Origin of the sequence: Massilia sp. PWRC2, assembly GCF_049896725.1 — a bacterium.
Classification (GTDB): Bacteria; Pseudomonadota; Gammaproteobacteria; order Burkholderiales; family Burkholderiaceae_D; genus JAFCUW01.
The window spans coordinates 1-56,687 of the sequence record NZ_JAFCUW010000006.1; the positions used below are offsets into that span (position 1 = coordinate 1).

Here is a 56,687-nt window from a genome sequence, read left to right on the forward strand (position 1 = left end):
TTTTCATAGCGCCTATTTTTCTTCTTTGTGAACATTTGATAATTTAAGTATGCAGTGACCGAAGTCACTGGCACTTTCATCAAACGCCCACACTTATCGACTGTTAATTGTTAAAGAACTTTATTCGGTACTGATTCTGCGCGGTGCGAAGCGTTGTGTTCGTTGCAGCAGAGAGGGCATATTATGTAGGATAAGTCCTGCACTGTCAAGCCTTTTAAAACATCCTGCTGTTCAGGCAGTACCCGATGAATCATCCGCAACATGTTGATTCGTTGCAGCTTTTTACCGGGAGGCGAACTATAGCAAAGACGCGGCCAGCCTGCAAGGGCCGCCAGCTGTAATTCGAACCAACTTGGGCCGGGCAGGTAGAATGACAACCCTCACCGCCGCCCTCTGCCTCTCATGACAATTATTCTTTCCACCCTGAATGCCCGCTACACCCATGCCTCGCTGGGTCTGCGCTATCTGCTGGCGAACATGGCGGAGCTGACGGCGCAGACGCGCATCGCGGAATTTGTCATCGGCGCCAAGACCACGGAACTGGTCGAACGCCTGCTGGCCCATCAGCCGCGCATCATCGGCCTTGGTGTCTATATATGGAACGTCGAAGAGACCACCAGGGTGGTGGCGATGCTCAAGCGCGTCGCCCCTGGCGTCACGGTGGTGCTGGGCGGGCCCGAGGTGTCGCATGAAACAAGCGGCCAGGAAATCGTCCGGCTGGCCGACTACGTCGTCACCGGCTGGGGGGAAGTGACTTTTACCGACTTGTGCCGGCAAATCCTGGCCGGGCCGCAGCCGCTGATGAAGGTCCATGCGGGTGTGCAGCCGCCGCTGGCCGAACTGCAGCTGCCTTACGCTTTATACTCGGACCACGATATCGCCCACCGCACCATTTATGTGGAAGCTTCGCGTGGCTGCCCTTTTAAATGCGAGTTTTGCCTGTCGGCGCTGGACAAGACGGCGTGGCCGTTCGCCCTCGACGCTTTTCTCGCCGAAATGGAAGCACTGCATGCGCGCGGTGCGCGGCTGTTCAAGTTCGTCGACCGCACCTTCAACCTGAACATCAAGACCAGCCTGAAGATCATGCAGTTCTTCCTCGATAAGCTGGCAGCCAATCCGGACGATCCCGTCTACGCCCACTTCGAGCTGGTACCCGACCATCTGCCCGATGCATTGAAGGAAGGCATCGCCCAATTCCCGCCCGGTGCGCTGCAGTTCGAAATCGGCATCCAGAGTTTTAATCCGGCGGTGCAGGCGCTGGTCAGCCGGCGCCAGGACAATGCCAAGGCCGCCGAAAACATCCGCTGGCTGTGCGAGCATTCGCACGCTCACCTGCACGTCGACCTGATCGCCGGCCTGCCGGGCGAAGACGTCGCCAGTTTTGCGCGCGGCTTTGATCAGCTGGTGGCCTTGCAACCCCATGAAATCCAGTTCGGCATCCTCAAGCGCCTGCGCGGTACCCCCATCATCCGCCACACCGAGCCGTTCGGCATGGTGTTCGATCCCTACCCGCCGTACACCATCCTGGCCACCAGTCTGATCGACTTTGGCACCATGCTGCGCCTGGTGCGCTTTGCCCGCTACTGGGACCTGGTGGCCAATTCAGGCCGCTTTACCCACACCATCGTGGCCCTGCTGGCCGATGCGCCGTTTGAAAACTTCATGGCCTTTAGCGACTGGATGTATGGACAGACCGATGCCACCCACCGCATCGCGCTCGACCGCCTGGCGGCACTGGTGAGGCGTTTTCTCGAGCTGCAGGGGATGGCACACGAGGACGCTGTTGCCCTGGTGCGCAGCGATTGCGCCGGCAAACTCGATACCACCAGGGCCACAACAACGGCGGCGGCAGCGCCCCAGCGCCAGGCGCGTCACCTGGCAGCCTGAGACTGGCCCCTGCTGCACGCTACAGAACAGGTATAGCAGATGCGCCCAAAGTCTTTTACACTGGCGTAATGCCAATTGAAAACGCGCCAACCCTCGACACCCATGCAAGCGACGCCGGCACCACTGACGCCATCGTCGCCGGCGGCATCTGGCAGGTGCACGCGCTCGGCGAACGCAGCACCATCAAAGCGCTCGGCACACAGCTGGCCGCCTTAAAAGACGCGCCGCGCACCTGGGACCTGTCGCAGGTGATCAGCATCGACCATATCGGCGCCCAACTGTTCTGGAATGCCTGGGGCAAGAAACGGCCTGCCGATCTGATCCTGGCGCCGCGCCAGGAAGAGCTGTTCAAGCGCATCGAGGAATCGAGCAAGGTCACCGCGCCGGCGCGCGCCAGCCGCACCGGCGTGGTGATGAAGCTGGGCCTGACGATCCTGCGCTTCTTCGAACACATGGGCGGGTTTATCAAGCTCATCGGCCAGGTGGTGCAAGACATCGGCCGCTTTGTGCGTCACCCGCTCAGCGGCCCATGGCGCGAAGTGTCGGCGAATATCTATCACGCCGGCTTTCAGGCGCTGGGCATCACGGCGCTGGTGGGTTTTCTGATCGGCATCGTGCTGTCCTATCTGTCGGCGCAGCAGTTGCGCATGTTCGGCGGCGATATGTACCTCGTCAATATTCTGGGCATGAGCGTGATCCGCGAACTCGGTCCGCTGCTGGCGGCCATCCTGGTGGCCGGCCGCTCGGGCTCCTCCATCACCGCCCAGCTGGGCGTGATGCGGGTTACCGAGGAACTCGACGCCATGCTGGTGATGGGGATTTCGCACGGCTATCGCCTGATCATGCCGAAGGTGCTGGCACTGGCCATCTCGATGCCGCTGATCGTGGTCTGGACCGATGCCATGGCGCTGATCGGCGGCATGATCTCGGCGAAGATCGAACTGGGGCTGTCGGCGCGCTATTTCATTCAAAAGTTGCCCGACGCGGTGCCGCTGGCGAATTATTCGATCGGCCTGTTAAAAGGCTGCGTGTTCGGCACCCTGATCGCGCTGGTGTCGTGCCACTTCGGTTTGCGCATCAAGCCCAATACCGAAAGCCTCGGCGTCGGCACCACCACCTCGGTGGTCACCGCCATCACCGTGGTCATTCTGGCCGACGCCGTCTTTGCCATCATCTTTAACGGCGTGGGGTTTTGATGGCCGCCGACGACCTGAAAGCCGAGCGCGCGCCGCCGCGCCTGACCAAGATGCCGGCCACCGAGGTCGGCCCGCCACTGGTGGAAATCGATGGCCTGTGGACCAAATTCGGTAAAACCGTGGTACACCAGGACCTCAACCTGGAAATTTATTCGGGCGAAATCCTCTCCATCGTCGGCGGTTCCGGCACCGGCAAGACGGTGTTATTAAGGCAGATGCTGGGCCTCGAGCGTCCTTCGCACGGCACCGTAAAAGTGTTTGGCGAAGACATCAGCGCGGCCGATGCCGACCAGCTGCGGCGCATGCGCAACCACTGGGGCATGCTGTTCCAGCAGGGCGCCCTGTATTCAGCGCTAACGGTGTTCGACAATATCGCCCAGCCCATGCGCGAGCTGCGCGCGCTGCCGGAAGACGTCATCTACGACGCCGTGCTGCTCAAAATGAACATGGTGGGCCTCGGTATCGAGCACGCCTTCAAGATGCCGGCCGACCTCTCCGGTGGCATGATCAAGCGCGCTTCGCTGGCGCGCGCGCTGGCGCTCGAGCCGCAGTTGCTGTTTCTCGATGAGCCGACAGCCGGCCTCGACCCCGATCTGTCGGATGCCTTCGTCACCCTGATCCAGTCGCTGCACCGCGAGCTGGGCCTGACGGTGGTGATGGTGACGCACGATCTCGACACCCTGTTCGCGCTGTCGACCCGCATCGCCGTGCTGGCAGAGAAACACGTGATCGCCATCGGACCGACCCGCGATGTGCTGGCGGTCGACCATCCCTTCATCAAACAGTTTTTCCTCGGTGCGCGCGGCCGGCGTGCCCTCGAAGTGCTCGACGAGCATGACGAAGAACTCAAGCACTACGAGCAAGAGCACCAACAACTGGAGCAGGCCTACCAGCAGCAGCAGCTCGAGCGGCAGGAACAGCACGACCAGCATGACCAGCAGCGCGCACACGACCACCCTGCGCCAGAGCAGCCCGGCCAGCCAGATGCCCCGCTCAAGCACGCACCAAGGACCTAATTATGGAAAACCGATCGCACGCCCTGATGACGGGCTTTTTCACCATCTTCCTGCTCATTGCAGCGATATTGGCCGGCATGTGGTTCAACCGCGACCGCACCGAGCGGGTGCCCTACGTGATCGCCACCACCGAGTCGATTCCCGGCCTCAATCCGCAGGCATCGGTGCGCTACCGCGGCCTCGAAGTGGGGCGCGTTGACGACATCCATTTCAATCCGGCGGTGGCCGGCCAGATCGTCCTGAACCTGTCGGTCGATACCGAAACGCCCGTCACCACCACCACCTACGCCACCCTCGGCTACCAGGGCGTGACGGGGATCGCCTTCATTCAGCTCGACGATGAAAAGACCGGCTCACCCCTGCTCAAAAGCAGCAAGGCTCATCTGGCGGCGCTGCCCTTGCGCCAGGGTCTGCTCGATCAGCTGGAAAAACGCGGCCTGGTGATCCTCGAAAAAACCGATCAGATCACCACCAAGATCAACAGCCTGATGAGCGACGCCAACCAGAAAATCATCATCGGCGCCTTCGACAAGGTGGGCAAAACGGCCGACGCCTACGCCGATTTGCCGAAGCAGCTCGAGCCCGCACTGCAGCGCATTCCGCAACTGACCGCCAAGGCCGAACAGAGCCTGGCCGCGTTCAGCGAACTGTCCGGCAGCGCCACCCGCATGACCAACAATATCGACCGCCTGGCCACCTCGCTGCAAGCGGCAGACGGCCCGCTCGGCAAGCTGACCACCACCATCGACAAGGTGGGTGGCAATCTGCAGGATGTCACCAGCGACCTCACGCTCGAGACGCTGCCGCACGTGGTGTCGATGACGGACGAGGCGCGCACTTCGCTGCGCGCCGTCAAGCGCACCGCCAACGCGCTGTCGGACCGCCCGCAAGGTCTCATCTTCGGCAATTCACCGGCCACGCCGGGACCAGGCGAAGCCGGTTTCGTCGCCCCGACCAAATAAGGAGCATCGATGCCTACCTTCTCTGTTTCTACTGTCCTGCGCAACACCGCTAGCGCTGCCGCTGTCGTCGCGGCCCTGGTACTGGCTGGCTGTGCCGCCGGCAGCAAGGCGCCCGCCGCCGTCACCTACGATTTCGGCTCGCCCGTGCGCCCCATGGTGAGCTCGGCGGCGGCCACCGCCATGCCAGCGCTGGTCATCACCGACGTCACCGGCAACTCCGCCTTCGACAGCGAACGCATGTACTATCGCCTCAATTATGCCGATCCCCTGCAGGCGCGCCCGTACGCCAACAGCCGCTGGTCGACCACCCCGCTGCAGCTGCTGACCCAGCGCTTCAAGTCGCGCATCGGCCAGGCTGGCGTGAAAGTGCTGTCGGCCACCGATGCCTCCACCGGCGTGCCGCTGCTGCGCATCGACCTCGATGATTTCACCCACACCTTCGACAGCACCAGCGCCAGCTATGGCGAAGTGGTGCTGCGGGCATCGCTGTTCCAGGGCCGCATGCTGGCCGACCAGCGCACCTTTACCCGCAAGGTGGCGGCGCCCACTGCCGACGCCGGCGGCGGCGCGCGCGCGCTGGCGGCAGCCACCGACGCCGTGGCCGCCGACCTGATCGTCTGGCTGGGAAGCGCGCAGCTGCCAGCGCGCTGATGCCTGCAATGGACACGCTCGACGATCCGCTGGGCGCGCATGACAGCGGTGCCAGCGCTGCGACATCAGCGCCGGCGCCGGCCATGCGCGAACGTCGCAAGGGCTCGCCGATCGCCCGCGCGGCGCTGCTCGCCTATCTGCTGCTGATTGTCTACGCCAGCTGGTTTCCCTTCAGCGGCTGGCGCAGCACCGGGCTGTCGCCACTGGCCTATCTGACGCTGGTGCCGCCGCGCTACTGGACGGTGTTCGACGTCGGTGTCAACGTGGTCGGCTACATCCCGCTCGGCATGCTGCTGGTCGCTTCGCTCAATCCGCGCCTGCGCGGCCTGTGGGCGGTGCTGGCCACCACCGTGATTGGCCTGCTGGTATCGGGCAGCATGGAAGCGGTGCAGACTTATTTGCCCAGCCGGGTGCCATCGAACCTCGACTTTCTGACCAATTCGGCGGGCTGCTTCATCGGCGCCCTGATCGGCACCGTCGGCGCCCGCAAATACCTCAATCACAGCCGCATGCTGCAGATTCGCGAAGCCTGGTTTGCCCACCACGCCAGCCAGGGCCTGGTGCTGGTGGCCTTGTGGCCGCTGGCCCAGGTGTACCCGCAAAACTACCTGTTCGGCAATGGCCAGGTGCTGCCCATCATTTCCGAATGGCTGTCCGACTGGCTCGAACGCGATATCGACCTGGTAGCCCTGCTGCACCCGGGTGCGGCCATGACGGTCGAACAGTACTGGCTGTCGGAGACCATCGTCACCGCCTGCGGCATGGCCGGCGCCGTGCTCACCATGCTGTGCCTGTTGCGCCCGGGCGCGCCGCGGCTGGTGCTGATGCTGTTGACGCTGGCCGGCGCGCTGGTGGTCAAGACGCTGGCCAGTTCCCTGCTATTTACCCCCGATAACGCCTACGTCTGGATTACTCCCGGTGCGCAGGGCGGCCTGCTGATCGGCGCCATGCTGGTGGCCGGCCTGGCGTTTGCGCCGCAGGTGGCGCAGCGCCGGCTGGCGATGGTGACGATGTTATTGAGCCTGGTGGTGGTCAATTCGATCCCCGCCAACCCGTATTTTGTCTCCACCCTGCAAGGCTGGGTACAGGGCAAATTTCTTAATTTTAATGGCGCGGCCCAATGCCTGTCACTGCTATGGCCCTTCGTTGCCCTCTGGTATTTGCTGCTGCCATCCCATAAACTCAACCGCCAGTAGCGGCGATGATGCATCATCGATGCCCGCAGCTGTGACCGACAAGGAAGACTCTCTGATGAGCGACACCAACGACAAACCGTACTTCAACAAACACGTGTTCTTCTGCATCAATGCGCGCGAAGATGGCCGCCAGTCCTGCGCCGAGCAGGGCGCACTGGCGGCGCAAAAACACTGCAAATCGCGCGTCAAGCAACTGGGCTTGAACGGCGTCGGCCAGATCCGTATCAACCAGGCGGGCTGCCTGGACCGCTGCGAAGAAGGACCGGTACTGGTGGTCTACCCGGAAGGCACCTGGTACACCTATGTCGACAACAGCGACATCGACGAAATCGTCGACAGCCACCTGGTCGGCGGCAAGATCGTCGAGCGCCTGAAAATTTGATACCCCAACTTGTTACTTGTTTAGAAGTTATCCCATGAGCTCACATACCGAACGATTCTCCCTCAGCGGCCACGCCGGCAACATGGAGTGCGTGATCGACCTGCCCGACACCGAGCAGTTTGCGGCGGCCCGCGGCATCGCCCTGGTCGCCCACCCGCACCCGCTGTACGGCGGCACCATGGACAACAAGGTGGCGCACGCGCTGGCGCGCACCTTCGTCGGCCTCGGCTACGTGGCGGTGCGCTTCAATTTTCGCGGGGTGGGCGCGTCCGAAGGCGTGCATGACCATGGCAATGGCGAAACCGACGACATGCAAGTGATGTACGACCACATCACTGCCAAATACCCGGGCCTGCCGGTTGCCCTGGCTGGATTCTCGTTCGGCACCTTCGTGCAATCGCAGTTCCATCAGCGCCTGCTGGCCGCCGGCAAGCGCGCCGAGCGACTGGTGCTGGTGGGCGCCGCCGCCGGCAAATGGGCGATGGCCGACGTGCCAGCCGACACCATCCTGATCCACGGCGAGACCGACGACACCATTCCCCTGGCCGACGTGTTCGACTGGGCCCGTCCGCAAGACATCGCCGTCATCGTCATTCCCGGCGCCGACCATTTCTTCCACCGCAAACTGGGCCACATCAAGAGCCTGGTCACTCAGCTGTGGCGGCGTGATTAGCGCGTCGCGCGTCACATCAGCGTCTATAATTAACCCCACTCTTCAACGGCAATGCCCGAACCCCATTGCCGGCGTTTTTTACCTCACACCGACGACTCCCATGAAAAAATTCCTTGCGGCCCTGGCCGCTAGCCTCGCCTTGATGAGCGCGGCCGTTGCGCAGACATTGCCGCCTCCCACCATCGCTGCCAAGTCGTGGATCCTGCTCGATTCCACCAGCGGCCAGGTAATTGCCGCGCAAGACCAGAATGCGCGCATCGAACCGGCCTCGCTGACCAAGATCATGACCGCCTACGTCACCTTCCAGGCCTTGCGCGACAAGAAAATCGACCTCAACCAGATGGTCAATGTCTCGGTGCGCGCCTGGAAAGTCGACGCCAGCAGTTCCAAGATGTTCATCGACCCGGCCACCCCCGTCAAAATCAACGACTTGCTGTACGGCTTGATGGTGCAGTCGGGTAACGATGCGGCCGTCGCCCTGGCTGAAGCAGTCGCTGGCGACGAAGGGGCCTTCGTCGAACTGATGAACCGCGAAGCGCAGCGCATGGGCATGAAAAATTCCCATTTTGCCAATCCGCACGGCCTGCCCAGCGCGGATAACTATTCGACGGCGCAAGACCTGTCGACCCTGGCCGCGCGCGTGATCAAGGATTTTCCCGAGTTTTACAAGATCGACTCCGTCAAGAGTTTTACGTATAACAAGATCACGCAACCGAACCGCAACCGCCTGCTGTGGCTTGATCCCACCGTCGACGGCATGAAAACGGGCCATACGGAAAACGCCGGCTTTTGCATGATCGCTTCGGCCCACCGTCCCAACGGCACCCAGGGCGAGCGCCGCCTGATCTCGGTGGTGCTGGGCACCACCTCCGATTCGGCGCGCACCCAGGAAAGCCAGAAACTGCTCAACTGGGGCTTCCAGAATTTCGATACCGTCAAACTGTACGCCAGGGGCCAGGCGATCCAGACGCCGGAAGTATGGAAAGGCGCCAAGTCAGCCGTCAAGATCGGCTTTGCCAATGATGTGCTGGTGACGGTACCCAAAGGCGTGGCCGGCAAAATGAAACCGGTGCTCGAACGCAAGGACCCGCTGGTCGCGCCGCTGGCCCTGAATGCCAAGGTGGGCACGCTCAAAATGACGGTGGACGGCAAAACGATTTTGGAACTGCCGGTGGTGGCTCTCGAAGAAGTGCCGCTGGCATCGATCTTTGGCCGCGCCTGGGATTCGCTGCGCTTGATGTTTAAATAATGTTTAAATAAAGTTCAAATAAAATTTAAATAAAGTTCAAATAAAGAGCGGGAGCTTCACCATGCTGTCCACCACTTCGGCTGTCGCGCCGGCCAACTCAACCTTGTCTCCCATCATCGCCGGCATGTGGCGCATGGCCGAATGGCAGCTGTCGGTGGACCAGCGCGTCACCTTCATCGAGCGCTGTCTGGCGCTCGGCGTGAGCAGCTTCGACCATGCCGACATCTACGGCAACTACAGTGTCGAAGCGCTGTTCGGCGCCGCCCTGCAGGCGCAGCCGGGCCTGCGCCAGCGCATGCAGCTGGTCAGCAAGTGCGGCATCAAGCTGCTCGCTCCGGCGCGCGGCCAGTCGATCCAGCATTACGATACCAGCGCGGCCCACATCATCGCCTCGGCCGAGCAGTCGCTGCGCCACCTGCATACCGATTACCTCGACATGCTGCTGATCCACCGCCCCGATCCGCTGATGGACTTCGACGAGATTGCCGATGCGTTCAGCAGCCTGATCAAGGCGGGCAAGGTGCGCCAGGTCGGCGTGTCCAACTTCAGCCGCCACCAGTTCGACTGCCTGCACCGGCGCGTGTCGCTGGCCACCAACCAGGTCGAATTCTCTCCCTTGTGCGTGGCGCCGATGTTCGACGAAACCTTCGATGGCTTGCAGGACCTGCAGGTGGCGCCGATGATCTGGTCGCCGCTGGCGGGCGGGCGCCTGTTGACCGGCAGTGATGCCCACGTCACGCAGTTGCGCGCGGTCATCCAGGAAATTGCCGACCGGCTCGAGCAGCCGTTTGTCAGCGTGGTATTCGCCTGGATCCTGCGCATGCCTTGCAAACCGCGTCCGCTAACCGGCAGTGGCCGCCTCGATGCCATCGCCCTGGCGATGCGGGGCACCACCTTCACCCTGAGCCGGACCGACTGGTTCGCCATCCTGCGCGCAGCACGCGGCCACGAAGTGGCGTAAAGGAGCCGTCGTCATGGACCAGTCCCTTAAAATTGTCGAAGGCAGCGCCTTGAGCGGCGCGCAAAAAAAAGATTTGTTGAACCGCCTGGCGCGCATCGAAGGGCAGTTGCGGGGCGTACAAAAACTGATCGCGCTAGCGGCGCTGCCGGACGATTGCGACGCCGTTGCCCAGCAGATGGCGGCGGCGCGAAAAGCGCTCGACCGCTCTTTCGTGCAACTGCTCACCAGCAGCATGCTCAATCAAAGCGCCAATGCCACCAGCGTCGAACAGGCGCGCACCAGTGCCGAGCAGCTGGCGGCGATGCTCGACAAGTTCGCCTGAGCGGGTCCGCGCTTAATCAGTAAACACTTGCGGCGGCGGGATTTTGGTCCAGCCTTGCATCCAGGCGATGTTCAACAGCAGCGTGGCGCTCACATAGACGAGGAAAAACAGCACAAAGTATCGTGTCTGCAACCATGCCAGCAAGCCCAGGTTGATTGCCAGCGCCAGCCACAGCCACTTGTTTTTCGGCTGCTTGGAGCTGGGAAAGCGCACGGTCGACACCATCAGCGTACCGACCCCGACCATCAGCAACATCACCAGCCACGCTTGCAGCATGGTGGTCAGCGGCGCCGGCCAGGCCACCACCACGGCGGCCACGCAGGCGGCACCGGCGGTAATCGGCATGCCGACAAAATAGCGCGGATCGGTGCGGCCCACGCTGACATTGAAGCGGGCCAGCCGCAGGGCGCCGCAAGCGACAAAGATGAAGCAGGCGATGCCGCCGGCGCGCAGCAAGGTGGGGTGGTCCTGGCCGAACTGGGCAAATCCGTAGCAGTACAACAACAGCCCCGGCGCACAGCCGAAATTCATGACGTCGGCAATCGAATCGAGCTGCATGCCGAAGTCGGACTGGGTGTTGGTGGCCCGCGCCACGAAGCCGTCGAGGGCGTCGAAGATCCCGGCCAGCACCAGCAAGATGGCGGCCATGCGGTAGGCCGACGGATCGCCGACGGGCGCATTGTCGACCGAAATGACGATGCTGCCAAAACCACAGGCGATCGATAGCAAGGTGACCATGCTGGGCAAGGCAAACTTGGCGCGCGCCATGCGCTGTTGGCGGGTAGATTTCAAAATAGGAACTCGTGGTGGCTGCGAATGGCCCATTTTACAGGGGCTGGCAATAGGAGCTAGTTCCATCACGCTGCCAGCAAACCTCACTCAATTGTAATAATGACCTAGAATCGTGATTACTCCGACCCGCCAATCGAATCATGACTTTCAACGCCTGTTGCCGCCGTATCCTGCCCTTGCTGCTCGCCGGCCTGCTCAACGCCTGCGGCGGCGGCGCTAGCGACAGCGCCAGCACGCCGGCGGCGACACCCGCCAATTCCACCACGTCCGACAGCGCCGCCAATCCAGGTGCGCCCGTCAGTGTCGGCAATGTCGCCGTCGACGGCCGCAACTGGATCAACTACCGGCGCAGCCAGCTGGGCCTGTCGATACTGAGCGACAACGCGCTGGTCGCCCAGGCGGCGCAAAGTCACTCGGATTACCAGCGGATCAACGATCTGATCAGCCACGATGAAGATCCGGCCAAGAGCGGCTTTACCGGCATCGGCCTCGATGCCCGGCTGGCGACGGCCGGTTTTAAATTGACACGAAATAATTTTGCGTACGGCGAAGTCATTTCCGCCACCACCAATCCGTCCGGCTTTTTTATGGCGGAAGAACTGGTGACGGCAATCTACCACCGCTTCGTCATGTTCGAGCCCGTGTTCAAGGAAATCGGTACCGGCTCCGGCACCACGCCGCGCAGCTATACGTATTTCACTGCCGACTTCGTCGCCAACAATGGCTATGGCCCGGGGCTGGGCCGCGGCCGCCTGGCGGTGTGGCCGTTTAACGGGCAGAGCGGGGTGCGGGCAAATTTTTTCAGCAACCAGGAAACCCCTGATCCAGTCGACGGGGTTGATGAGGTCGGCTACCCCGTCAGCGTCCAGGGTGACATCAGCGCCACGCTGGCCGTGAGCAGCTTTACGATACGCCCCCGCAACGGTAGCGTGCTGGCGGTCAAGCTGCTGCAAAGCGCCACCGATCCGCACACACCGTCGTCAGCGGCCGCCATCATTCCACTGAACAAGCTTGATGGGGCCACCGTCTATGATGTCGCCTTCAGCGGCAGCGCCGATGGCGTGCCGGTCACGCTGAGCTGGTCATTCACCACCAAATAACAACACAGGCCGCTGCCATCACCAATGCCGCACGATCACATCAGCGACCCGGCCGCCGCCAGCGCGGCCATCCTCGACAGCGCCGAGGCGACCGCGCGCGTGCTGGGCGACGGCGCCCTTTATCTGCGCATGCTGCGCCGATTTCAGCATGATCATCCGGCCGGCGCCAGCCCTGTTCGTGCCGCCCTCGCCAGCGCCGACAGCGCCCTCGCGCACCGGCTGGCGCACACACTCAAGGGCAGCGCCGGCATGATCGGCGCCCATCGCCTGCACGGCTGCGCGGCGCGTCTCGAACAGCGCCTGCGCACGGACGGCGCGGCCGCTGCCAGCAGCGACCTGCTGCTGCTCGAACAGGCCATGGGCGATGTCTTGCTGGCCATCGGCGCACTGGTCGACGGCGTGGCCAGCGTGCCGCGGGCAACGGCGGCAGCGCTGGCAACAGGGCCGGCCGTCGCCGCTGCTACCCTGCTGCTGGACCAGCTGGACCAATTGCTCGATATGGGCGATGGCGCCGCCATCGACCTGCTTGAGCGCGGCGCAGCGACGATCAAAAACGCCATCGGCAGCGTTGCCTTCAGTGAAGTGATGCTGGCGGCAAACGCGTTTGATTTCGAAGCGGCGCTGGCCAGCGTGCGCCGCGCCCGCAGCGGGCTGGCACATGACCCGGTGCGACTGGCTAAGGAGTAAACGCCGCCTCGTCATCGAAGCCGTCGGCGCACGCCTTGTTGCAAAAGCGCTTGACACTGTCGAGCGTTTTTTCGCAGTACCAGCACGATCCCTTCGGTGGCAGGCTTTGGCGCGCGCGCACCGGCACAGTGGGCGGCGCGAGCGTGGCGTCGGCCGCAGTGGCATCGATCTTCGTCACACTCTCTTGCACGGTTCCCACAATGTCCCCTTTCGAGCGGCGGCCCGCGTAAATTTCTACGGCAAGATTACTTCAATGAAATACCGCAGGCATGATTTGCATCAAGCAGGACAGGTGGCCGTTTCCTGAAGCAGTGGCAATACGATACAACACAAGTTACGCCGAATAGCCGGGGTGCGCAATCAACAACGGCGGCCCGCGACGCGCTGTCGCCGTGCCCCAACAACGCGACAATATGCTAGCGCACTGGTTCGACGTGAATGACGAGCGCGTCGGCGCTGGTGCGGATGGCAGTGGGCACGAACTGCACGCCGCCATAGCGTAAATCTTCCATCTGAAAGTGATAAACGGGTAACTCGCGCATCGATTGTTTGAGCAGCACATTGACCAGTGCAGTGAACTGCTGCTGGCGGCCGCCATCGGCACCGTCCACGCTGAGCTGGTCGAGGCGGGGATCGTTGAGGAACACGTCGCCACGGGCGACGTCGATCGATAGCCGTCCCGACAAGGCCAGGCTGGCACCCCACGACTGCTTGATGAAGGGGGGCGCCACCAGCGCATCGAGGCGCAGGCCGACCCGATCGCTATCGGCCTGCATGAACAGGCGGGGATTACTCAATTGTACGTCGAGCAGTTCGATCGCCTTGTTATGCAAAGGGAAGCGGCGTTCGACGCCCGCCTGCAGTTTCGACAAGGGAATGCTGACGTCGCGCGGGCCGACCAGGCTGGCGCAGGCGGACAGGCACAGCAGCGCAACCAGTACGGCGGCAACACGACAATGGTGGGCGATCAGGGCAGGCATGGCAGTGAACATAATAAGACGCGACCGCGAAAGCCTAGCACATCAGTGCTGCGGCCGTGCTGGCCGCCACGCGGCTGACCTCAGTCACGCCAGGCAGCGGCGGTACAGGGCCAGATAGGCGGCGGCGGCACGTTCCCAGGTGAACTGGGCGGCATGGCGGCGCACGCGCTCGGCGCCGCCGTCGGCAAAATCGGCCAGGCCCCGCTCGAACACCTGGGCCATGTGCTCGGGTTCGAAATCATCAAAATAATAGGCGGCAGCGCCACCCACTTCCGGCAGCGATGTCAGCGTCGACAGGAACACCGGCTTACCGTGGTACATCGCCTCGATCACCGGCAAGCCGAAACCCTCGGCCAGCGAGGGAAAGGCAAACGCTTCGCAGTTGGCGTAATACCAGTTCTTGTCAGCGGCGCTGACGGGGCCGGTGATGATGACGCGGTCGGCCACCCCCCAGGCGGCGGCCTCGGCCAGGATTTTTTGTTTGTACGGTTCCTGCACCACGCCGGCAATCAGCAGCTGCCGCTGGTTGCCGCGCAACAGTGGCACCAGTACGTGAAAATTTTTCTTGGTGCACAGCATGCCGAGGGCGAACAGAAACGGCTGCGCGGGCACGATGGCAGGCCGATGGTCCACCGGCGGCAAGCTCCAGTCGGCGCCATTGTGAATCACCGACAGCTTGTCGCGCGCCTCGGGGAAAAAGCGGACGATGTCGGCCGCAACAAAATGCGAAATCGCCACAATGTGATGGGCCCCGGCCACTTTGACGCGCAAGCGCTCGAGGTGCTTGCGGACACGCACGTGGTCGCTGCCCTGCTCGTGCACCTGGTTCAAATCGTGTACCGTCATGATAGTGCGGCCATGCACCCGCGCCGGACCGAAGCGGCAATACTGGTCGCCGAAATGGACCAGCTCGAAGTGTTTTCGCAGGGGAAAAAACCAGCGATGATATTTGCGATGCCGCACATAACCGGCGGCCTCGCCCAGCACGCCATGCTGCTGCCGGTAGGTGTAGACGCTGACCGTCATGTCAGGCTGCGCCTGGCGGACGATTTCACCGCCAAGCCGGTGACCGAAGCTGTGCAGGCCGGTATTCGCGTGCCGCATCGAGTCCAGCGTCAGCAGCACCGCCGGCTTCATGGCTGGCTTCATGGTCGATCCCCGTGTGCCAGCGCGCGGCTGCGCCAGCCCACCACCACGGCGGCGACGGCGTCGACACTGATGGCGGCCATGCAGGCGCAACTGCCCGCCCCCGTACAACTGGCGCAGCGGGTGGGCGCGGCCAGCGACTGCGCCTGGCTGCCCAGCGCGCCCCAGCGGGCAATGTCGATCGGCTGAATCGGCGGGAACAGGCCCAGCGCGGGACGGCCCAGTGCGGCGGCCACGTGCAGGGGACCGGTACCGCTGGCCACGAGGCCATCGGCGGCGCCGATGAATGCCGTCAAGCCGGCCAGATCGACCGTGCCGCACAGGTCGCGCACGTGCGGCATGGCCAGCAGGGCGGGCGCCTGCTGGCGCAGGAAGGCGCCTTCGGCTGCGCTGCCGGTAATCCAGATAGCCACGCCGGGCAGCGCCTGCAGCTGGCGCGCCAGCGCTTCGTAGTGACCGAGCGGCCACTCGCGGCCATTGCCATTCGATTTGGGATGCAAGATCAGATTGAACGGGGCAGCGGCGCGCAGGGTGGCGGCCGCCGCCAGCGCCGGCGCCTGTAAGCCATACAAGGAGGCAATAGCAGCGAGCGGCGGCGCATAGTCGATGCCGAGCGGGCGCAGCAGTTCAAAGTTCAGCTGCGCTTCATGCAAGTGCGAGCGCGAGCGGTTGAAATGGGCCAGGCGGTTGCAGTGAAGCCAGTGAAACAGGCGATGGCTGGTGCCGACCCGCTCGGCCACACCGGCGCGGCGGGCCGCCCTGGCCAGCCGGCGGTTGGGGAACGCAAAGATGACGATATCGTAGGTGCTGCCGGCGAACAGCGCGGTGGCGGCATCATCGCTGTCATTGTCAAACGTCAGCACATGGTCGACATTGCGACATTGCGCGACCACCGGCGCGGCGTACGGGCGGCACAGCACATCGACCGTCGCACCGGGCCAGCGCTGCTTCAGATAGCCGGCCAGCGGCAGCGTCAATACGACATCGCCGATATTATCGGTACGACAAATCAAAATGCGCGCGCGCGCGCGCCGGGCATCGGCGGCGGCGTGCCTGGCGGCGACAGCTTTGTGATTTTTACCAAGAAGACCGTAAAAGAATACGGGGATTGCCATGCTCATACTCGTCCGAAAAGAAAGCCGTCCGCCTCGATCTGGCAGGCCGGACACCGCTGTGATCGGCGATCTGCGCGCGGCCGGTCGATTGTAGTGCGACAACCCATCGAGCGCCGACTATTTTTGTAAAACCGGTATAAATCGTGTCAATCTACCATCATTTGCCAATGCAAAAGCGACCAAAAATCACTCCCAGCAAATCATCCGACGAGAACGCTCCCGTAATGGATGACAGTTGCGCCTGTGCCAGCCGCAATTCTTCGGCAAACAGATCGAGCGACTGGTCGCTCCGGGCCGCATGGGCGGCGGCCACGTCGAGGTGCTCGCGTGCAGCACGCAGGGCGATCAGGTGGCGTTCGCGGGCCAGGTACAGCGATTCACCGGTCTGCTGCCAGCCGGCGATGCGCAGCAATTGCTCGCGCAGCAGGTCGATGCCGCTGTGTTCGTTGGCTGACAGGTAGACACTGACGGCGTCCGGCGCCACCTCGACCGCACTCTGATGGCCCGACAGGTCGATCTTGTTCCAGATGCGCAGCACCGGCACGCCGCGCGGAAAGGCGGCGACGATGGTTTCATCGGCGGCGGTGGGGCCGTAGCTGGCGTCGAGCAGGTGCACGATGACATCGGCCTTGACCACCTCGCCCCAGGTGCGCTCGATGCCGATCCGCTCGACCTGGTCGATGTCTTCATCGGCCGCGCGGATGCCGGCGGTGTCGATGATGTGCAGCGGAATGCCCTCGATCTGGATGGTTTCACGGACCTTGTCGCGGGTCGTGCCAGCGATCGGCGTGACGATGGCAATATCGGCGCCGGCGAGCGCATTGAGCAGCGACGATTTGCCGACATTGGGCTGCCCTACCAGCACCACATTCAAGCCTTCGCGCAACAGCGCACCCTGGGCGGCCTGCTGGAACACCTTGTCGAGCGAGGCAACGATCACGGCCAGCTGGCCGCGTGCATCGGATTGTTCCAGAAAATCGATTTCTTCTTCAGGAAAATCGAGGGTCGCTTCGACCAGCATGCGCAAATTGATGGTCTGTTCGACCAGCACATGGATGGTTTTCGAAAATGCACCTGACAGCGACTGGGTGGCAGAGCGCGCGGCCGCCTCGGTGGAAGCGTCGATCAGATCGGCCACCGCTTCGGCCTGGGCCAGATCGAGCTTGTCGTTCAGATAGGCGCGGCGGGTGAATTCACCCGGCTCGGCCAGCCGCAAGCCAGCCGGTTCGCCCGCCTGCAGCACGCGCGCCAGCAACATTTGCAGCACCACCGGTCCGCCGTGCCCCTGCAGCTCGAGCACATCTTCACCGGTGTAGGAATGGGGGCCCTTGAACAGCAGGGCCAGGCCCTGGTCGATGACGCTGCCGTCAGCGGCGGTGAAATCGATAAAGGTGGCATGGCGCGGGCGCAACACCACGCCGGGGAACAGGGCAGCGATCAGTGGCGCCAGGTCCTTGCCGGACGCGCGTACCACGCCGATGCCGCCGCGCCCCGCTGCAGTGGCGATGGCGGCGATGGGGGAAGAGTCAAGTTTCATGGGGAGGGATTTTACCTCCTTCCCCATGCTTGCTGCGGCTGCTACTTCAGGATGGCGCCTGGTCGGCCCCTTTCGGCATCTGCCGCAGCAGCTGGCGCACCATCAGCGCCACCGCCAGCACCCCGATCACCAGCACCGACCACAGCACCACGTTGCGGGCGCGCGCGCTGCCGCCAGCTGGGCGGCGCTGCTACCGCTTGCGGCACTGGTTCGGGTTCAGTTGCCGGTGGTGCAGGCAGCGCTACCGACTCGGGCGCAGGTTCGGGTTCCGGTTCGGCTACTGGTGCAGGCACCGCTGCCTGCTGGAGCGCCGGTTCGGCTGGCGGCGGAGCGGACAGTTCGGCTGCCAGCACCATCCCGGCAGTGGGCGCCTCAGCGACGTTCTGCGCTGCCAGTACTTCCAGCCGCATCAGGCGTCGCTCCAGGCCGGCCAGTTCCTGTCGAAGCGACACCCCGTCGGCGCGATCGCCGTCCTGCTTGCGTCCTAAAAACATGGCGGCTATTAGCACTGGATAGCCCAGTACAAACACCACCGCCATCAACATCATCAAAAAGTCGTTCATCGCCGGCCCCCCAACGTGCTGTGAGTGGCGGGACGATGGCATTCTATTGATGCGTCAGTGCAAGAAGTTGGCCCCTGCCGGCTCCGAGTGTGAAAGCGCTAAAACGCAACGCGTTGTTCAATATCAACATTGACCTGATTAAAATTTGTCCAGGCGAAAAAAAAGGACCAGTCCGCAGACCAGTCCTTTGATATCACATCAACCGCCTCAGCTTACGCCGGCTTGGCCTGCGCAAATTTCTTGGTGATCACCCATTGCTGGCCGATCGACAGGATGTTGTTGACCACCCAGTACAGCACCAGGCCGGACGGGAAAAAGAAGAACATCACCGAAAAGGCCAGCGGCATAAACAGCATCATCTTCGCCTGCATCGGATCGGCCGGCGCCGGGTTCAACTTGGTGGTGATGTACATCGAGATCGCATACAGCACCGGCAGGATGCAGTACGGGTCATGCTGCGACAGGTCCTGGATCCAGCCCATCCACGGCGCGCCGCGGAATTCGACCGACGCTTGCAGTACCCAGTACAGGGCGATAAACACCGGCATCTGCACCAGGATCGGCAGGCAGCCACCCAGCGGATTGATTTTTTCCGCCTTGTACAGCTCCATGGTCGCCTGGTTCATCTTGGCGGGGTCGCTCTTGTAACGCTCGCGGATCGCCTGCATCTTTGGCGTCACCAGTTTTACTTTGGCCATGCTCTTGTAGCCAGCTGCCGACAACGGGAAGAACAGCAGCTTGATCAGGATGGTGAAGGCGATGATGGTCCAGCCCCAGTTGCCGAGGAGGTTGTGGATCTGGTTGATGACCCAGAAAATCGGCTTGGCGATGATGGTCAAAAAGCCATAGTCCTTGACCAGGTCGAGACCGGGCGAGACTTTTTCCAGCAGCGTTTCATCCTGCGGACCCGAGTACAGCTGGGCCGTGGTGCTGACCACCGCGCCGGGCGCCATCGTGCCCAGCGGGCTGACGGTACCAATCGCGTAACGGTTGGTGTCGACCTTCTTGGTGTAGATTTCACGCGCAGTGTTTGGCTGCGGCACGAACGCCGAGACGAAGAAGTGTTGCGAGATGGCGACCCAGCCGTTGTTCGACTTGGTGGCGTGATCAGCGTGGCCATTCTTTTCGATCTTGGCAAAGTCCAGCTTCTGGTACTTGTCTTCCGGCGTGTACAGGGTCGGACCGGTAAAACTGCTGTTGAAATATGAATCGCCTTCTGGCTTGTTACCGTCATGCAGCAATTGCAGGTACAGCTGCGGCGTCACGGCGGCAGCGCCGACGTTGGCAACGTCGTGACGCAGGTCGATCACATACGAGCCCTTGTGGAAGGTATAGGTCTTGGTCAGCTTGACGCCGCCCGCTTCCGATTCGAGCACCAGTTGCACCTGATCGCCGCCATCGATGGCGCGCACGCCTGGCTTGGCGGTAAAGATGGTGTTGTGGTTGGGCAGCCCGGTGGCGCCGACCAGGCCGGTCTGGGCCAGGTAAGCGTGGTTGGTGCCTTCATCGAACAGCACTTCGTTCTTGGTCTTGTCGACCAGAGGCTGACACCACTGGAACAGGCCGAAGCAGCCGCCGAACCAGCCCGGGTGGCCGGTCTGCTTGTACTTCAACAGTTCCAGACGGCGGACGACGCCACCGGCGGTATCGATGTCGACCTTGATGACATCGGTGCTGATGGTGATGATCTGGCGCTGGGCGGTCGCAGCGGCCCCTAGCACGCCGGGCACGACAGGCGCACCGGCGGCGGCAGGCGCTGGCAGGGCGCTGCCCGCGCTGCCATTGGCGGCAGCAGGGGCAGCGACCACCTTGGCCGGCGTCGGCCGCGGATTGAAGAAGGACTGCCCGCCGTTCGCCACCATCCAGTCGTTCCACAGAACGAACAGCGAGACGGCGAACACGATCCACATGATGGTGCGTTTATTGATTTCCATTGAGGTTTCTGTCAGCAGTGAGAGTCAGGTGAATCGGAGAAAATGTCAGTGGTGGCAAGCGCAGGCGCCCGGCGTCGGATCAGACTTGGGCGGCACCGGATCGAGGCCGCCCGGGTGCCACGGATGGCATTTGCCGAGGCGCCGCACGGTCAGCCAGCTGCCGCGCGCGGCGCCGTGGGTGCTGATGGCCTCGATGGCGTAGTGCGAACAGCTGGGATAAAAACGGCAACGCTGCCCCAGCATCGGCGAGAGCAGCAACTGGTAAGCGCGCAAGGCGATGACGAGCAGCCGCTTCATGGTGCGGGCAGCGGCGCGGCCGCGGCAGCGCTGGCAGACAAGCGCGCCAGGCGCGCCGAATCCTTCGCCTGCTGAGTGAACAGGCGGCTGATTTCGGTGCGCACGGCCAGCTTGAGCGCACTATTCGTGGCCGGTCCGCTTTTGGCGTTGACCGGTTTCGCCAGCCGCACGATACAGTCGAGCGCCGGCAGCGCCGTCAGGCGAAACAGCTCGCGGGTGACGCGCTTGATCGTGTTGCGGGTGACCGCGCGCGGCGCAAACCGTTTGGCCACGACAACGCCGAGCCGCGCGTGAGGCAGCTCGGTGGGGCGGGTGTAGAGAACGAAATGCGCCGTTTTTTGCGCCGGACGCAAACGAAAAACGGATGAAAATTCATCCGTTTTAACGATACGCCGAACGCGCGCGAAGTCGTGTGAACCTTCGCCCGTCATGCCAGACTTATACAGCCAGGCGTTTGCGGCCCTTGGCGCGGCGCGCATTGAGGACATCGCGACCGCCACGGGTAGCCATGCGTGCACGGAAGCCGTGCGTGCGCTTGCGACGGACGACGGAAGGTTGGTAAGTACGTTTCATGGTGGTCTCGCTTAAAGCTAAATAAAGTGCAAAATCGAATCTGACGTCCCGTCAGTGTAGGGCGCAAATGACATTTCGCAGAGGGTTAAGCCAGCGACACGCCAAAGCTGATATTTCTTCGCCCGCTGTCGCACAATCACGTCAAACGCAGCCAAATTCGACTGTCTGACACAGAGTCCGGTCGGGGAACCCTGAATTAGACACCAGATCACCCTGCGCTGTCAACGTTGGCATCATTTTGGCGGCCGCTTGCCTTGCCGTTAAGCCACAGGTGTCCTGCCACCGCCGGGCCGGCAAGCGTGACTTGCCGCTACGTGCAGCCTCAACAAATTCGGCGTCCCCCTGTGGATAACTTCGGCCTTCGCAGGTAGAATAGCGAGTTACGTGTGAGCTTTTCACACCCCTGTTACCACAAGACGATTCATGGAAAATTTTTGGCAGACCTGTTCCGCGCAGTTGGAACTGGAGCTGACACCGCAGCAGTTTAGTGCCTGGATCAAGCCCCTGGTCGCCCTCGACTTCGAAGACGGCCGGCTGCGCATCGGCGCGCCCAATCGATTCAAGCTCGACTGGGTGAAGACACAATTTGCCACCCGCATCACCGCGCTGGCGGCGCAATATTGGGAAGCGCCGATCGAGGTGCAGTTCGTGCTCGACCCAAAAAACGCGCTGCCGAAAAAAGCGGCGGCGCAGGTCAGTGCGCCGGTGCCCGACAGCATGGGCAACGATATGCGCACCGGTGCACCGATCGGCCAGGGTCAGGGTCAGGGTCAGGGTCAGGGAGTGGGCCAGAGTTTTCCAGCCCAGGACAATATCGCCAATTCGCCGCGGCGCGAGCAAAGCCGCATCAATACCGAGCTGACATTCGACAGTTTCGTCACCGGTAAAGCCAACCAGCTGGCGCGCGCTGCTGCCATCCAGGTGGCGAATAATCCGGGCGTGTCGTACAACCCGCTGTTTTTCTACGGCGGCGTCGGCCTCGGTAAAACCCACCTGATTCACGCCATCGGCAACCAGGTGATGGCCGACCAGCCGGGCGCGCGCATCCGCTATATTCACGCCGAGCAGTACGTACGCGACGTCGTCACCGCCTATCAGCGCAAGGGCTTCGACGACTTCAAGCATTACTACCATTCGCTCGACATGCTGCTGATCGATGATATTCAGTTTTTTGGCGGCAAAAGCCGCACCCAGGAAGAGTTTTTCTACGCCTTTGAAGCGCTGATCGCCGCCAAAAAACAGATCATCATCACCAGTGACACCTATCCCAAGGAAATCACCGGGATGGACGACCGCCTTATCTCACGTTTCGACTCTGGCCTGACGGTGGCGATCGAGCCGCCCGAGCTGGAAATGCGGGTGGCGATTCTGCTCAAGAAAGCCAATTCGGAAGGCGTCAATTTTTCCGACGACGTCGCCTTTTTCGTCGCCAAGCACCTGCGTTCGAACGTGCGCGAACTCGAAGGCGCCTTGCGCAAGATCCTGGCGTATTCGCGCTTCCACGGCAAGGACATCACCATCGATGTCGTCAAGGAAGCACTGAAGGACTTGCTGTCAGTGCAAAACCGGCAGATTTCGGTGGAAAATATCCAAAAGACGGTGGCCGACTTTTTCAACATCAAGGTGGCCGACATGTACTCGAAGCGGCGGCCGGCAAATATCGCCCGCCCGCGCCAGATTGCCATGTACCTGGCCAAGGAATTGACCCAGAAAAGTCTGCCGGAAATCGGCGAACTGTTCGGCGGACGCGATCACACCACGGTGTTGCACGCGGTACGCAAGATCGCCCTCGACCGCACCAAGAACGCCGAATGCAACCACGAATTGCACGTGCTCGAACAGACGCTCAAAGGCTGAGGAGGCGCGGGTGCGCGCAGCGTGGGCGGCCAGCAAAATAGCGTTATTCAGGGCAATTTCTGGCAAAATAGCGTGGATGTTTATCGCCCAATAGTTACAACTTAAGCAACGCCATTTAACCGTTAAATCGATCAACCTACCGAGGATTATTATGCAATTGGTCAAAACCACCCGAGATACCCTTCTCCGGCCACTGCAGATCGTGAGCGGTATTGTCGAGCGTCGGCACACCATGCCGATTCTGGCCAATATCCTCATCCGCAAGGACGGCGAAAACGTCTCTTTCCTGTCGACCGACACCGAAGTGCAAATCACCACGCACGCGCAAATCGGTTCTGGCGCCGAAGTGACGGGCACCACCGTTGCCGCCCGCAAGCTGCTCGATATTCTGCGCGCGCTGCCCGAGTCGGGCGACGTCACCATGACGCTGCTGAACAAGCGCCTGACGGTGCAGACCGGCAAATCGCGGTTCGCCCTGCAAACCCTGGCCGCCGAAGAGTTCCCGACCGTCAATGTCGCCGACACTTACAGCGCCAGCGTCACCCTGCCGCAAAAAACCCTCAAGCACCTGTTCCAGATGGTCCATTTTTCGATGGCCCAGCAAGACATCCGCTACTACCTGAACGGCCTGCTGCTCGTGCTCGACGGCAAAAACGTGATCGCCGTCGCTACCGACGGCCACCGCCTGGCGTTCTGCCAGGTCGAAACGGAAGAAGAGTTTACGCGCCAGGAAGTGATCATTCCGCGCAAGACCATTATCGAACTGCAGCGCCTGCTCGAAGAAAGCGACGAGACTGTCCAGCTCGACATCTCGGCCAGCCAGGTCAAGCTGACCTTTGCCGATATCGAACTGGTCTCAAAACTGGTCGAAGGCAAGTTTCCCGATTACACCCGGGTGATCCCGAAGGGTTACAAAAACGACTTCACCATCGGCCGCGATGAACTGCTGCGCTCGCTGCAGCGGGCCGCGATCATGACCAGCGACAAGTTCAAGGGCGTGCGCTGCATCATCACCCCGGGCAGCATGAAGATCAGCTCGACCAATGCCGACCAGGAAGAAGCGGTCGAAGAACTGGAAATCGACTACGGCGGTGAATCGGTCGACATCGGTTTTAATGTCACTTACCTGCTCGACGTGCTTAACAATCTCAAGTGCGACCAGATTAACATCGCGCTGGGCGACTCGAATTCGTCGGCACTGATTTCGATTCCGGATAATCCCGACTTTAAATACGTCGTTATGCCGATGCGGATTTAACGCATTTAGCAGGGGGACTGGCGTCGAAGGTGCCGGTCCCCAGTGTACCCATTGCGTCAGCAGAATTAGCACCACCGTTCCCAGAGAAAGCAGTCCATGTCCGAAAACACCGCACCAGTTCCCAATTCCGAAGAATACGGCGCAGCACAGATTCAAATCCTGGAAGGGTTGGAAGCGGTGCGCAAGCGGCCCGGCATGTATATCGGCGACACGTCCGACGGCACCGGCCTGCACCACCTGGTATTCGAGGTGCTCGACAATTCGATCGATGAATCGCTGGCCGGCCATTGCACGGAAATCCACGTCACCATCCACGCCGACAATTCGATTTCCATCACGGATAACGGCCGCGGCGTGCCGACCGGCCTGAAAATGGACGACAAGCACGAGCCGAAACGTTCGGCAGCAGAAATCGTCATGACCGAATTGCACGCTGGCGGCAAGTTCGACCAAAACTCGTATAAAGTCTCGGGCGGTTTGCACGGGGTGGGTGTGTCGTGCGTGAACGCGCTGTCGAAACTGCTCAAACTGACCATCCGCCGCGACGGCAAAGTGCACCAGATGGATTTTGTGCGCGGCGTGCCGCAAGAGCGCGATATCGAAATGCGCGACGGCATTGCCGTCTCTCCCATCCGCGTGGTTGGCGAAACCGATAAACGGGGCACCGACGTCCATTTCTGGGCCGACGAAACCATTTTTAATCACGTCGAATTTCACTATGAAATTCTGGCCAAGCGCATTCGCGAACTGTCCTTCCTCAACAATGGCGTGAGCATCAAGCTCACCGACCAGCGCACCGGCAAGGAAGAACTGTTTGCCTTCGAAGGCGGCACCCGCGGCTTCGTCGAATACATCAACAAGACCAAGACGGTGCTGCACCCGACCGTGTTCCAGGCCACCGGCGACCGCATGTCGGACCAGAACACGAATATCAGCGTGGACGTGTCAATGCAGTGGAATGACGCCTACAACGAACAGGTGCTGTGCTTTACCAATAACATCCCGCAGCGCGACGGCGGCTCACACCTGACCGGCTTGCGCGCGGCGATGACGCGGGTAATCAACAAATACATCGACGAGCACGATTTCGCCAAAAAAGCCAAGGTTGAAATCAGCGGCGACGACATGCGCGAGGGACTCACCTGCGTGCTGTCCGTCAAGGTGCCGGAACCAAAATTTTCGTCGCAAACCAAGGACAAGCTGGTGTCGTCGGAAGTGCGCGGCCCGGTTGAAGAAATCGTCGCCAAAACGCTGTCGGACTACCTGGCCGAAAAGCCGAACGACGCCAAAATCATTTGCGGCAAGATCGTCGAAGCCGCCCGTGCGCGCGAAGCGGCCCGCAAAGCGCGCGATCTGACGCGCCGCAAGGGCGTGATGGATGGCATGGGCCTGTCGTCCAAGCTGGCCGACTGCCAGGAACGCGACCCCGCCCTGTGCGAACTGTACGTGGTCGAGGGAGACTCCGCAGGCGGCTCGGCCAAGCAGGGCCGCGACCGCAAGTTCCAGGCCATTTTGCCGCTGCGCGGCAAGGTGCTCAACGTCGAGAAGGCGCGTTTTGAAAAAATGCTGTCGTCCGAGCAGATCACCACCCTGATTGCCACCCTCGGCACCTCGATCGGCCCTGACGAATTTAATATCGACAAGCTGCGCTACCACCGCATCATCATCATGACCGATGCCGACGTCGACGGCGCCCACATCCGCACCCTGCTGCTCACCCTGCTGTACCGGCAAATGCCGCAGCTGGTCGAACGGGGCCACGTGTACATCGCCCAGCCGCCCCTGTACAAGGTCAAGGCGGGCCGCGACGAGCGCTACCTGAAAGATGACGTCGAAGAAGCGAGCTACATGATGACGGTGGCATTGAACACCGCCAGCTTGATGCCGCGCGACGGCGCCGATCCGATTACGGGCGACGCGCTGGCCGAGCTGGTGCGCCAGTTCAACCTGTCGAACGCCATCATGATGCGGCTGACGCGGATGATCGACCGCGCCGCGCTGACCGCCATCATGACCGGCGTCACGCTCGACATGACCAGCCTGGCGGGCGCCACGGCGTCGGCCGCGGCGATGCAGGACGTCATCGCCGACCGCGCAGTCACGGTCAGCGTGCGCTCGGACGACCTGACGGAAAAGCACAGCCTGCGCATCGAGCGTATGCACCACGGCAACATCAAAGTCACCTCGATCGATGCCGATTTTACCGACAGCGCCGACTACAACGTGCTGGCCGCTGCCGCCGCCACCTTCCAGGGCTTGATTGGCGAAGGCGCGTTCATTCGCCGTGGCGAAGGCGAGCGCGTCAAGGAATCGGCTGTCGTCGACTTCCACCACGCCATGCAATGGCTGCGCGACGAAGCCGAACGCACCGTCACCAAGCAGCGCTACAAAGGGCTGGGCGAGATGAATCCGGAACAGTTGTGGGAAACCACGATGGACCCGAAAGTGCGCCGTTTATTGAAAGTGCAGATCGAAGACGCGATTGCAGCGGACCAGATTTTCACCACGCTGATGGGCGACGATGTGGAACCGCGCAGGGCGTTTATTGAATCGAATGCACTGCGGGCGGGGAATATCGACGTGTAAGTATTTTGTAGCTGGAGTCATCAATTGCGGTTTTGTAGCCCGTCCATGAATAAGTGATAAATGGACACGCCACGATCGCTTGATTGACCAATACCGCTAGCAACGCGGGAACAAACACGCGGCCACCTCAATGAGGTGGCCGCTGTGCTTTGCGCCATCGATATGCCTTTTCAATCATGAACTAACGCAATGTGGCTGCGGCGACCATCAACACAACGTTGCATCGGCTGGACGCTTGCGGTAGAAACCACGCGTCTGCCTTAACTTGCAAAAAAGATGCGCTTCGCATGCACTTGCGCGGCTGTGGCTGGTGCGCCACTGACCCGCACCAATCACCCCTCCAAGCAATATATTTTTCTTAAATGCATCTATTTGTGACACACTATCTGCGCAATATTCCCATACTTAGTTACAAACTGTGCGCTCGCGGCGCCGCTGTCCTTGCCCTCAAGACGGACCACCCCATGACTGACATAACGACAGCAATACCTGCGGATCCGCCGCGGAACCTGTTTGTTGCGATGCCGTCCTGTGCGCCGGCAGGTGCCCGGTGAGGGCGGCCATCACGGTCGATGCCGAACGCCCGCTTGCGTCCGCACGCCACCAGTACAAATTTTTTTACCTGTGCGCCCTGCTGCTGCTGCTGATCTGGAGCGTCATCTGGTACGACCTGGTGCGCAGCCGGGAAATTATCCTCAGCGAAGCGCGCGTGCAGTTGCATGGACAGGCGCGGGTGTTCGCCCAATACGCGTCGGCCAATGTCAAGCGCCTGAACGAGGCACTACTCGATTTACGCGGTGACTGGAAAGGCGATACCGCGCAGTTTGCCGATCTGGTCCGGCATCGCCAGGGCATGATCGACGATCTGTTGTTCCAGGTTGCGATTATCGATAAAGAGGGCATCCTGCTGTTTTCCAACCTGGGCCGGCCGACTGAACGCACCGACCTGCGCACGCGTGAGCATTTCCTCGCCCACCAACGGGCGCCGGACAAGGATGCCTTGTTCATCAGTAATCCGGTGAAAGGCAAGGTCTCCGGCAAATGGTCGCTGCAATTTACCCGCCCTTTGCTCAAAAACGGCCGCTTCGACGGCGTCATCGTGATCTCCGTCAGCCCCGAACTGTTTAGCGACTTTGCCAGCCAGTTCGCCAGCGAAGAGAGCAGCACCTTTGTCGTCCTCAAATATGACGGTACCCTGATGGCGTGTTCGCCGGTGACCGATTTTTCCACCGCGCCGAAGGTCGACATGAGCGACTATCTGGCGGCCCGCCGCAGCGGCAGTGACACCATCGTGCGCGCCTCGACATTCGACCACGCAGAACGCATGCTCGGCTTTCACTTCCTGCCTGACTATCAGATGGTGTTCGTCAGCGGCGAGCGCATGGATGTCCTGCTGCGCCCATACCAGGCGGGCCGCGATAAACGGCTGGCGCTCGCCAGCGTGCTCTCGGCCGGCTGCCTGTGGCTGTGTTATCTGCTGGACCGCACCGCGCGCGCGCGCCAGCGCATTTCGCAGCGCCTGGTCGAGCGCGAGCGGGTGCTGCGCGAGTCGCAGGAATTTGCCCGCATCGGCAGCTACGGCTACCACAGCGCAACCGGCCAGTTCAGCCTCTCGGCAATCGCCGAGGAGATTGTGGGCGCGCGCACGAACTGCACGCTGGCCACCCTGTTGCGGATGATCACGCCGGCCCACCGGCGCCATGCGCTCAGCGAACTGAAGGAGGCGGTACGCCAGGGCGCGCCGTTCACGGTGGCCTATCCGGTGCGTCGCCAGAACAATGGCGTTGACTGCTGGATCGAGGCGCGCGGCTATGTCGACCATGCGGCAGCGCCAGATGCGGCGCACGTGCTGGGCGTGGTCCAGGACATCACCGAACGCAAAAAATATGAGCAGCTGCTGCAAGACAACCGCAGCGAGCTCGAAACACTGGTGGTCAGAAGGACTGCGGACCTGACCAGCAGCAACGCCACGCTGCAGAAAACGCTGGCTGACCTCGCGCGCGCCAACAGCCACCTGATTCATTCGGAAAAAATGGCGTCGATCGGGCAACTGGCGGCCGGCGTGGCGCATGAAATCAACAATCCGATCGGCTTCGTCATCTCGAACATGAACAGCTTGCGCGGCTACCTCGACAAACTCATGAACGTCATCGCCGCCCACGAACAGGCGGCCGCGCTGGTAGCGGGCAACCCGGTCGCGCCTGATGCCGACCTCGACTACATCCGCGACGATATCGGCGACTTGCTGCGCGAATCGGACGAGGGCTTGCAGCGAGTAAAAAAGATCGTCCAGAACATGAAAGACTTTGCCCACGCTGGCGAGGGCCAATGGCAGCAGGCCGACCTGCACCACGGCATCGTGACCACCTTGAACATCGTCGCCAGCGAACTCAAATTCAAGGCCAACATCGTCAAGGATTTCGGCACGCTGCCACTGGTGGCGTGCATGGCCACGGAACTGAACCAAGTGTTCCTCAACATCCTCATGAACGCCGGCCATGCGATCGCCCACGGCGGCCAGATCACCATTGCCACGGGGGTCGCTGGCAAAGAGGTGTGGATCAGCATCGCCGACAACGGCGCCGGCATGCCGCCCCAGGTAGTCAAGCGCATCTTTGAACCGTTCTACACGACCAAGCCGGTCGGCGTGGGCACGGGACTGGGACTGTCGATTTCCTACAGCATCATCGAGCAACACCGCGGCCGCATCGAGGTCAGCAGCACCGTCGGCGTCGGCACCCGTTTTTGCATCCATTTACCGATTGAGCGCGCGCCGGCGTTGCCGCTCAACGCCTGACCAGCACGCAACACCGTGTGACGTCGCCTGCGGCATCGACGCCCACGCGCGATCGTGCCATTGCATGCTTGATTGAGCGGCCGAGCACGCGTTTGAACCTGCGCGCGCAGCTTGTCGCCGACTACCATACTGTTGTTGGACGAATAACGATAGAATTCAAAGGCCCGTGGATTTCCATGGGCCTTTCTACATCGGATCCCACATGGTTTTACGCTTGCGCCCATTGTTTCAGCTAACGGTCACGGCAATGCAGCAGGGCTTGGCAAGATGAGTGCCGCTGTCCTCACCGCACCGGCGCCACGGCGCCTGAACCTGGCGATCGCGCTGTCGCTGCTGGCGCATGCGCTGTTGTTAAGCGTGGCGCTGGGCGGCCAGAGCTTCGGCATGCCAGACCTGCACTTGCCGTGGCAACAGCGCCCGCTCGCGCTCAGTGATTTGCACGTCACGCTCGCTGCATTGCCGTCGGGCCTGCCGAGTGCCACGGCGCTGTCGCAGACGCCGGATCGAGCTGTGAGCACGACGCCGCTGCCGCCGGGCGTGGCGGTGGCCAGTGTGGCGGCGCCCGCCCCTGCTGCGCCGGGCGCGATGCAGGCGGTGCTGCCGCCGGCCGAGCCAGCAAACGCGGCGCCGGCCCCAGCACAAGCGCAAGCCGCGCCGCACCCCGACGTCAATTTGCCGATCGCGCCGGCAGCGCCGCCGCAGCGTGCGGCCGCCACTAACGTCGAGCGCAAGCTGGTCGACAGCGCCACCGAGGCTGCGGCGGCCAGTGCTGCCGCCGCCGCAGAACAGGCAGCCCAACAGACATTACAACGAGCGGCCCAACAAGCTGCCCAACAAGCGGCTGAACAAGCGACGGCGCAGGCGGCCGAACAAGCCGCCGCACACCAGCTGGAACAGGCAGCGCGCGTGGCGCAGAACCTCGCGCGCCAGCGCCAGGCAGAGGCGGCCGCGGCGGCGCAGCGCGAAGCAGCCATGCAAGATCAGCAGCGGCAAGCGGACCTGGCGGCACGTGCTGTCGAGGCCACCAAGGCCGATGCGGCGCGGGTGGCGGCACAACGCCAGCAGGCGCAACAAGAAGAAACGGCGCGCCAGCAGGAGCGCCAGGTCCGCGAACGCGCCGAGGCCGCCCGGCTGGAAGGCGAACGCGCGCAGGCAGCAGGCATCGACAGCGAGAAACGCGAACAGGCAAGGCAGGCGCAACTGGCAGCAGCGGCGCGCCAGCAAGCGGCCCGGCAAGAGCTGGCACGCCAGGACGCCCTCAAGCAGGAAGCCGTGCGACAAGACCAGATCAAGCAAGAACTGGCGGGCCAGGAAGCACGACAACAGGCACAACAACGGGCACAACAACAGGCACAACAAGAGGCGCTGAAGCAGGAAGCGGCGCGGCAAGAGGCAACCCGCCAGGACAACATCAAGCAGGAAACTGCCCGGCTGGACACCGCGCGGCAGGAAGCTTCCCGGCAAGAATCTGCCCGGCAGGTGGCTGCCCAGCAGGCGGCCAGCCAGCAGGACAGCACGCGTCAAGAATTGGCGCAGCGCCAGAAGGAGCAGGAAGCCAGGCGCGAAGAACGGCTGCGGGCAATCGGCAAGCAACTCGATGCCGAAGCGGCCCAGCGTGACGCCGCTGCGACCCCATCGCGTTCGCTGCTGCCCGCATTTAGCACCCTGCGGCGCGCTTACTTGATGGGACGAGCCGACCCGAATGCCGAGCTGGTCCGATACGCGGAGAACATGAGCCGCAAGATCGAAGCCAATATGACCATCGAGATGGTGCGCGAGGTGGTCAAGCAGCCGCACACGCAGCCGGTGGTGACGGTGGCCATCCGCGCCGATGGCTCAATCGAAAAAGTGACCTTCGTGGTCTCCAGCGGCGTGCGGGCGATCGACGAGTCGATCCGCAACGTGGTGGCCAGCCAGGCACCCTATGGCGCGTTTCCAGCCGCGCTGGCGCGCCAGTACGACGTGGTCGAGATCCGTCGCAACTGGGTGTTTGATGTGGCCATTCGCTTGCAGTGAGGCCCGCCAATCAGGGGCGTTGACGGCTGTCCACGACCGCGGCCCTGACGCCTTTACATAACTTTACAGGCCAATGTCTTCAGATCCGCACGCATTTCCCGTTAAATACTTGTATCTAAGAAAGCTAAGAAAGGCATCCGATGAGCACAACGATTAACGGCAGTAGCACCACGGCGCTGGCAACGGCCTTGTTCGACAAGCTCGACACCAAGAAACAAGGCTACCTAGAGCAGGCCGATCTGCAGACGGCTTCCGCCAGCAGCAGCGACAACGCGAAGACGGCGGACGTGTTCAAGGCACTCGACAGCGACAGCGATGGCAAGGTGACCAAGAGCGAGCTGTCGGTGGCGTTGCAAAAAGTGGGCGATCAATTAAATGCGCAGGCGGACCAAGCGCGCGTGACGGCAGCCAGTGGCGACACCGCCAGCGCGAGCGGCAGCAGCGCGCCGCCCGCCGCTGCTGGCGGCCCGCCACCTGGCGCGGGTGATCGCGATGGCGCTAGTGACGGCAACGGCGCGGCAGCAGCGACGCCATCGACTGCGGCGACGCCATCGACTGCGGCCAGTCGATCGGGCACTGCCCCGGCGTCAGCCTCTGCATCGACGTCTGCCACGTCATCGACTGCCTCGACCATCAAGTACATCGCTGCGGCGGACACCGACAACAACGGCACCGTCAGCGACGCCGAAAAGGCCGCCTACGACAAGGCGCAGGAAGCGGCGCTGGTCAAATCAGCGGAAGAAAAGGCAGCGGCATTGAAAGCGCAGACCCAGGTGGACCAATACAAGGCGGTCAGCAGCAGCGGCGATGCAGCGTCAGGCCGCGCCGCTGCGGTTGACGTCTCAGCCTGAGCGCAAGCGCAGCGTCCGGTCAGTTCTGGTCGGCGTCGATCGCCTCAATGATTTCGGTCACCTTGGCAATCGCCACCGCGTTGCCCTGCTCGGCCGCCTGCACATACAAGGTCAGGGCTTGCTCGAAATTTTGCACGACGCCCACCCCATAAAAATACATGGCTGCCAGATTGCACTGGGCGATGGCGTTGCCCTGGACGGCTGCCAGCTGAAACAGCTGCGCGGCCGTTTCAACATTTTGCTCGACCCCCTGGCCATTGTCGTACATGACGCCGAGGTTGGTCTGGGCGGAGGCGTTGCCGCTGGCTGCGGCGCGCCGCAGCCAGTACAACGCCTGTTCATTGTCTTGCGGGACGCCGCGGCCGACGTCATACATCACGCCCAGATTGTACTGGGCCATCGGATTGCCCTGATCGGCGGCCAGCCGGTACCAGTGTATTGCCTGGCCAAAGTCGGGGGTGACGCCGGTGGCGCGCTCGTACAGCACGCCCAGGTTGTACTGGGCAGTGGCATTGCCCTGTTGCGCCAGTGCCTTGCAAATTTCCAGTGCGCGCGCGCCATTGCCCGCTTCGGCCGCGGCGGCGGCTTCGCCCAGTGCCTGATCTTCTGAAGATAGTTGTTCGTTTGCTGCTTGCATCAATAAAACTCCTGGTCGGATTCTGCGGCTCGGGCGCGGCCTTGGCGCCTTCCCGCTCGGGAAAGGCGTCAGATCATCAAAATTATCACATACAGGACAGCGGAGGCGGAATATCTGTTGCAGTCGGCCCTGTCAGGGACAACTACCGTAGGCATAGTAGCCGGGCGAGGTGCGGCGCACATCGGTGAAGGCGACCACCGAATACACGCCCAGGTACTGGTTGGAATTGACGGCATACACCTGGCCACCGGCACCGAGGTAGGCGCGGCCATAATAGACGTGCCAGAAATTGCTGTCGTACCAGTGGCTGCAGCTGAAGGGCGCGGCGCCATTGCCGCTGGTGATGCGGTCGATCATGGTTTTGATGGCAACCATCTGGCCGCCGCTCTTGGCGGGAAAATTCAGGTCATCGTAGCCCCACCAGTCCCAGCAACCATTCGGATTGGCCGCCGTGGTGCCGGCCTGCGGGTACAGCACCACGATCTTGTTGGTATCCGCCCAGCGGTTGTAGCCGGCGTTCTGATAAAAGGCGGTGCCGACCATGGCGACGCTTTGCTTGCAGCCATGGAAGGCCACATGGAGCCGGCACGCCTGCCCGGCCGCGCAGGCGGCTGGCACATAGGCATAGCCGGTGCTGGCCATGCCATGGGCGGTCGGATTGAAATTACCCCAGAATACCGACTGGTCAAAGTTGATGAAGCTGCCGCCCAGCGTGCTGACGTTTCTCGGTGCCAGCGGGCCGTACAGCCAGTTGAGGATGTCGCCGGCCGTGTCGAAATTGCAGTTACTCACATACGGCGGGCCATTGACGCTGCAGCTGTTGCCAAAGAAATCGGTCGGCATGGTGTGTTCGGCGGCCAGATTGTTTTTATAGCGGATGCTGGCGGCCGGCAAGTAATTGCCGTACATGCTGCGCAGGTCGTTCATCACCGCCTGCTTGACGGTCGAGTCGAGGGTGCCGGAAAACAAATAGACGCGCGAGCTGGCGAGGTTGCTGAGCGGATCAATATAACCATTGCTCGACCAGATGCTGATCACCGCGCTCAGATACGGCAGATTGCGCGAGCCGCTGTCAGCCATGCACGGCCCGGTGGCGATCAGCACATTGCCTTGCGAGCAGTAGACGGGGCCGCCGGCAACGATGCCAGCGCCCTTGCGGATGGTCGTTGAATAGGCAAAGTGCATCTGCGCGGCCATGTAAGCGCCCGACGACAGGCCCGACACGGACACCTCGTTGACACTGATGTTGTACTTGGGCAAAACAGTGGCACCGACTGCGCTCGACGTATGACTGCAAGCGAGCAGGCCGCCCAGCAGACAGGCCAGCAGGCACGAAAACAGACCCGAAAAGGTAGGGCGACGTTCCATGCTTTCTCCCGTTTTATAATGAGCAAGCGTCTGGGTGAACCAGCCTTGGACGGCGTAGCGCCGCCACGTAGAGTCAGAATATGCCGCAGTCAGTGATTGTCAAGCGAGGGGGAGCGTCAGATCCGTTCGACCAGCTGCTGCGCGGCCCGCTCGCTCATCACCAGCACCAGCTTCAGGCGGGCCCGCGTCATGCCGACAAACAGCTTGCGAAACACCCGTTCATCGATGGCCGCGAAGTCGATTTCCGTAAAAATGACGGCGGGCGCCGACTGCCCCTTGAAGCGGTACACCGATTCAGCCAGCAAGCCACCGTCGCGAAACAGCGGGTGTCCAAGGACGTCGTAGTGGCCGGTGAACGATTTGAGCGTGTGGGCGTCGCCCAGGGTGTCGAGATTGAGAATGGCGGAATGTTCGCGGCCACGAAAGGCGGCGATGGCAATATCGCTGCGGCCAAAGCCAGCCGCCAGGCACAGGGTAATGGCGTGCTTGGTCTGTGCCAGCAGGCTGGCGTTGTCGGTATAGACCAGGTATTCGATATCGGCGCCGTCGAACGGGCTGGCCGGCGCCACCGGTTCGCGCGGCGCGCTGGCAGGGGCGATGGCGGCAAGCATGTCGACGATCTGGCGCGGACTGCGGTAATTCGCATTCGAGTGCAGCACCACCCAGCCCGGCAGCGGCACCGGGGCGCGCTGATACAGGTTCTGGGTGGGGTCTTCCAGCCAGGTAGCTCTGCCCGGCGACTTCAACATGCGCAGCAGGATGTCGCGCCAGGCGACGGAAAAATCCTGGCCTTCATCGACGATCAGCACATCGTATTTCCAGGTGTCCGGCAAGTCGGCGCGGGCCAGTGCCGTTTCCATGATGTCAAACACATCGGCGGCAGCGTAGTCGGGCGTTTCGCCGCGCGCGCGCAGGAACGCGTCGCCCAGCATGTGAAAGGTGGCGACGCGGCCGCCGGCCGGTACCAGCCGTTCAATATGGTCGGCCAGCGGGCGATTAAAACAGACGTACAGGGGCCGCAGGCCGGCGTCGATGGCGGCGCGGTATTCGGCCAGCGCCAGCTGGGTCTTGCCGCTGCCGGCCGTGCCAATGACGTGCAGGCGGTACGGTGAAAATTCGAGCCGCCGCGCCCACGTGCACAGGCCGCCGGACAGGCGCGTCACCATGCGGGTGGCGCAGCCGATCATGGCGCTGGGATCGGGGCGCAGGCTGAGGGTGTCGCCCAGAAAGCGGGCGACTTTTTCGAACTGCTCGCCGCTGTCGGCGGGGTCGGTCAGCGGCAGCAGTTCGCGCACCATGTCGGCCAGGCGGTGCTTGCTGCCGGCGTCGATGATGTGGCGCGCATCGATGCCGGCCAGCTGTGGATCGCGCACGATGTAATCGGGGCAGTACAGCAGGTAATCGACTGACAGCGCGACTGGCAGCGCGACTGACCGCGCGCTCGAGTTCGTGGGGCTGTCAAAGCGGCGCCGCAGGGCATCGATGGTACGCACGATGCGCGCTTCGATATTGCGGGGTTTGCCGCGGTAGTTTTTCACCAGGCCATCGGCCGTTTCGGTCAGAAAGCCCGCCTTTTGCTCGATCAGCAACAGCCGGCCGCTGGGCGCCAGAATCATAAAATCGATGTCGCCATATGCCGAAAAACCGTGCTCGGCATTGGTCCAGTGGACGCCGTGATAAATGCTGTACGGCGTGTCGGCCAGACTCGCCTCGAGCGTTGCCAGGGTTTCGATTTCGCGCGCGGCAGCGCCGGTCACGGCCATGTCACGCCAGCCGGCAGGATGAATGTGCGCCATGAATGTTGCTCACGCCTTGCGGCGGCGGTGGTGGAAATAGGCCATTTTATGCGCTGCGCAGGGACGCACGATCTGCGCCGAGGATTTTTTTATGGGCGATGGACTGGCCAGCAGGCGGAGGTGAAGGTAGCCCCGACAGCAGCGGGCCACAGCGGGTTGGACGGCAACCAGCGGCCAAGCAATTTGCTGCACCACGGCAACCGCGCGGTCTGTGCACGCAGACACTTGTAGAATTATTATTTTATTTTCCACCAAGGTCCGCATGAGCACCACCGAATGGTTCTTGTTAATCGGCTGCCTGATGCTCGCGCGCGGCCTCGCCGCCACCACCATTGCGCGCTTGCCGGTGACCTCGGCGATGGTGTACCTGGTGGTCGGGGTGGCGCTGGGGCCGATGGTGTTCAAGGTGTTTCGCTTCGACCCCGTCAGCCATTCGAAGGCACTGGAAACGCTGACCGAAATTGCCGTGCTCATTTCGCTGTTTTCGGCTGGCGTCAAAATGCCGGTGCCCTTCATTTTCAGCCGCTGGTCGCCATCGATCCGGCTGGCGTGGCTGTCGATGGCGATCACGGTGGGGATGGTGGCGGCATTCGCTACTTTTGTGCTGGGCTTGCCACTGGGCGCCGGCGTGCTGCTGGGGGCGATCCTGGCGCCCACCGATCCGGTCCTGGCCACCGATGTACAGGTGCGCCACGCCGGCGACGACGACACCCTGCGCTTTACGCTGACCTCGGAAGCGGGCATGAACGACGGCTCCGGTTTTCCCTTCGTGATGCTGGGGCTGGCCCTGCTGGGCGCGGACGCCAGCGCCATCGGCGCCGGGGGCTGGCAGTGGCTCTTGCGCGATGTGCTGTGGGCCACCTTCGCCGCCATCGCCATCGGCCTGGCCGGCGGCGCCGCGCTCGGACGGCTGGGCTGGCTGCTGCGCAACCAGGCGCCGAAGCATGAAGTACTCGACGACCTGGTGGGACTGGGCTTGATTGCCGTGGTCTACGCGCTCGCCGAACTGGCCCATGCATGGGGATTTCTCGCAGTGTTTTTTGCCGGTATCGGCCTGCGCCATACCGAGCTGCTGCTGGCCGGCGCCCACAAGAACCGCCGCGGCTTGCTGGTGCCCGACGATCCCAAGGCCGATCCCGCCAACGACGAGGTGCCTGACCGCGCCACCACGCCGCTGGCCGTCAGCGCCGAGTCGCTGGTATTCAAGGAACACCTCGAGCGGCTGTCCGAGCTGACCCTGGTGCTGCTGCTGGGCAGCATGCTGACGCTGTCGAGCTGGAACTGGCGCACCTGGGGCACGGCGCTGTTCCTGTTCGTGGTGGCCAGACCGCTCAGCGTGCTGCTGGGACTGGCGGGCACCGGATTGCCCTTGCGAATCAAGCTGATCATCGGCTGGTTCGGCGTGCGCGGTATCGGTTCGCTGTACTACCTGATGTACGCCATCAACCACGGCTTGCCCGCGACGCTGGCACGCGATCTGCTCCAGATCACGGTGGTGGTGGTGGCGCTGTCGATTATCGTCCACGGCACCAGCGTCAAGCCGCTGATGGACCGCTTTGGCAAGCGAGCGCCGCGTGCCGGTCGGTGACGGGCCGCTGCGGTCCGGGCGTCGCCAGGCTTTATACTGCCGGATGACTTCGACTTTCACAGGATCTCCATGAAACGCCCTCGCTTGCTCACTGCGCTGCTCGTCCCCTTCCTGCTGTCGGCCTGCATGCAGGAAACCACCAGCTATATCGTCGACGACCGCGACCATGCCATTTCCCTGCGGGCGGAACAGGATTATTTCTGGAGCGATGCGGTCGCCCTCAAAATGGTGGTGACCAACCTGCCGGAATGCCAGCGCCAGTTCCCGATGACGACGGTGGCGACCAATGCGGTGGAGGTGGAACTGTATGGCGCCGGTGACGGCGTCTATTCGATGCGGGTGGGCGCCCAGGTGATGCGCATCGAGATGGCCGGCTGCACCCGGCTGACCGAGCCCACCCCACAGGAACTGGGCCAGCGCGTCGGCACCTTCCGGCTCGACGCCGACAAAAAATTGGTCTTCGAGAAAGCGCCGGACGCCCCAGCGCCACCAGCGGCGGAACCGAAGGGCGCCATCCCGGAGCCGGCAGCATAAAGCGCGCACGCGCGCAGGCCAGCACGCAGCTGCGCGTCCCACCGGCCGCGAAATCACTGGCCAGCCCGGCGCCGTAGCGCAATTGCCGTGGTCGGCTTGCCGAGCGCGATCAGGGCGTTTTCCAGCAGGCTCGGTTCGTCCGCGCGCTGCAAGGTCCACTGCGTAAAATATTCGTGCACGGTGCGCCACGGCGGGAACGCTGGCGGCATGCTGCGCCACGGCGCAGCCGTTTCGAGGAAATACAGGATGGCGCAAAACACATCATATAAATCGTGCTTGCGTGGCCGCGTCTTGCGGCGCGCGGCTTCGAGCAAGGGGCGGATGCGCTCGAAGTCTTCGCGGGAAATGTCGCTCGGGTAGACTGGCCTGGACATCGTCAACCTCCAAATTCTATTGGAGGGCTGGAAGCAGAACAGGTTCCCGAAATTTGTCCGACCCCGCCAGCGCCTCAGGCGGCGCTGGCGGTAGTTGCCACGGTCAGTCGCGCGCGAGCGCCAGAAATTCCGTGCGCAAACCGAGGTTGGGCTGCAGTTCGCCCAGCATGGCCGAGGTGATGGTTTCTTCGCCAGGGGTGCGGATGCCGCGGCTTTCCATGCACAGGTGACGACACTTGATCACCACGCCGACCGCTTTTGGCTCGAGTACTTCCATCAGCGCGTTGGCGATCTGGATCGTCAGCCGTTCCTGCACCTGCAGGCGCTTGGCAAAGCAGTCAACCAGGCGGGTCAGCTTGGACAGGCCGACGATCTTGCCCTGCGGCAGATAGCCAATGGTGGCCTTGCCGAAAAACGGCGCCAGGTGATGTTCGCAATGGCTGTAGACGGGGATATTGCGTACCACGATCAATTCGTTGTAATCCTCGGCGCCGTCCTCAAACGCCTTGAGCAGGGTGACCGGGTCCTGGCCATAGCCGGAGGTCCAGTGCTGCCATGCCTTGGCGACCCGCGCGGGTGTTTCCACCAGCCCGGCACGATCGGGGTTTTCGCCCAGGCTCACGAGCAGGCGGCGCCAGTCGTTTTCGGTAAAGTCGTCGTGGTCAGACATCGTGTTCTTTCAAAATATTCGATTTGCCGACAGTATATAGAAATTCGACGTTTTGCTTGGCCGCCCCCCTTTTTCCTGCCAGTTGACAAGACCTGACTTTGCGCAAACCGTACGCCTGTTGCACATCGCTGCGCTAGCGTAAAACTGTCCACCTCGAGCGGGAGCGCCTCATGTTAAATAGTTCAATTATTGAAGTTGCAATCGGCCTCAGTTTTTGCTACGCCACCCTGGCGCTGATGGTCAGCACCGTGCAGGAAGCGCTCGCCTCGGCCCTGCATTTACGTGCCCACACTTTGCTCGACGGCATCAAATCCATGCTCAACGATCCCCATTTCACCGGTCTGGCGCGCGATCTGTACAGCCACGCCCTGATCAACCCGCACGACGATGGCCAGGCCTTGAATCAGCACGCCCTCAAGCACAAGCCGTCGTATATCCAACCCCTGCACTTTGCCATTGCGCTGACCGATGCGATCGGGCGCACGCCAGGTCACAGCGGCCGGCTGGGCGACGACATCGCCGCCGTCGGCGACGTCCAGTTGCGGCGCGCCCTGCAAGGCCTGTACGTGCGCGCTGGCGGCGATATGCAACAGTTTCAGGATGGTGTGGCCGGCTGGTTCGACAGCGCCATGGCGCGCGTGTCAGGCGAGTACAAGCGCCGCTCGCTGCTGATCAGCCTGCTGCTGACGCTGCTGCTGACGGTGTTGTTCAATATCGACACGGTGCATTTGTTGAAGACCCTGTGGCAGCAGCCGGCGCTGGCCGCGCAGATCACGGCGGCGCCGGCGGCACTCGACCGCCAGAGCATTGATTTGCTGTTTGCCTTGCCGATCGGCTGGTCGCATTTTCCGCCGGCGTTCGACCGCGCCTTCCTGCTGCAGGTGGCCGGCTGGCTGATCACCGCCGCCAGCGCCCTGTTCGGCGCGCCGTTCTGGTTTTCGACGCTGCAGCGATTTATGCAATTGCGCGGTACCGGTGCCAAGCCGGCAGAAGCGGAGGCACCCACGCTAGCGCGGCCGGAGCCCACGCGCGGCGGTTGGGGCGCCGGTACCTGAAGCGCCTTCAATGCATAAAAAAACCGGCGTCGCCGGTTTTTTTTGACTGGGTCAGGCCGGCCGGTAAGTGTCGACCAGCATGCTCGAAATCGACACATGCGGCACTTTTTCCGGCCATTCATCGCGCGGGCCGAACCAGCGGGCCTCTTCGATTTCATTGGCATCGACGCGGATCTCGCCGCCGGCGTAATCGGCGGTGAAGGCGATCATCAGCGAATGGGGAAATGGCCACGACTGGCTGGCAAAATATTGCAGGTTCGTCACCGTCAAGCCTACCTCCTCGAACACTTCGCGGTGCACCGCTTCTTCGATCGATTCGCCCGCTTCCAGAAACCCTGCCAGCGGCACGTAGCGGGTAGTCGATGCCTTGCTGTGCTTGGCCAGCAGGAAGGCGTCGCCCTTGCGGATCAGCACCATCATGGCAGGTGAAATGCGTGGGTAGGCCATGTTGCCGCAGCGGCTGCATTTGAAGCAGCGTTCGCCCGACGCCAGTTCCATCGGGTTGCCGCAGGCGCCACAAAAACGGTGGGTGCGCGCCCATTCGGCCAGCTGCGAAGCACGCCCGGCCAGCCCCAGTAAATCGTCGTCCAGTTCGCCAAACAGCGAACGCAGGCCACGCCAGCCGTAGCCACCGGCCGGTACGCTGTCGCGCTCGACCCAGCCGGCCCGCACATAACGTTCACCCAGCAGACCGACCGGCACCAGCTGATGCGGTCCCAGCTCGAGCTCGGCCACGGCGGCGCGGTCGGGCAGCGCCAGATCGTGCTCGCGCACCAGCACCTGGTTGCCGTGAAACAGAAACGTCAGCGCTGCGTCATCGTCACGCGGCGCCATCAAAGGGGTAAACGTGGCGGGGGTCTGGAGCATGGCGAAGGGAATAAAGTGGGGACCGTTCATGATACCGGCTTTCGGCGCCGGCAGTTGAAGGCGGCCGATTTACGGGATCAAGGCATGGCGCCGGCACCGTCACTGGGATCGGCCAGCGCGATCACGGTGTCGCCGGCGGCGGCCACGCAGCCCTCGGCGATCGCCGTCCAGCCGCGGTGCAGCACCACCTGGCGGCTGTTGTGGCACAGTTCGACCCGCTCGGCATCGGGCCAGCGTTGATGGGCAAACGTTTCCAGGGTGGCGGGCAGGCTGATGGCCAGCTGGCGCGCCTGGCGCGCTGGCGCCGGGTGGTCGCCGAGGTGGACGAAGGGGACCAGGGGCGCCACCCACATCAGCCATCGCGATGGCACGCTGACCGGCGCCGGCGCGTACGGCGCCGCCGCCAGCCAGGCCTGGGCACGGTCGCGTAAATCGTCGCCGTCGGCCAGGTCGCCCCAGGCCGCCGCCATCAGCTCGGCAACCCACTGGTTGCAGTTCTGGTAGCGCAGGCTGAACGGATAGGCGGTGGCGCTGTAGGCGCTCGAGAGCAGGTGCAGCGCGCGCGGGGTGTCGAGGGCAGCCTCGCGCAGGGCGGCGGCAGCGGCGGCCGGCACCTTCACAATGGAAACGTAGCCGAGGGCGGGATTGTCGATGCCCATGGCGAAACCGGCCATGCCCTGGTCGAAAATGCGCGGGCGCCCCTCGTCGCAAGCGTAGTACAGCTGGCGCGCCGACCAGGCGCCGGTGGCGCTGCGCCAGGCCACGCCCGTGTGGGAGTAACGGATGCTAAAACGGGACAGGTCGAGACCGGAACGGCTGACCAGCACGGCGCCAGCGCTGGCATCGTCGGGCGCACCATCGGCCAGTTCACGGCGGACGATGGCGGCAAAGCGCAGCAAGGTGTCCTGCTGGCTTGCCGTCAGTGGCTGCAGGCGGTCACAGAACGCCGGTGAGCCCGACTGCGCATGCGCGCTGGCAGTCAAGGCGGCGCCCACGCACAGCAGCACCAGCCGGCATCTCACAAGCTGACCTTGCGGGCCGCCAGTTCCTGGTAGACGTCGTCGGCCAGTACCAGGAAAAACGCTTGACGGGCGCCGTCGCCGCGGGCGAACTCGAGGCCGTAATCGCGGTTTTTCACCTGCACCAGCACGCCCGCCGTCAAGGCTTGCTTGTCGGCGATGTTTTGCGGCAGGTCGAGGACGATGCGCTGCTGCGCATCGGCGCCCAGTTGCATGGCCAGGCGGGTGCTGTTGGCGCGGCCCGGGGTGGGCGTGACGTCGAGGATCTGGTAAGTGCCATCGGCGCGCTTGTTGTTATTGGTCGAACTGTTGCTCGAACCTTGCAGCGAATCGGACACGCTGCCACTGGACGCCGAGCCGGCGCTGGACGCCGATGAGGCAACACTGTCGGCGTGCACCTGGCTGGCGCTGAGCACGGCAGCGGCAAACAGCAGGTGACGCAGGGTAGCGGTCGGGGTCATGAGGTTTCCTTGAAGTAGGTGACGAATCAAACGGAATATAGCAGGGCAGGCGCCCGCTGGCGATCACCGGCGTGGCGGCCTGACCACGTTTCAGGGAACGTTACCCACATCACCGGCAGCGCCTGGTGCCAGCCGGCGCGCGACGTCACCATGCAGCGCCAGCGGCATGGCGCGTGCCCAGCGGTTCGACGACAGCGAAAACGTCAGCGCGCGCACCTGGTGGTACCAGCCAGCCGGCACGTAGAGCAGGTCGCCCGGTTTGACGATGCATTCGATAAATGTCGCCTGGCGCGCCAGGGGGAACTGGTCGAGGTCCAGCGCTTCCGGGTCGACGGGCGAGCCGAACAGCAGGGGATTGGCTTCGCGCACGTACAGATAAGCATCGTGATGGGGCGGCGCCAAAGTGATGCGCTTGCTGCCCCAGATTTGCGCAAAAATATTGTCGTCGAAATCACAGTGCAAGGGGGTCACCGTGCGCGCCGGGCCGATCCAGAAGCGGGGCGGGCCCAGCTTGTCGAAATAGGCCGGCCAGTGGCACAGACGGTTCAGTTCGCGCAAGGCCAGATTGCCGAGATAAGGTGGCAGGCCGGGGGAGGCGGCGCCGGCCTCGGCCTCGACCAGGTCGAGATACTCGCCCATCGACATGTCTTGCATGGCGCGGTCGGCGGCAAAGGCGGTGTTGATGTAGTCGCCCACGCGCGCGCGCACCGGCAGACTGGCATAGGCCTCGCGCAGCAGCGACGGCTGGCACGCCGTCAGCGGCCAGCGTTTGACCACGCCGTCGATCAGAAAAGGCAGACCGCGCGCCGCCTGCTGGCGAAAGGCGGCGCCGTCGAGACGCCCGAAGCGGGCGATGGCGCTGATCGCCGGCGCCGCGCGGGCGGCAGCGCGAATGGCGTCGCGCATGGCGGCAATCGAGTGCACCGCGCGGATGGCGGCATCCTTGCGCGCGCGCGCCTGGCGCACGGCGTCATCGCGCAGCGCTGGCAGCGCCAGCCGCGGCGGCAGGCGGCGGGCGGCCGCGGCTGGCGGGCGATCGTGCGGCGGAACTTGTTTGGATACCATCACTGCTTTCGTCGTCAGGCGGCCGGAGCGCCGGTGCCGCAAGAGCGAGATGATAAGGCAAATCAGCGCTGCAGATCACAGCCCGTAGTGGTAGGCGCCATCGGACTGGTCGGCAGCACGATCGACGGCCAGTGTTTCGCGCAGATGGACGAACAACAGCGTTTCGAGCAGCCAAACAAGGCTGAACGGTTGGGATGACGACGCTGCGTGCATGGTTGAGTTGAACATGAGATAGCTCCTTGGTAGATGGTGCGGGAACCCTCCCCTCGTGGCCGGGAGCAGGGCATGCCGTCATCATGGCGGCGCTGCCGTGATCGATCCAATAGCGCGCAGGGATCGTTTAATAGATGGTGCTTATCAAACTGTCGAAGCGCGCCTGCAGTGGGGTTTGCAACATCATGGCCAGCACCGCCGCCGTGATCGGTGCGGCGGGTTCCTGGCGGCGCACGACCAGGCCGATATCGCGCGCGATGGCCGGGGTAATCGGCACGACGGTGAGTTCCTCGCGCAGTTCGACCAGGCTCAATACGCTGTGGGGAATGATGGCGCACAAGTCGCTGAAGCGGATTTGCGCATACAACGCGAAGATGGAATCGGTCTCGAGCCGCACCGACGGCCGCACGCCGGCGCTGCGGAAGGCGGCATCGATGATCTGGCGGCCCTGCATGTTTGCCGTCAGCAGACACAGCGGCAGCGCGGCCGCCTCGGCCCACGTCAGCGTGCTGCGCCCGCCCAGCAGTGCCGCATCGCGCGCCACCATCACGTAGCGCTCGGCGAACAGCGGGTGCAACTCGAAACCGCCGAGTGCGCGGTCGTCCAGAAACGTCAGGCCGATATCGAGGTCATAGCTGTCGAGCCGCCGAACGATCTCATCCGAAGGCAGCGACAGCAGGGTGATGTCGATGCCCGCGTAGGCGTGCTGGCACGGTGCTGTCAAAAAGGGCACGACCGGCATCGCGGTGGGAATGGCGCCGATGCGCAGGGTGCCCGACAGGCTGGTGTGGGCCTTATCGGTTTCTTGCCGCAGCGCCTCGTAGCTCGACAGCAGATGCTGGGCCCAGCCGACCACGCGCAGGCCTGCTGCCGTCATGCCCTCATAGTTGCGGCCACGGCGCACCAGCTGCAGGTCGAGTTCAGTCTCAAGCTTGCGAATGGCGCTTGACAAGGCCGGTTGTGAGACATGGCAAGCCTCGGCCGCGCGCGAAAAATGGCCGACCTCGGCCAGGGTAACCAGGTATTGCAACTGGCGGATAAACATGGCGCCTTTCGTGAGCGGTTGCGGTTGCGGGGCGGCGCAGCGCGATGGCTGCTGCGTCTTGCAGTTTAAACACAAATTTCCTGCAGGACGGCGCGAAACACGTTATATTCCTGCGGATACATCGAGCATTTACCCGTGGAGTTCCTATGATCCGTTCTAGCGTCCTGTTCGCCCTGCTGGTGAGCACCGGCATGGTCCATGCCGGTGACGTGCAGGTGGCAGTGGCCGCCAATTTTGCCGCGCCGATGAAAGAGATTGCCGCCAGATTCGAGCAGGACAGCGGCCACAAGGTGCTGTTCAGTGTGGGCTCGACTGGCAAGTTTTACGCCCAGATCAAGAACGGCGCGCCGTTCGACATCCTGCTCGCAGCTGACGATGAGACCCCGGCCAGACTGGAAAAAGAAGGGGCCACCCTGCCCCACAGCCGGTTCACCTATGCCATCGGCAAACTGGTGTTGTGGAGTGCACAGCCGGGCGTGGTCGACGACAGGGGCGAGGTACTAAAGCAGGCCACATTCGCCCACCTGTCGATTGCCAATCCAAAACTGGCGCCGTATGGTGCGGCAGCAGTCGAAACGCTGCAAAAGCTGAGTCTGTATCAGGCGCTGGAATCAAAACTGGTGGTCGGCGAGAGCATTGCGCAAGCCCAGCAGTTTGTCGCTTCCGGCTCTGCCCAGCTGGGGTTTGTCGCCATGTCGCAAGTCTACGAAGGCGGCAAGCTCAAGTCGGGTTCGGCGTGGGTGGTGCCGGCCGGCCTGTACGCGCCGATTCGCCAGGATGCGGTGGCACTGGCAAAGGGCAAGGGGAACCCCGCCGTTGCCGCCCTGCTCAAGTACATGCAGGGCGACAAGGTCAAAGCCATCCTCCGTTCGTACGGCTATGCGCTGTAAAAATGCCGGTCTCCGTGGTGCGCGGCGACCCACGAAAAGGCGGCGATATTGACCACAATGACGCCGACCGGACAAATTCACACCGCCGAGCTTAGCGGCAGCCTCCTGCCTTTTCCCCTGTAAACGACGGCTGCCGGCAGACCACGCCAGGTCATCGACTTGTCATTTTTTCTTGTTAATGTAACCAGCATAACTTTCCCCCTGGAGCAAACAATGAAAACAAATGTGACCCTGATGGCAGCGCTGGCCGCAGTCGGTTTGGCCGCTTGCGGCAGCGATTCCACCACGGCTCCAGCCATTCCGGAGGGCACAACCGTGACGCTGGCGCTGATGGAAACCACCGACATCCATGCCAACGTGATGAGCTACAACTATTACGCGCTGGCGGAAGACACCAGCCTGGGCCTGGAGCGCACCTCGACCCTGGTGACGGCGGCGCGCGCGGAAAACCCCAACAACGTCTTGCTCGACGATGGCGACGTCATCCAGGGCACCTTGCTGGGCGACTTGCAGGCGGGAACAAAACCGGTCGCCTGTAGCGAGACCATGGCGGTGCACAAGGTGATGAATGCAATGAAGTACGACGGCGGCGGCTTCGGTAACCACGAATTCAATTACGGCTTGCCGCTGCTGAGCCAGATCACCAATACTGACTTTGGCATTCCCGGTGTCACCAAGCCGGCCGCGACCTGCGGCGCGCCGGCGTTTCCGCTGGTGCTGACCAATGTTACCAGCGTCGCCAGTGGCAAACCGATCATCCAGCCCTACACCTTGCTGCCACGCACATTCGCCGCGACGGCGCCCGATGGCAGCAAGCTGAGCGTCAAAATGAATATCGGCGTCATGAGTTTTGTGCCGCCGCAAATCCTCGAGTGGGACCAGAAAAATCTGGCCGGTAAAGTGGCAGTGGCGGGCGTGCAGGAAGCGGCCAAGCAGTATGTGCCGGAAATGCGCAGCAAGGGCGCCGACCTGGTGGTGGCGCTGTCGCACGGCGGCCTCGATCCCAGCACCTACAGCCCGAAGATGGAAAACGGCAGCTATCACCTGACCAGCACCGGTATCGATGCGCTGCTGATCGGCCACTCGCACCTGATTTTCCCGAAAGGCAAAGAGACCGGCGCGGCCGCCCTCGACCCTTCTTTCGCCGCCTTCCCGGCCAGTGCCAAGATCGACGCCGTCAACGGCTTCGTCAACGGTGTGCCAACGGTGATGGCGCAAAGCTGGGGCCGGCGCCTGGGCATCATCAAGATGACGCTGGCCTACCAGGGCGGCAAATGGGTGGTGCAATCGGACAAAACGACCGTCGAATCGCGCGGCTTCAAGTACACCGACGGCGCCACCAATGTGGCCGTCGACCCGGCCGTGGCGCCGCTCGTTGCCACCGAACATGCGGCCACCATCGCCTTTGCCAAGCAGCCACTGGGGGTGGCGACCGAGTTTGAAATGTCGGCATATTTCGCCCTGGCTGGCGATGTCAGCGCGATCGAACTGGTCAACCAGGCGCAACTGGCTTATGTGAAAAATTTTATTGCCACCAGCACCGATGCGACCATCGCCAGCTACAAGAGCATCCCGGTGATTTCGTGCAGCGCACCGTTCAAGGCGGGCCGCAATGGCCCCTCCGACTTCACCGACGTCGCCCCGGGCGCCAGTGCGGCGGCGCCAGTCGGCCTGCAAGTGCGCAATCCGGGCGACCTGTATTTGTACAGCAATAACAATCTGCAGGCGGTGAAGATCAAGGGATCTGATTTGAAGGCCTGGCTGGAAGCGTCTGCTGCACAATTTGGCCTGATCGACCCGGCCAAAACCACCGAACAAGACTTGGTGCCAAGCTACGGCACCATCTATAACTACGATGTCTTTTATGCGGAAAACAATGCGCTGACCTATCAGATCGATGTCACCAAGCCCGTTGGCAGCCGCGTGGTAAACATCAGCTACCTGGGGAAAACGGTGGCCGGCACGGACGACTTCATCGTCGCCACCAACGACTACCGCGCCGGTGGCGGCGGTGCGGTGCCGGGCATCGATGGCAGCAAGACCATCATCAAATCGCCCGATGCCAATCAAGCCATCGTCAGCAACTATTTGACGGCGCTGGGCGGCGCAAGCGGCAAGGTCACGCTGGCAGCCAACGGTAGCGCCCGCAGCTGGAGCTTCGTCAAGGTGGCGACCGCCGGTCCGGTGATCCTGCGCTCGGCGCCGGGCCACCTGGCACTGGCCCAGAGCAGCGGCATCAGCACCATCACGGCCGAAGGCGGCCTCGATGCCAGTGGCTTTGCCAAGTACCGCGTCGATCTGAGCAAGTAAATGCAAGCGACCGCACCCGCGCGATTGACAGCGGCAGCGTTAGTACTGGCGCTGGCCGTGGCGCTGTGCGCCTGCCAGCAGCAGGCACCCACCGCCGCGCAGATCGAAACGCTGGGCATGCAGGCGCGCCAGCAAAACGCTGCGCCTGCGCAGCGGCAGTTGCTGGCATGGTCGGCGCAGCAGCTGCCGGTGGCGCAGCGCGAGCTGGCGCTGCTCTACAAGAGTCGGCCTGATCAGCGCACAGCCGCCTTGCGCCTGTTCGAGCAGGCGGCACGGGCGGGCGATGGCGACGCCGCCTTCGAGCTGGGCGACTTGCTGCGCACGGGCGTGGTCGGCACGGCACCGGCACCGGCGGCGGCAGCCCCGTGGTATGCGATGGCGGCGGCGCGCAAGCATGCCGGGGCGGCCTTGATGCTCGGCATGCTGTACAAAAATGGCGAAGGGGTCAGGCGCGACGACGCCGTCGCCGCCCACTGGCTGGACGTGTCGAGCCAGCTTGGCAATCCGCATGCCACGTTCTTGCTTTCCAATATGGTCAAGCAGGGTCAAGGGGTCGCCAGGGACCCGGCACGGGCCCGCTACCTGCTCGAACAGGCGGCCGACCACGAGTACCCGCCCGCCATCCAGGAACTGGCCATGATCGTTCAACTGGGCGACCAGTTCAGCGCCAAAGACGAACGCCAGTCCGGCCAGTTGATCAAGGAAGCGACGGAGCACCGCCACAACAACTGGAACCGCTTCTGACCGGCAGCGCAGGTTCGCCAAGTGCAGTGCAAGCACCGCGATGGTGAAAGAAAAAGCCCTGTAAATCACTGATTTACAGGGCTTTTATATGCGGAGAGCGGGGGAGAGCGGCGTTGTTTTAAAACGGAATATCGTCATCCATATCCGAAAAATTCGGTGCCGGCTTCGGCTGCGGGCGCGCGGCCGGGGCCGGTGGCGCCTGGCGCTGCTGTGCCTGCGGACGGCTTGGCGGCGCGCTGTCGTAGCCGCTGCCGTCGTCCATGCCGCTGTCGCCGCCCATGCCTTGACGGCCGCCCAGCATTTGCATGTTTTCGGCAATGATGTCGGTCGCGTACTTTTCGACGCCGTCTTTGTCGGTGTATTTACGGGTTTGCAGGCGGCCTTCGACGTAGACCGACGAGCCTTTTTTCAGGTACTGGCCGACGATTTCAGCGAGGCGGCCGAAAAACGAGATGCGGTGCCATTCGGTCAGCTCTTTCGCTTCGCCGGTGTTCTTGTCTTTCGATTTATAGCTGGTGGCGACAGCGATATTGGCGATGGCGTCGCCGCTGGGCATGTAGCGAATTTCCGGATCGCGGCCAAGATTGCCGACGATGATGACTTTGTTGACTGAGGCCATGTGGTGCTCCGATGGATGTTGTGAACCCTGACACTGCATGTGTCCAAACGTCAGGGAATTGGCGCCCGAAGGCAGTGTGTATTATATATCGCAGCACCTGCCCCACCGCAGTCGGCGCAGCGCTGTTTTACGGGCGCTGGCGCCGCCCTTGCGCGCACGCACGGGCGCTAAGCAAAAAATGCGTTGTTTATTTTGCTTTTATGGCTGCTTTGCCATTGGAATGGGGCCGCTTCTGCCCATCTGGCCTGGCATCACTCAGGTCATCTCCGTGGTTCGGCGCCCGAACGGGTTGCGGCGTGGCGATCGTCCGCGTTGTGACGTCATGCAACAAAAACCGCTATAGTGATACGTTCTTTTTTTGCCGCCCCCTCCGTGCGCAGCACGTGCACAATTACCTGAAAGCCAGCCCGTTTAAATGGATGAAATTCGTATTCGTGGTGCGCGCACGCACAACCTGAAGAACATCAATCTCGACTTGCCACGTAACAAGCTCATTGTCATCACCGGCCTGTCCGGTTCCGGCAAATCGTCGCTGGCATTCGACACCCTGTATGCGGAAGGGCAACGGCGTTACGTCGAGTCGCTGTCGGCTTACGCCCGCCAGTTCCTGCAGCTGATGGAAAAGCCCGATGTCGATCTGATCGAGGGGCTGTCGCCCGCCATTTCGATCGAGCAAAAAGCGACCTCGCACAATCCCCGCTCGACCGTCGGCACCGTCACCGAGATCCACGATTACCTGCGCCTGCTGTATGCGCGCGTGGGCACGCCGTACTGCCCGCTTCACCCGGAGCACCCGCTGGCGGCGCAAACCGTCTCGCAGATGGTCGACGCCGTGCTGGCGATGGCAGACGGCACCAAGCTGATGATTTGCGCGCCGGTGGTGGCGAACCGCAAGGGCGAACACGTCGACCTGTTCGCTTCGATGCAGGCGCAGGGCTTTGTGCGTTTCCGCATCCAGAGCGGCACCGCCGAAGGCCGGGTGTATGAAATCGACGACATGCCGAAGCTGAAGAAAACCGAAAAGCACACCATCGACGTCGTCATCGACCGCATCAAGGTGACTGGCGACATCAAGCAGCGCCTCGCCGAGAGTTTCGAGACGGCCCTGCGACTGGCCGATGGCCGCGCCATGGCGCTGGAAATGGACAGCGGCGTGGCGCACGTGTTTTCCAATAAATTCGCCTGCAATGAGTGCGGCTATTCGCTGCAGGAACTGGAACCGCGCCTGTTCTCGTTCAATAACCCGATGGGTGCCTGCCCCGAATGCGATGGCCTCGGCCATATCGAGTTTTTCGATCCCAGGCGCATCGTCGCCTTTCCCAATCTGTCGCTGGCGTCCGGCGCCATCAAGGGCTGGGACCGGCGCAACCAGTTTTATTATCAGATGCTGTCGAACCTGGCCGCGTTCTACGAATTCGATATCGACATGCCGTTTGAAAAGCTGCCGGCAGTGGCACAGGCGGCCGTGCTCAATGGCTCCGGCAAGACCAGCATCCCGTTTACGTATGTGAACGAGCGCGGTCGCACTGTCGTGCGCGAACACACCTTTGAAGGCGTGGTCACCAATTTGCAGCGGCGCTACCGCGAAACCGATTCGATGGCGGTCAAGGAAGAACTGGCCAAGTTCATCAACGAGAAACAGTGCCCCAGCTGCGACGGCGCCCGCCTGCGGGTGGAAGCGCGCTACGTCAAGCTCGGTACCGGCAAACAGCAACGGGCCATCTACGAGATCGCCAACAAGCCGCTGCGCGCCTGTCTCGATTATTTCGAGAAGCTGACCTTGAAGGGCGCGAAAAAAGAGATCGCTGACCGCGTGGTCAAGGAAATCATCTCGCGCCTGAAATTTTTGAACAACGTCGGCCTCGATTACCTCTCGCTCGACCGCAGCGCCGATACCCTCTCCGGTGGCGAAGCGCAGCGCATTCGCCTGGCGTCGCAAATCGGCTCCGGTTTGACGGGTGTGATGTACGTGCTCGATGAACCGTCGATCGGCCTGCACCAGAGGGACAACGACCGCCTGATCGAAACGCTCAAGCACCTGCGCGACATTGGCAACAGCGTGCTGGTGGTCGAGCACGATGAAGACGCCATCCGCACCGCCGACTACATCGTCGACATGGGGCCGGGCGCGGGCGTGCATGGCGGTGAAGTGATCGCCGAAGGCACGCTGGCGCAAATTTTAAAGAACAAGAAATCGCTGACCGCCAAGTATTTGAATGGCACCTTAAAAATCGAGGTGCCGAAAAAACGCCATATCGCCGATCCGAACCGCCAGCTGGTGATCACCAATGCCACCGGCAATAACCTGAAAAAAGTGTCGCTGCAATTGCCGGTCGGCTTGATGACCTGCGTGACCGGGGTGTCTGGCTCGGGCAAATCGACGCTGGTCAACGACACGCTGTATCCGGCACTGTCGCGCCATTTATATGGTTCGCAAACAGAACCGGCGCCGCACGATGCGATTAGTGGACTCGAGCATTTTGACAAGGTCATTTCGGTCGACCAGGCGCCGATCGGCCGCACGCCGCGTTCGAATCCAGCCACGTACACCGGCTTGTTCACGCCAATCCGCGACCTGTTCGCCACCGTGCCGTCGGCCAAGGAGCGCGGTTACAGCGCCGGTCGTTTCTCGTTCAACGTCAAGGGCGGCCGCTGCGAAGCGTGCCAGGGCGATGGCGTGATCAAGGTAGAGATGCACTTTTTGCCGGACGTGTATGTGCCGTGCGACGTTTGCCACGGCAAGCGCTACAACCGCGAAACGCTCGAGGTGCAGTACAAGGGCAAGAACATCACCGAAGTGCTCGACCTGACGGTGGAAGACGCCCACGAGTTTTTCAAACCCGTACCAGTCATCGCCCGCAAGCTGGCAACCCTGCTCGATGTCGGCCTCGGCTATATCAAGCTGGGCCAGAGCGCGACCACGCTGTCGGGTGGCGAGGCGCAGCGCGTCAAGCTGTCGCTCGAACTGTCCAAGCGCGATACCGGACGCACCCTGTATATCCTCGACGAGCCCACCACTGGCCTGCATTTTAAAGATATCGATTTGCTGCTCAAGGTGATGCACCGCCTGCGCGACCAGGGCAATACGCTGGTTGTGATCGAGCACAATCTGGATGTCATCAAGACGGCTGACTGGATTGTCGACCTGGGGCCGGAAGGCGGCGCTGGCGGCGGACGGATCGTGGCGTTCGGTACGCCGGAAGAAGTGGCAGCCAATCCGGAGAGTGTGACCGGAAAGTATCTGGGGCCGCTGTTGAAATAGCGATCACCGTTGATACGGTATAAAAAAGCGGGGATGCTGGCATCACCGCTTTTTTTCCTTTGGTAAACATCGGGACAGGCACCGCTGGTGCCTGTTTGCCGCCGTTACTCCCGCCGTTACGCTGCCATGCGGCTTTGCAGCGCCAGGCGGGTGTCGACCAGTGCCTGTGGCAGGTGGTAAGCGAGCTTGTCGAACAGCTCGTCGTGCAATTTCACTTCATCGTGCCAGGCGGCGCCATCGATGGAGGTGATCTGCTCGAACTGTGCGCGGGTAAACGGCAGGCCGTCCCAGTTCATGTCGTCGAAGCGGGGCGAGGTGCCGAACAGGTGGTCGACGCCGCCAGCGTTACCCTCAATGCGGTCAAGCATCCATTTTAAAACGCGCATATTGTCGCCAAAGCCGGGCCAGACGAAGCGGCCTTCGGCATCGGTGCGGAACCAGTTGACGCAGAAAATCTTTGGCATGGCGGCAGGGTTGCTCGCGCCGATGTCGAGCCAGTGCTGAAAGTAATCGCTCATGTTGTAGCCAATGAAGGGCAGCATGGCGAACGGGTCGCGGCGCACCACGCCCACCTTGGCGGCGGCGGCGGCAGTGGTTTCCGAGCCCATGGTCGCTGCCATGTACACCCCTTCGGTCCAGTTGCGCGCCTGCGTCACCAGCGGCACCGTGGTCGAGCGGCGCCCGCCGAAAATGAACGCCGACAAAGGCACGCCAGCCGGATCGTCCCAGGCCGGATCGAGCACCGGGTTTTGCGTGGCGGCGACCGTGAAGCGCGAGTTCGGATGGGCCGCCTTGCTGCCAGAAGCCGGCGTCCAGTCCTTGCCCTGCCAGTCGATCAGGTGGGCCGGTGCCTGTCTGGTCAAGCCTTCCCACCAGACGTCGCCGTCATCGGTCAGGGCAACATTGGTAAAAATGGTGTTGGCGCGCATCGATGCCATGCAGTTGGCGTTGGTTTGCTCGTTGGTGCCGGGCGCGACGCCAAAATAGCCCGCTTCCGGGTTGATGGCGTACAGGCGACCATCCTGGCCCGGCTTGATCCAGGCGATATCGTCGCCGATGGTGGTCACTTTCCAGCCGTTAAAGGCGGGCGGCGGGATCATCATGGCGAAGTTGGTCTTGCCGCAGGCCGAGGGAAAGGCGGCGGCGACGTAGTGCTTTTTGCCTTCGGGCGATTCGACGCCGAGAATGAGCATGTGTTCGGCCAGCCAGCCGCTGCCACCCGCCGCGGCTTCCTGCTTGCCCATGGTGGAGGCGATGCGCAGGGCGCAGCATTTTTTACCGAGCAGGGCATTGCCACCGTAGCCGGAGCCATACGACCAGATTTCGCGGGTTTCCGGATAGTGCACGATGTACTTGGTGGGGTTGCACGGCCAGGCGACATCTGCCTGGCCGGCCGCCAGTGGCGCGCCCACGCTGTGGACAGCCGGCACAAACTCGCCATCGCTGCCCAGCACCTCGTAGACAGCCTTTCCCATGCGCGTCATGATGCGCATGTTGACGGCGACATACGGGCTGTCGGACAACTCGACACCGATGTGGGCGATGGGCGAACCCAGCGGCCCCATCGAGAACGGCACCACGTACATGGTGCGGCCTTGCATACAACCATCGAACAGCCCGTGCAGGGTGGCGCGCATCTCGGCCGGGGCGATCCAGTTGTTGGTCGGGCCGGCCTGCTCGCGGGTGGCGCTGCAAATATAGGTGCGGTCTTCCACGCGGGCGACGTCGGACGGGTCGGACAGGGCGAGGAAGCAATTCGGGCGCTTGGCGGGATTGAGCTTTTGCAAGGTGCCGGCAGCGACCATGTCGGCGCACAGGCGCTCGTATTCTTCTTGCGAGCCATCGCACCAGACGATGTGGGCCGGCTTGGTCAGCGCGGCAATCTCGGCCACCCAATTGATCAGGCGCTGGTGTTTAAGATAAGCTGGTACGTTCAAGGCGGCGACGCCTTGCAGGACAGGTTGATTCATTTTGTCTCCAGTGCAATAAAAAATGCTGGTCTGCGCCGTCTGCAAGAAAGTCCACCCAAACTCGTCATACAGCGGCAACGAGGCTGCAACGGCTGTCAATATGCGGCCGATTGTACCCCTCAACGGCGCCCGCAAGGCGCCACGCCGACAAATTTGTAGTAATAATAGTTGAGTGAAGTAGTAGGCTATTCAAACCACTTGTCATCCCTGTTATTTCCCTACGAAGTTTTATTATTGTTCCAATAACGCATATGAAAATAGCTGTACTCGACGATTATCAGGATGCCGTGCGGCACCTGGACTGCTTTGCCCTGCTCGATGGTCACGAGGTCAAGGTTTTCAATAACAGCGCGCGCGGCGTAGGCCAGCTGGCCATCCGGCTGGCGCCGTTCGACGCCGTGGTGCTGATCCGCGAACGCACGGCCGTGCCGCGCGCCTTGCTCGACAAACTGCCGAATCTGAAACTCATTTCGCAGACGGGCAAGGTGGCCGGCCACATCGATGTCGCTGCCGCCACCGCCGCCGGTATCGCCATTGCCGAGGGGGTTGGCTCGCCGGTGGCACCGGCCGAACTGACCTGGGCGCTGATCATGGCGGCCAGCCGCAAGATCGTGCCCTACGCCAGTAATCTGAAAGACGGCCTGTGGCAGACGGCGTCGATCAATCCGCATCTGAACGGCCTGGGGGTGGTGCTCCGGGGCCGCACGCTGGCGATCTGGGGTTACGGCAAGATCGGCAAGCTGATTGCCGGCTATGGCAAGGCGTTCGGCATGCGCATCCTGGTGTGGGGGCGCGAGGCTAGCCTGGCGGCCGCCGCTGCCGACGGCCACCAGGTGGCCAGCTCGAAAGCGGCACTGTTTGCCGAAGCGGACGTGCTGACGGTGCACCTGCGGCTGGTCGACGCCACCCGCGCCATCGTCACGGCCGCCGACCTGGTCCTGATGAAGCCGGGTGCGCTGTTCGTCAACACCAGCCGCGCCGAACTGGTGGAGAGCGATGCGCTGGAACACGCGCTGCAACAGGGACGGCCGGGCCACGCCGCCATCGACGTGTTCACCAGCGAACCGCTGGCCGCCGACGCCCCGCTGCTGCGCATGCCGACGGTGCTGGCGACGCCCCACCTGGGCTATGTCGAGCAAGACAGTTACGCGCTGTATTTCGAGGCGGCATTCCGCAATGTGTTGCAGTTTTTCCAAGGACAGCCCAGCAATATCCTCAATCCGGCGGCGCTGCTGGACAGGGGCCCGGCAGGACTTGACAGCGGCCGGTGAACAGGAGATTGTTATGTCAAGTTCATATCAACTTGATACAACAATTACCGGGAAAAACATGAAACGTTTTATTGCACTGTGCACCGCCGTGCTGCTGGCAGCGGCGGCCCCCGTCGGCTGGGCTGGCCAGGCATCTTCATACTTCAACAATAGCGGCCGCACGGACGCGCTGTCGGGCGGCGTCCGCATGATTCCCATCAGCACGCCGAGCGGCAACTTCAAGGTCTGGACCAAGCGCGTCGGCAACAATCCGACCATCAAGGTGCTGCTGCTGCACGGCGGCCCCGGCGCCACCCACGAATACTTCGAAGCCTTCGACAGTTATTTTCCCGGCGCCAGCATCGA

The 56,687-nt window shown here is 62.5% G+C and carries 50 protein-coding genes and 2 pseudogenes (1 of these 52 running past the window's edge); 28 read left to right on the forward strand and 24 right to left on the reverse strand.

What is annotated here, in order from left to right; all coding sequences use genetic code 11:
• Positions 1-402: 402 nt before the first annotated feature.
• The 11 genes and pseudogenes from ACP7BZ_RS12940 to ACP7BZ_RS12990 all read left to right on the forward strand — a co-directional run bounded on the left by ACP7BZ_RS12940 (position 403) and on the right by ACP7BZ_RS12990 (position 10,495).
• A complete protein-coding gene (locus ACP7BZ_RS12940; RefSeq protein ID WP_426113736.1) occupies positions 403-1,887 on the forward strand; it encodes a DUF4080 domain-containing protein in 1,485 nt (494 codons plus the stop codon).
• Between the two features lie 68 nt (positions 1,888-1,955).
• On the forward strand, positions 1,956-3,083 hold the full coding sequence (locus ACP7BZ_RS12945; protein ID WP_426113738.1) for an MlaE family ABC transporter permease: 1,128 nt from the start codon (positions 1,956-1,958) through the stop codon (positions 3,081-3,083).
• 50 nt (positions 3,084-3,133) lie between these two features.
• A pseudogene (locus tag ACP7BZ_RS12950) lies at positions 3,134-3,925 on the forward strand (ABC transporter ATP-binding protein); the annotation flags it as partial.
• Positions 3,926-4,101: 176 nt separating this feature from the next.
• Complete coding sequence (locus ACP7BZ_RS12955) at positions 4,102-5,061, forward strand: MlaD family protein (protein WP_426113739.1); 960 nt, start codon at positions 4,102-4,104, stop codon at positions 5,059-5,061.
• Positions 5,062-5,070: 9 nt separating this feature from the next.
• Positions 5,071-5,712, forward strand: a complete 642-nt coding sequence (locus ACP7BZ_RS12960; RefSeq protein ID WP_426113741.1) for an ABC-type transport auxiliary lipoprotein family protein — start codon at positions 5,071-5,073, stop codon at positions 5,710-5,712.
• Between the two features lie 83 nt (positions 5,713-5,795).
• Positions 5,796-6,908 (forward strand): VanZ family protein, encoded by a 1,113-nt coding sequence (locus ACP7BZ_RS12965; protein WP_426114267.1) that lies wholly within the window; start codon positions 5,796-5,798, stop codon positions 6,906-6,908.
• A 19-nt stretch (positions 6,909-6,927) separates the two neighbouring features.
• Complete coding sequence (locus tag ACP7BZ_RS12970) at positions 6,928-7,290, forward strand: (2Fe-2S) ferredoxin domain-containing protein (protein WP_426113743.1); 363 nt, start codon at positions 6,928-6,930, stop codon at positions 7,288-7,290.
• Positions 7,291-7,324: 34 nt separating this feature from the next.
• Entirely contained in the window at positions 7,325-7,963 is a 639-nt protein-coding gene (locus tag ACP7BZ_RS12975) for an alpha/beta hydrolase (RefSeq protein ID WP_426113745.1), read from the forward strand.
• 100 nt (positions 7,964-8,063) lie between these two features.
• Complete coding sequence (locus tag ACP7BZ_RS12980) at positions 8,064-9,212, forward strand: D-alanyl-D-alanine carboxypeptidase family protein (RefSeq protein WP_426113747.1); 1,149 nt, start codon at positions 8,064-8,066, stop codon at positions 9,210-9,212.
• Positions 9,213-9,273: 61 nt separating this feature from the next.
• A complete protein-coding gene (locus tag ACP7BZ_RS12985) occupies positions 9,274-10,173 on the forward strand; it encodes an aldo/keto reductase (RefSeq protein WP_426113749.1) in 900 nt (299 codons plus the stop codon).
• Positions 10,174-10,186: 13 nt separating this feature from the next.
• Positions 10,187-10,495: a metal-sensitive transcriptional regulator gene (locus tag ACP7BZ_RS12990; protein WP_426113751.1), complete on the forward strand. Its 309-nt coding sequence runs from the start codon at positions 10,187-10,189 to the stop codon at positions 10,493-10,495.
• A 12-nt stretch (positions 10,496-10,507) separates the two neighbouring features.
• Here ACP7BZ_RS12990 and pssA read toward each other — a convergent pair whose 3' ends face one another.
• A complete protein-coding gene (gene pssA, locus ACP7BZ_RS12995) occupies positions 10,508-11,263 on the reverse strand; it encodes a CDP-diacylglycerol--serine O-phosphatidyltransferase (RefSeq protein ID WP_426114269.1) in 756 nt (251 codons plus the stop codon).
• A gap of 164 nt (positions 11,264-11,427) precedes the next feature.
• Between pssA and ACP7BZ_RS13000 the strand changes: the two genes are divergently transcribed.
• Both ACP7BZ_RS13000 and ACP7BZ_RS13005 read left to right on the forward strand, forming a co-directional pair.
• On the forward strand, positions 11,428-12,387 hold the full coding sequence (locus ACP7BZ_RS13000; RefSeq protein WP_426113752.1) for a CAP domain-containing protein: 960 nt from the start codon (positions 11,428-11,430) through the stop codon (positions 12,385-12,387).
• 24 nt (positions 12,388-12,411) lie between these two features.
• Entirely contained in the window at positions 12,412-13,074 is a 663-nt protein-coding gene (locus tag ACP7BZ_RS13005) for an Hpt domain-containing protein (protein WP_426113754.1), read from the forward strand.
• On the opposite strand, the gene ACP7BZ_RS13010 is transcribed toward ACP7BZ_RS13005, so the two are convergent.
• The 10 genes from ACP7BZ_RS13010 to rpmH all read right to left on the reverse strand — a co-directional run bounded on the left by ACP7BZ_RS13010 (position 13,064) and on the right by rpmH (position 21,219).
• The gene (locus ACP7BZ_RS13010; RefSeq protein ID WP_426113756.1) at positions 13,064-13,273 is read right to left on the reverse strand and encodes a hypothetical protein; all 210 of its coding nucleotides are present in this window, start codon (positions 13,271-13,273) and stop codon (positions 13,064-13,066) included. The two genes, ACP7BZ_RS13005 and ACP7BZ_RS13010, sit on opposite strands and share 11 nt — an antisense overlap.
• A 217-nt stretch (positions 13,274-13,490) precedes the next feature.
• On the reverse strand, positions 13,491-14,054 hold the full coding sequence (locus ACP7BZ_RS13015) for a DUF1439 domain-containing protein (RefSeq protein ID WP_426113757.1): 564 nt from the start codon (positions 14,052-14,054) through the stop codon (positions 13,491-13,493).
• 84 nt (positions 14,055-14,138) lie between these two features.
• Positions 14,139-15,203, reverse strand: a complete 1,065-nt coding sequence (locus ACP7BZ_RS13020; protein ID WP_426113759.1) for a glycosyltransferase family 4 protein — start codon at positions 15,201-15,203, stop codon at positions 14,139-14,141.
• On the reverse strand, positions 15,200-16,315 hold the full coding sequence (locus tag ACP7BZ_RS13025; protein WP_426113761.1) for a glycosyltransferase family 9 protein: 1,116 nt from the start codon (positions 16,313-16,315) through the stop codon (positions 15,200-15,202). The genes ACP7BZ_RS13020 and ACP7BZ_RS13025 overlap by 4 nt, the downstream gene beginning before the upstream one ends.
• A 157-nt stretch (positions 16,316-16,472) precedes the next feature.
• Complete coding sequence (mnmE, locus tag ACP7BZ_RS13030; RefSeq protein WP_426113763.1) at positions 16,473-17,852, reverse strand: tRNA uridine-5-carboxymethylaminomethyl(34) synthesis GTPase MnmE; 1,380 nt, start codon at positions 17,850-17,852, stop codon at positions 16,473-16,475.
• Between the two features lie 41 nt (positions 17,853-17,893).
• Entirely contained in the window at positions 17,894-18,415 is a 522-nt protein-coding gene (locus tag ACP7BZ_RS13035; RefSeq protein WP_426113765.1) for a hypothetical protein, read from the reverse strand.
• Between the two features lie 212 nt (positions 18,416-18,627).
• Positions 18,628-20,349 carry a membrane protein insertase YidC gene (yidC, locus tag ACP7BZ_RS13040; protein WP_426113767.1) on the reverse strand — a complete coding sequence of 574 codons (1,722 nt, stop codon included), beginning with the start codon at positions 20,347-20,349 and terminating at the stop codon, positions 18,628-18,630.
• 45 nt (positions 20,350-20,394) lie between these two features.
• Positions 20,395-20,646, reverse strand: coding sequence for a membrane protein insertion efficiency factor YidD (gene yidD / locus ACP7BZ_RS13045; RefSeq protein ID WP_426113769.1), 252 nt, complete (start codon positions 20,644-20,646; stop codon positions 20,395-20,397).
• Entirely contained in the window at positions 20,643-21,077 is a 435-nt protein-coding gene (rnpA, locus tag ACP7BZ_RS13050; protein WP_426113771.1) for a ribonuclease P protein component, read from the reverse strand. The genes yidD and rnpA overlap by 4 nt, the downstream gene beginning before the upstream one ends.
• A 7-nt stretch (positions 21,078-21,084) precedes the next feature.
• Positions 21,085-21,219, reverse strand: a complete 135-nt coding sequence (rpmH, locus tag ACP7BZ_RS13055; RefSeq protein ID WP_010401996.1) for a 50S ribosomal protein L34 — start codon at positions 21,217-21,219, stop codon at positions 21,085-21,087.
• A 423-nt stretch (positions 21,220-21,642) separates the two neighbouring features.
• On the opposite strand from rpmH, the gene dnaA reads away from it, so the two are divergent.
• The 6 genes from dnaA to ACP7BZ_RS13085 all read left to right on the forward strand — a co-directional run bounded on the left by dnaA (position 21,643) and on the right by ACP7BZ_RS13085 (position 32,584).
• Complete coding sequence (dnaA, locus tag ACP7BZ_RS13060; protein WP_426113773.1) at positions 21,643-23,076, forward strand: chromosomal replication initiator protein DnaA; 1,434 nt, start codon at positions 21,643-21,645, stop codon at positions 23,074-23,076.
• A 151-nt stretch (positions 23,077-23,227) separates the two neighbouring features.
• Entirely contained in the window at positions 23,228-24,334 is a 1,107-nt protein-coding gene (gene dnaN, locus ACP7BZ_RS13065; protein WP_426113775.1) for a DNA polymerase III subunit beta, read from the forward strand.
• 96 nt (positions 24,335-24,430) lie between these two features.
• Positions 24,431-26,920: a DNA topoisomerase (ATP-hydrolyzing) subunit B gene (gyrB, locus tag ACP7BZ_RS13070; RefSeq protein WP_426113777.1), complete on the forward strand. Its 2,490-nt coding sequence runs from the start codon at positions 24,431-24,433 to the stop codon at positions 26,918-26,920.
• 550 nt (positions 26,921-27,470) lie between these two features.
• A complete protein-coding gene (locus ACP7BZ_RS13075) occupies positions 27,471-29,717 on the forward strand; it encodes an ATP-binding protein (RefSeq protein WP_426113779.1) in 2,247 nt (748 codons plus the stop codon).
• Positions 29,718-29,984: 267 nt separating this feature from the next.
• Positions 29,985-31,733, forward strand: a complete 1,749-nt coding sequence (locus ACP7BZ_RS13080; RefSeq protein ID WP_426113781.1) for a TonB C-terminal domain-containing protein — start codon at positions 29,985-29,987, stop codon at positions 31,731-31,733.
• A 140-nt stretch (positions 31,734-31,873) separates the two neighbouring features.
• On the forward strand, positions 31,874-32,584 hold the full coding sequence (locus tag ACP7BZ_RS13085) for an EF-hand domain-containing protein (protein ID WP_426113783.1): 711 nt from the start codon (positions 31,874-31,876) through the stop codon (positions 32,582-32,584).
• Between the two features lie 19 nt (positions 32,585-32,603).
• Here the strand turns inward: ACP7BZ_RS13085 and ACP7BZ_RS13090 are convergent, their stop codons facing one another.
• The 3 genes from ACP7BZ_RS13090 to ACP7BZ_RS13100 all read right to left on the reverse strand — a co-directional run bounded on the left by ACP7BZ_RS13090 (position 32,604) and on the right by ACP7BZ_RS13100 (position 36,385).
• Positions 32,604-33,221 (reverse strand): tetratricopeptide repeat protein, encoded by a 618-nt coding sequence (locus ACP7BZ_RS13090; RefSeq protein WP_426113784.1) that lies wholly within the window; start codon positions 33,219-33,221, stop codon positions 32,604-32,606.
• A 132-nt stretch (positions 33,222-33,353) separates the two neighbouring features.
• Entirely contained in the window at positions 33,354-34,589 is a 1,236-nt protein-coding gene (locus ACP7BZ_RS13095) for an extracellular catalytic domain type 2 short-chain-length polyhydroxyalkanoate depolymerase (RefSeq protein ID WP_426113786.1), read from the reverse strand.
• A gap of 116 nt (positions 34,590-34,705) precedes the next feature.
• A complete protein-coding gene (locus ACP7BZ_RS13100; RefSeq protein ID WP_426113787.1) occupies positions 34,706-36,385 on the reverse strand; it encodes an ATP-binding domain-containing protein in 1,680 nt (559 codons plus the stop codon).
• Between the two features lie 262 nt (positions 36,386-36,647).
• Here ACP7BZ_RS13100 and ACP7BZ_RS13105 point away from each other — a divergent pair, with 262 nt between their 5' ends.
• Together ACP7BZ_RS13105 and ACP7BZ_RS13110 are read left to right on the forward strand one after the other, a co-directional pair.
• The gene (locus ACP7BZ_RS13105) at positions 36,648-37,973 is read left to right on the forward strand and encodes a cation:proton antiporter (protein ID WP_426113789.1); all 1,326 of its coding nucleotides are present in this window, start codon (positions 36,648-36,650) and stop codon (positions 37,971-37,973) included.
• Positions 37,974-38,042: 69 nt separating this feature from the next.
• Complete coding sequence (locus ACP7BZ_RS13110; protein WP_426113791.1) at positions 38,043-38,507, forward strand: hypothetical protein; 465 nt, start codon at positions 38,043-38,045, stop codon at positions 38,505-38,507.
• 110 nt (positions 38,508-38,617) lie between these two features.
• On the opposite strand, the pseudogene ACP7BZ_RS13115 reads toward ACP7BZ_RS13110, so the two are convergent.
• Positions 38,618-38,881 (reverse strand): annotated as a pseudogene (locus ACP7BZ_RS13115) (transposase); the annotation flags it as partial.
• 103 nt (positions 38,882-38,984) lie between these two features.
• Positions 38,985-39,551: a GTP cyclohydrolase I FolE gene (folE, locus tag ACP7BZ_RS13120; protein ID WP_426113793.1), complete on the reverse strand. Its 567-nt coding sequence runs from the start codon at positions 39,549-39,551 to the stop codon at positions 38,985-38,987.
• Between the two features lie 170 nt (positions 39,552-39,721).
• Here folE and ACP7BZ_RS13125 point away from each other — a divergent pair, with 170 nt between their 5' ends.
• Complete coding sequence (locus tag ACP7BZ_RS13125; protein ID WP_426113795.1) at positions 39,722-40,606, forward strand: hypothetical protein; 885 nt, start codon at positions 39,722-39,724, stop codon at positions 40,604-40,606.
• A 51-nt stretch (positions 40,607-40,657) separates the two neighbouring features.
• Here ACP7BZ_RS13125 and nudC read toward each other — a convergent pair whose 3' ends face one another.
• From nudC to ACP7BZ_RS13155, 6 genes are all read right to left on the reverse strand, one after another.
• Positions 40,658-41,473 (reverse strand): NAD(+) diphosphatase, encoded by an 816-nt coding sequence (gene nudC, locus ACP7BZ_RS13130; protein ID WP_426114271.1) that lies wholly within the window; start codon positions 41,471-41,473, stop codon positions 40,658-40,660.
• Between the two features lie 77 nt (positions 41,474-41,550).
• Positions 41,551-42,495: a DUF2145 domain-containing protein gene (locus tag ACP7BZ_RS13135; RefSeq protein ID WP_426113797.1), complete on the reverse strand. Its 945-nt coding sequence runs from the start codon at positions 42,493-42,495 to the stop codon at positions 41,551-41,553.
• The gene (locus ACP7BZ_RS13140) at positions 42,492-42,953 is read right to left on the reverse strand and encodes a hypothetical protein (RefSeq protein ID WP_426113799.1); all 462 of its coding nucleotides are present in this window, start codon (positions 42,951-42,953) and stop codon (positions 42,492-42,494) included. Before ACP7BZ_RS13140 ends, ACP7BZ_RS13135 begins: the two co-directional genes overlap by 4 nt.
• Before the next feature lie 90 nt (positions 42,954-43,043).
• The gene (locus ACP7BZ_RS13145; protein WP_426113801.1) at positions 43,044-44,018 is read right to left on the reverse strand and encodes a cupin-like domain-containing protein; all 975 of its coding nucleotides are present in this window, start codon (positions 44,016-44,018) and stop codon (positions 43,044-43,046) included.
• Positions 44,019-44,093: 75 nt separating this feature from the next.
• Complete coding sequence (locus ACP7BZ_RS13150) at positions 44,094-44,246, reverse strand: hypothetical protein (protein WP_426113802.1); 153 nt, start codon at positions 44,244-44,246, stop codon at positions 44,094-44,096.
• Between the two features lie 112 nt (positions 44,247-44,358).
• Positions 44,359-45,276 (reverse strand): LysR family transcriptional regulator, encoded by a 918-nt coding sequence (locus tag ACP7BZ_RS13155; RefSeq protein WP_426113803.1) that lies wholly within the window; start codon positions 45,274-45,276, stop codon positions 44,359-44,361.
• A 146-nt stretch (positions 45,277-45,422) separates the two neighbouring features.
• Here ACP7BZ_RS13155 and modA point away from each other — a divergent pair, with 146 nt between their 5' ends.
• The 3 genes from modA (at position 45,423) to ACP7BZ_RS13170 (ending at position 49,220) form a co-directional block, all read left to right on the forward strand.
• Entirely contained in the window at positions 45,423-46,166 is a 744-nt protein-coding gene (gene modA, locus ACP7BZ_RS13160) for a molybdate ABC transporter substrate-binding protein (RefSeq protein WP_426113805.1), read from the forward strand.
• A gap of 213 nt (positions 46,167-46,379) precedes the next feature.
• The gene (locus tag ACP7BZ_RS13165; RefSeq protein WP_426113807.1) at positions 46,380-48,476 is read left to right on the forward strand and encodes a bifunctional 2',3'-cyclic-nucleotide 2'-phosphodiesterase/3'-nucleotidase; all 2,097 of its coding nucleotides are present in this window, start codon (positions 46,380-46,382) and stop codon (positions 48,474-48,476) included.
• Positions 48,477-49,220: a tetratricopeptide repeat protein gene (locus ACP7BZ_RS13170; RefSeq protein ID WP_426113809.1), complete on the forward strand. Its 744-nt coding sequence runs from the start codon at positions 48,477-48,479 to the stop codon at positions 49,218-49,220. It abuts the gene before it with no gap.
• 118 nt (positions 49,221-49,338) lie between these two features.
• Here ACP7BZ_RS13170 and ssb read toward each other — a convergent pair whose 3' ends face one another.
• The gene (gene ssb, locus ACP7BZ_RS13175; RefSeq protein ID WP_426113811.1) at positions 49,339-49,839 is read right to left on the reverse strand and encodes a single-stranded DNA-binding protein; all 501 of its coding nucleotides are present in this window, start codon (positions 49,837-49,839) and stop codon (positions 49,339-49,341) included.
• Between the two features lie 415 nt (positions 49,840-50,254).
• Here ssb and uvrA point away from each other — a divergent pair, with 415 nt between their 5' ends.
• Positions 50,255-53,101 carry an excinuclease ABC subunit UvrA gene (uvrA, locus tag ACP7BZ_RS13180; RefSeq protein ID WP_426113813.1) on the forward strand — a complete coding sequence of 949 codons (2,847 nt, stop codon included), beginning with the start codon at positions 50,255-50,257 and terminating at the stop codon, positions 53,099-53,101.
• 116 nt (positions 53,102-53,217) lie between these two features.
• On the opposite strand, the gene ACP7BZ_RS13185 is transcribed toward uvrA, so the two are convergent.
• On the reverse strand, positions 53,218-55,071 hold the full coding sequence (locus tag ACP7BZ_RS13185; protein WP_426113815.1) for a phosphoenolpyruvate carboxykinase (GTP): 1,854 nt from the start codon (positions 55,069-55,071) through the stop codon (positions 53,218-53,220).
• A gap of 251 nt (positions 55,072-55,322) precedes the next feature.
• Between ACP7BZ_RS13185 and ACP7BZ_RS13190 the strand changes: the two genes are divergently transcribed.
• Both ACP7BZ_RS13190 and ACP7BZ_RS13195 read left to right on the forward strand, forming a co-directional pair.
• A complete protein-coding gene (locus ACP7BZ_RS13190; RefSeq protein WP_426113817.1) occupies positions 55,323-56,342 on the forward strand; it encodes a D-2-hydroxyacid dehydrogenase family protein in 1,020 nt (339 codons plus the stop codon).
• Positions 56,343-56,400: 58 nt separating this feature from the next.
• Positions 56,401-56,687, forward strand: partial view of a proline iminopeptidase-family hydrolase gene (locus tag ACP7BZ_RS13195; protein ID WP_426113819.1) — the 5' end (the start) only. It continues 739 nt past the right edge of the window; only the first 287 of its 1,026 coding nucleotides appear in the window; it begins with the start codon at positions 56,401-56,403; its stop codon lies off the right edge, out of view.

Bases quoted from the DNA above. Each gene is read 5' to 3' on its own strand.
- ACP7BZ_RS12940 (WP_426113736.1), top strand. From the start codon at position 403: ATGACAATTATTCTTTCCACCCTGAATGCCCGCTACACCCATGCCTCG.
- ACP7BZ_RS12945 (WP_426113738.1), top strand. From the start codon at position 1,956: ATGCCAATTGAAAACGCGCCAACCCTCGACACCCATGCAAGCGACGCC.
- ACP7BZ_RS12955 (WP_426113739.1), top strand. From the start codon at position 4,102: ATGGAAAACCGATCGCACGCCCTGATGACGGGCTTTTTCACCATCTTC.
- ACP7BZ_RS12960 (WP_426113741.1), top strand. From the start codon at position 5,071: ATGCCTACCTTCTCTGTTTCTACTGTCCTGCGCAACACCGCTAGCGCT.
- ACP7BZ_RS12965 (WP_426114267.1), top strand. From the start codon at position 5,796: ATGCGCGAACGTCGCAAGGGCTCGCCGATCGCCCGCGCGGCGCTGCTC.
- ACP7BZ_RS12970 (WP_426113743.1), top strand. From the start codon at position 6,928: ATGCCCGCAGCTGTGACCGACAAGGAAGACTCTCTGATGAGCGACACC.
- ACP7BZ_RS12975 (WP_426113745.1), top strand. From the start codon at position 7,325: ATGAGCTCACATACCGAACGATTCTCCCTCAGCGGCCACGCCGGCAAC.
- ACP7BZ_RS12980 (WP_426113747.1), top strand. From the start codon at position 8,064: ATGAAAAAATTCCTTGCGGCCCTGGCCGCTAGCCTCGCCTTGATGAGC.
- ACP7BZ_RS12985 (WP_426113749.1), top strand. From the start codon at position 9,274: ATGCTGTCCACCACTTCGGCTGTCGCGCCGGCCAACTCAACCTTGTCT.
- ACP7BZ_RS12990 (WP_426113751.1), top strand. From the start codon at position 10,187: ATGGACCAGTCCCTTAAAATTGTCGAAGGCAGCGCCTTGAGCGGCGCG.
- pssA (WP_426114269.1), bottom strand. From the start codon at position 11,263: ATGGCGCGCGCCAAGTTTGCCTTGCCCAGCATGGTCACCTTGCTATCG.
- ACP7BZ_RS13000 (WP_426113752.1), top strand. From the start codon at position 11,428: ATGACTTTCAACGCCTGTTGCCGCCGTATCCTGCCCTTGCTGCTCGCC.
- ACP7BZ_RS13005 (WP_426113754.1), top strand. From the start codon at position 12,412: ATGCCGCACGATCACATCAGCGACCCGGCCGCCGCCAGCGCGGCCATC.
- ACP7BZ_RS13015 (WP_426113757.1), bottom strand. From the start codon at position 14,054: ATGCCTGCCCTGATCGCCCACCATTGTCGTGTTGCCGCCGTACTGGTT.
- ACP7BZ_RS13020 (WP_426113759.1), bottom strand. From the start codon at position 15,203: ATGAAGCCAGCCATGAAGCCGGCGGTGCTGCTGACGCTGGACTCGATG.
- ACP7BZ_RS13025 (WP_426113761.1), bottom strand. From the start codon at position 16,315: ATGGCAATCCCCGTATTCTTTTACGGTCTTCTTGGTAAAAATCACAAA.
- mnmE (WP_426113763.1), bottom strand. From the start codon at position 17,852: ATGAAACTTGACTCTTCCCCCATCGCCGCCATCGCCACTGCAGCGGGG.
- ACP7BZ_RS13035 (WP_426113765.1), bottom strand. From the start codon at position 18,415: ATGAACGACTTTTTGATGATGTTGATGGCGGTGGTGTTTGTACTGGGC.
- yidC (WP_426113767.1), bottom strand. From the start codon at position 20,349: ATGGAAATCAATAAACGCACCATCATGTGGATCGTGTTCGCCGTCTCG.
- yidD (WP_426113769.1), bottom strand. From the start codon at position 20,646: ATGAAGCGGCTGCTCGTCATCGCCTTGCGCGCTTACCAGTTGCTGCTC.
- rnpA (WP_426113771.1), bottom strand. From the start codon at position 21,077: ATGACGGGCGAAGGTTCACACGACTTCGCGCGCGTTCGGCGTATCGTT.
- rpmH (WP_010401996.1), bottom strand. From the start codon at position 21,219: ATGAAACGTACTTACCAACCTTCCGTCGTCCGTCGCAAGCGCACGCAC.
- dnaA (WP_426113773.1), top strand. From the start codon at position 21,643: ATGGAAAATTTTTGGCAGACCTGTTCCGCGCAGTTGGAACTGGAGCTG.
- dnaN (WP_426113775.1), top strand. From the start codon at position 23,228: ATGCAATTGGTCAAAACCACCCGAGATACCCTTCTCCGGCCACTGCAG.
- gyrB (WP_426113777.1), top strand. From the start codon at position 24,431: ATGTCCGAAAACACCGCACCAGTTCCCAATTCCGAAGAATACGGCGCA.
- ACP7BZ_RS13080 (WP_426113781.1), top strand. From the start codon at position 29,985: ATGAGTGCCGCTGTCCTCACCGCACCGGCGCCACGGCGCCTGAACCTG.
- ACP7BZ_RS13085 (WP_426113783.1), top strand. From the start codon at position 31,874: ATGAGCACAACGATTAACGGCAGTAGCACCACGGCGCTGGCAACGGCC.
- ACP7BZ_RS13090 (WP_426113784.1), bottom strand. From the start codon at position 33,221: ATGCAAGCAGCAAACGAACAACTATCTTCAGAAGATCAGGCACTGGGC.
- ACP7BZ_RS13095 (WP_426113786.1), bottom strand. From the start codon at position 34,589: ATGGAACGTCGCCCTACCTTTTCGGGTCTGTTTTCGTGCCTGCTGGCC.
- ACP7BZ_RS13100 (WP_426113787.1), bottom strand. From the start codon at position 36,385: ATGGCGCACATTCATCCTGCCGGCTGGCGTGACATGGCCGTGACCGGC.
- ACP7BZ_RS13105 (WP_426113789.1), top strand. From the start codon at position 36,648: ATGAGCACCACCGAATGGTTCTTGTTAATCGGCTGCCTGATGCTCGCG.
- ACP7BZ_RS13110 (WP_426113791.1), top strand. From the start codon at position 38,043: ATGAAACGCCCTCGCTTGCTCACTGCGCTGCTCGTCCCCTTCCTGCTG.
- folE (WP_426113793.1), bottom strand. From the start codon at position 39,551: ATGTCTGACCACGACGACTTTACCGAAAACGACTGGCGCCGCCTGCTC.
- ACP7BZ_RS13125 (WP_426113795.1), top strand. From the start codon at position 39,722: ATGTTAAATAGTTCAATTATTGAAGTTGCAATCGGCCTCAGTTTTTGC.
- nudC (WP_426114271.1), bottom strand. From the start codon at position 41,473: ATGCTCCAGACCCCCGCCACGTTTACCCCTTTGATGGCGCCGCGTGAC.
- ACP7BZ_RS13140 (WP_426113799.1), bottom strand. From the start codon at position 42,953: ATGACCCCGACCGCTACCCTGCGTCACCTGCTGTTTGCCGCTGCCGTG.
- ACP7BZ_RS13145 (WP_426113801.1), bottom strand. From the start codon at position 44,018: ATGGTATCCAAACAAGTTCCGCCGCACGATCGCCCGCCAGCCGCGGCC.
- ACP7BZ_RS13150 (WP_426113802.1), bottom strand. From the start codon at position 44,246: ATGTTCAACTCAACCATGCACGCAGCGTCGTCATCCCAACCGTTCAGC.
- ACP7BZ_RS13155 (WP_426113803.1), bottom strand. From the start codon at position 45,276: ATGTTTATCCGCCAGTTGCAATACCTGGTTACCCTGGCCGAGGTCGGC.
- modA (WP_426113805.1), top strand. From the start codon at position 45,423: ATGATCCGTTCTAGCGTCCTGTTCGCCCTGCTGGTGAGCACCGGCATG.
- ACP7BZ_RS13165 (WP_426113807.1), top strand. From the start codon at position 46,380: ATGAAAACAAATGTGACCCTGATGGCAGCGCTGGCCGCAGTCGGTTTG.
- ACP7BZ_RS13170 (WP_426113809.1), top strand. From the start codon at position 48,477: ATGCAAGCGACCGCACCCGCGCGATTGACAGCGGCAGCGTTAGTACTG.
- ssb (WP_426113811.1), bottom strand. From the start codon at position 49,839: ATGGCCTCAGTCAACAAAGTCATCATCGTCGGCAATCTTGGCCGCGAT.
- uvrA (WP_426113813.1), top strand. From the start codon at position 50,255: ATGGATGAAATTCGTATTCGTGGTGCGCGCACGCACAACCTGAAGAAC.
- ACP7BZ_RS13185 (WP_426113815.1), bottom strand. From the start codon at position 55,071: ATGAATCAACCTGTCCTGCAAGGCGTCGCCGCCTTGAACGTACCAGCT.
- ACP7BZ_RS13190 (WP_426113817.1), top strand. From the start codon at position 55,323: ATGAAAATAGCTGTACTCGACGATTATCAGGATGCCGTGCGGCACCTG.